The sequence below is a fragment of the Agrobacterium sp. 16-2014-1-2a genome (genome assembly GCF_053522705.1).
This window is the reverse complement of record NZ_JBNWBX010000001.1, coordinates 1,062,999-1,118,096: the sequence shown is the minus strand read 5'-3', so window position 1 is coordinate 1,118,096 and position 55,098 is coordinate 1,062,999. Positions and strand designations below refer to the sequence as shown.

The 55,098-nt window shown below is 58.8% G+C and carries 58 protein-coding genes and 1 tRNA gene (2 of these 59 running past the window's edge); 31 read left to right on the top strand and 28 right to left on the bottom strand.

What is annotated here, in order from left to right:
• From tldD to ACQZ45_RS05645, 3 genes are all read right to left on the bottom strand, one after another.
• A protein-coding gene (tldD, locus tag ACQZ45_RS05655) for a metalloprotease TldD (RefSeq protein ID WP_113292252.1) crosses the window boundary here: on the bottom strand, positions 1 to 959 show its 5' portion. It extends 457 nt beyond the left edge of the window; 959 of the gene's 1,416 nt are visible here — the first part of the coding sequence; the start codon lies at positions 957 to 959; its stop codon lies beyond the left edge, outside the window.
• Between the two features lie 79 nt (positions 960 to 1,038).
• Positions 1,039 to 1,347, bottom strand: coding sequence for a hypothetical protein (locus ACQZ45_RS05650; protein ID WP_038490085.1), 309 nt, complete (start codon positions 1,345 to 1,347; stop codon positions 1,039 to 1,041).
• Positions 1,348 to 1,416: 69 nt separating this feature from the next.
• Positions 1,417 to 1,941, bottom strand: coding sequence for an invasion associated locus B family protein (locus ACQZ45_RS05645; protein WP_003511775.1), 525 nt, complete (start codon positions 1,939 to 1,941; stop codon positions 1,417 to 1,419).
• 441 nt (positions 1,942 to 2,382) lie between these two features.
• On the opposite strand from ACQZ45_RS05645, the gene coxB reads away from it, so the two are divergent.
• The 12 genes from coxB to ACQZ45_RS05585 all read left to right on the top strand — a co-directional run bounded on the left by coxB (position 2,383) and on the right by ACQZ45_RS05585 (position 12,328).
• Positions 2,383 to 3,246 (top strand): cytochrome c oxidase subunit II, encoded by an 864-nt coding sequence (gene coxB / locus ACQZ45_RS05640; RefSeq protein WP_019564187.1) that lies wholly within the window; start codon positions 2,383 to 2,385, stop codon positions 3,244 to 3,246.
• A 17-nt stretch (positions 3,247 to 3,263) separates the two neighbouring features.
• Positions 3,264 to 4,973 carry a cytochrome c oxidase subunit I gene (gene ctaD, locus ACQZ45_RS05635; RefSeq protein ID WP_003511781.1) on the top strand — a complete coding sequence of 570 codons (1,710 nt, stop codon included), beginning with the start codon at positions 3,264 to 3,266 and terminating at the stop codon, positions 4,971 to 4,973.
• 382 nt (positions 4,974 to 5,355) lie between these two features.
• Positions 5,356 to 6,309, top strand: coding sequence for a heme o synthase (cyoE, locus tag ACQZ45_RS05630; RefSeq protein WP_113292266.1), 954 nt, complete (start codon positions 5,356 to 5,358; stop codon positions 6,307 to 6,309).
• The gene (locus tag ACQZ45_RS05625; RefSeq protein WP_013635615.1) at positions 6,309 to 6,440 is read left to right on the top strand and encodes a hypothetical protein; all 132 of its coding nucleotides are present in this window, start codon (positions 6,309 to 6,311) and stop codon (positions 6,438 to 6,440) included. Before cyoE ends, ACQZ45_RS05625 begins: the two co-directional genes overlap by 1 nt.
• A gap of 42 nt (positions 6,441 to 6,482) precedes the next feature.
• Entirely contained in the window at positions 6,483 to 7,112 is a 630-nt protein-coding gene (locus ACQZ45_RS05620) for a cytochrome c oxidase assembly protein (RefSeq protein WP_003511786.1), read from the top strand.
• Positions 7,113 to 7,175: 63 nt separating this feature from the next.
• On the top strand, positions 7,176 to 8,051 hold the full coding sequence (locus ACQZ45_RS05615; protein WP_003511788.1) for a cytochrome c oxidase subunit 3: 876 nt from the start codon (positions 7,176 to 7,178) through the stop codon (positions 8,049 to 8,051).
• Positions 8,052 to 8,151: 100 nt separating this feature from the next.
• Positions 8,152 to 8,538, top strand: a complete 387-nt coding sequence (locus ACQZ45_RS05610; protein ID WP_019564184.1) for a DUF983 domain-containing protein — start codon at positions 8,152 to 8,154, stop codon at positions 8,536 to 8,538.
• 10 nt (positions 8,539 to 8,548) lie between these two features.
• On the top strand, positions 8,549 to 9,283 hold the full coding sequence (locus ACQZ45_RS05605) for an SURF1 family protein (protein ID WP_113292253.1): 735 nt from the start codon (positions 8,549 to 8,551) through the stop codon (positions 9,281 to 9,283).
• A gap of 63 nt (positions 9,284 to 9,346) precedes the next feature.
• Positions 9,347 to 10,393, top strand: a complete 1,047-nt coding sequence (gene ispH, locus ACQZ45_RS05600) for a 4-hydroxy-3-methylbut-2-enyl diphosphate reductase (RefSeq protein ID WP_019564182.1) — start codon at positions 9,347 to 9,349, stop codon at positions 10,391 to 10,393.
• A 92-nt stretch (positions 10,394 to 10,485) separates the two neighbouring features.
• Positions 10,486 to 11,454 (top strand): homoserine kinase, encoded by a 969-nt coding sequence (locus tag ACQZ45_RS05595; RefSeq protein ID WP_113292267.1) that lies wholly within the window; start codon positions 10,486 to 10,488, stop codon positions 11,452 to 11,454.
• Positions 11,451 to 11,891, top strand: a complete 441-nt coding sequence (gene rnhA, locus ACQZ45_RS05590) for a ribonuclease HI (RefSeq protein ID WP_003511799.1) — start codon at positions 11,451 to 11,453, stop codon at positions 11,889 to 11,891. The genes ACQZ45_RS05595 and rnhA overlap by 4 nt, the downstream gene beginning before the upstream one ends.
• Before the next feature lie 128 nt (positions 11,892 to 12,019).
• Positions 12,020 to 12,328 carry a Dabb family protein gene (locus ACQZ45_RS05585; protein ID WP_003511801.1) on the top strand — a complete coding sequence of 103 codons (309 nt, stop codon included), beginning with the start codon at positions 12,020 to 12,022 and terminating at the stop codon, positions 12,326 to 12,328.
• A 64-nt stretch (positions 12,329 to 12,392) separates the two neighbouring features.
• Here ACQZ45_RS05585 and ACQZ45_RS05580 read toward each other — a convergent pair whose 3' ends face one another.
• Positions 12,393 to 12,878 carry a peroxiredoxin gene (locus ACQZ45_RS05580; RefSeq protein WP_003511803.1) on the bottom strand — a complete coding sequence of 162 codons (486 nt, stop codon included), beginning with the start codon at positions 12,876 to 12,878 and terminating at the stop codon, positions 12,393 to 12,395.
• Between the two features lie 122 nt (positions 12,879 to 13,000).
• Positions 13,001 to 13,849 (bottom strand): protein-disulfide reductase DsbD domain-containing protein, encoded by an 849-nt coding sequence (locus ACQZ45_RS05575; RefSeq protein ID WP_019564180.1) that lies wholly within the window; start codon positions 13,847 to 13,849, stop codon positions 13,001 to 13,003.
• A 162-nt stretch (positions 13,850 to 14,011) separates the two neighbouring features.
• Here ACQZ45_RS05575 and ACQZ45_RS05570 point away from each other — a divergent pair, with 162 nt between their 5' ends.
• The 3 genes from ACQZ45_RS05570 to ACQZ45_RS05560 all read left to right on the top strand — a co-directional run bounded on the left by ACQZ45_RS05570 (position 14,012) and on the right by ACQZ45_RS05560 (position 16,190).
• Entirely contained in the window at positions 14,012 to 14,617 is a 606-nt protein-coding gene (locus ACQZ45_RS05570) for a YqgE/AlgH family protein (RefSeq protein ID WP_003511807.1), read from the top strand.
• A gap of 107 nt (positions 14,618 to 14,724) precedes the next feature.
• On the top strand, positions 14,725 to 14,916 hold the full coding sequence (locus ACQZ45_RS05565) for a CsbD family protein (protein ID WP_003511808.1): 192 nt from the start codon (positions 14,725 to 14,727) through the stop codon (positions 14,914 to 14,916).
• Positions 14,917 to 15,083: 167 nt separating this feature from the next.
• Positions 15,084 to 16,190, top strand: a complete 1,107-nt coding sequence (locus ACQZ45_RS05560; protein WP_113292254.1) for a zinc-binding metallopeptidase family protein — start codon at positions 15,084 to 15,086, stop codon at positions 16,188 to 16,190.
• A 123-nt stretch (positions 16,191 to 16,313) separates the two neighbouring features.
• On the opposite strand, the gene ACQZ45_RS05555 is transcribed toward ACQZ45_RS05560, so the two are convergent.
• Genes ACQZ45_RS05555 through thrC form a run of 4 tightly spaced genes read right to left on the bottom strand, consistent with a single transcriptional unit; the run spans position 16,314 to position 22,574 of the window.
• On the bottom strand, positions 16,314 to 19,229 hold the full coding sequence (locus ACQZ45_RS05555; RefSeq protein ID WP_113292255.1) for a sensor domain-containing phosphodiesterase: 2,916 nt from the start codon (positions 19,227 to 19,229) through the stop codon (positions 16,314 to 16,316).
• Positions 19,226 to 19,825, bottom strand: a complete 600-nt coding sequence (locus tag ACQZ45_RS05550) for a GNAT family N-acetyltransferase (protein ID WP_003511814.1) — start codon at positions 19,823 to 19,825, stop codon at positions 19,226 to 19,228. The genes ACQZ45_RS05555 and ACQZ45_RS05550 overlap by 4 nt, the downstream gene beginning before the upstream one ends.
• Positions 19,826 to 19,858: 33 nt before the next feature.
• Positions 19,859 to 21,157 (bottom strand): M16 family metallopeptidase, encoded by a 1,299-nt coding sequence (locus tag ACQZ45_RS05545; RefSeq protein ID WP_003511816.1) that lies wholly within the window; start codon positions 21,155 to 21,157, stop codon positions 19,859 to 19,861.
• 19 nt (positions 21,158 to 21,176) lie between these two features.
• Positions 21,177 to 22,574, bottom strand: a complete 1,398-nt coding sequence (gene thrC / locus ACQZ45_RS05540) for a threonine synthase (RefSeq protein WP_003511817.1) — start codon at positions 22,572 to 22,574, stop codon at positions 21,177 to 21,179.
• Positions 22,575 to 22,850: 276 nt separating this feature from the next.
• On the opposite strand from thrC, the gene ACQZ45_RS05535 reads away from it, so the two are divergent.
• Positions 22,851 to 23,390, top strand: a complete 540-nt coding sequence (locus ACQZ45_RS05535) for a hypothetical protein (RefSeq protein ID WP_003511819.1) — start codon at positions 22,851 to 22,853, stop codon at positions 23,388 to 23,390.
• A 196-nt stretch (positions 23,391 to 23,586) separates the two neighbouring features.
• Here ACQZ45_RS05535 and ACQZ45_RS05530 read toward each other — a convergent pair whose 3' ends face one another.
• Positions 23,587 to 24,276 (bottom strand): HAD family hydrolase, encoded by a 690-nt coding sequence (locus ACQZ45_RS05530; RefSeq protein WP_113292256.1) that lies wholly within the window; start codon positions 24,274 to 24,276, stop codon positions 23,587 to 23,589.
• A gap of 191 nt (positions 24,277 to 24,467) precedes the next feature.
• On the opposite strand from ACQZ45_RS05530, the gene ACQZ45_RS05525 reads away from it, so the two are divergent.
• Entirely contained in the window at positions 24,468 to 25,148 is a 681-nt protein-coding gene (locus ACQZ45_RS05525) for a GntR family transcriptional regulator (RefSeq protein WP_013635630.1), read from the top strand.
• 215 nt (positions 25,149 to 25,363) lie between these two features.
• Entirely contained in the window at positions 25,364 to 25,825 is a 462-nt protein-coding gene (locus tag ACQZ45_RS05520) for a DUF1284 domain-containing protein (RefSeq protein WP_041694521.1), read from the top strand.
• Here ACQZ45_RS05520 and ACQZ45_RS05515 read toward each other — a convergent pair.
• A complete protein-coding gene (locus ACQZ45_RS05515; RefSeq protein WP_113292257.1) occupies positions 25,785 to 26,885 on the bottom strand; it encodes a hypothetical protein in 1,101 nt (366 codons plus the stop codon). The two genes, ACQZ45_RS05520 and ACQZ45_RS05515, sit on opposite strands and share 41 nt — an antisense overlap.
• A gap of 232 nt (positions 26,886 to 27,117) precedes the next feature.
• Here ACQZ45_RS05515 and ACQZ45_RS05510 point away from each other — a divergent pair, with 232 nt between their 5' ends.
• Positions 27,118 to 28,260, top strand: a complete 1,143-nt coding sequence (locus ACQZ45_RS05510; RefSeq protein WP_003511827.1) for a site-specific DNA-methyltransferase — start codon at positions 27,118 to 27,120, stop codon at positions 28,258 to 28,260.
• A 336-nt stretch (positions 28,261 to 28,596) separates the two neighbouring features.
• Here ACQZ45_RS05510 and ACQZ45_RS05505 read toward each other — a convergent pair whose 3' ends face one another.
• Positions 28,597 to 29,208, bottom strand: coding sequence for an HAD family hydrolase (locus tag ACQZ45_RS05505; protein WP_003511829.1), 612 nt, complete (start codon positions 29,206 to 29,208; stop codon positions 28,597 to 28,599).
• Positions 29,205 to 30,308, bottom strand: a complete 1,104-nt coding sequence (gene mutY / locus ACQZ45_RS05500) for an A/G-specific adenine glycosylase (protein ID WP_113292258.1) — start codon at positions 30,306 to 30,308, stop codon at positions 29,205 to 29,207. The genes ACQZ45_RS05505 and mutY overlap by 4 nt, the downstream gene beginning before the upstream one ends.
• Before the next feature lie 97 nt (positions 30,309 to 30,405).
• Between mutY and ACQZ45_RS05495 the strand changes: the two genes are divergently transcribed.
• From ACQZ45_RS05495 to ACQZ45_RS05485, 3 genes are all read left to right on the top strand, one after another.
• The gene (locus ACQZ45_RS05495; RefSeq protein ID WP_003511832.1) at positions 30,406 to 30,918 is read left to right on the top strand and encodes a DUF721 domain-containing protein; all 513 of its coding nucleotides are present in this window, start codon (positions 30,406 to 30,408) and stop codon (positions 30,916 to 30,918) included.
• 128 nt (positions 30,919 to 31,046) lie between these two features.
• The gene (locus tag ACQZ45_RS05490; RefSeq protein ID WP_003511833.1) at positions 31,047 to 31,727 is read left to right on the top strand and encodes a DsbA family protein; all 681 of its coding nucleotides are present in this window, start codon (positions 31,047 to 31,049) and stop codon (positions 31,725 to 31,727) included.
• Positions 31,728 to 31,811: 84 nt separating this feature from the next.
• Positions 31,812 to 35,279 carry a chromosome segregation SMC family protein gene (locus ACQZ45_RS05485; RefSeq protein WP_448742216.1) on the top strand — a complete coding sequence of 1,156 codons (3,468 nt, stop codon included), beginning with the start codon at positions 31,812 to 31,814 and terminating at the stop codon, positions 35,277 to 35,279.
• 271 nt (positions 35,280 to 35,550) lie between these two features.
• Here the strand turns inward: ACQZ45_RS05485 and ACQZ45_RS05480 are convergent, their stop codons facing one another.
• Positions 35,551 to 36,528: a VOC family protein gene (locus ACQZ45_RS05480; protein ID WP_113292259.1), complete on the bottom strand. Its 978-nt coding sequence runs from the start codon at positions 36,526 to 36,528 to the stop codon at positions 35,551 to 35,553.
• A gap of 228 nt (positions 36,529 to 36,756) precedes the next feature.
• Between ACQZ45_RS05480 and ppdK the strand changes: the two genes are divergently transcribed.
• Entirely contained in the window at positions 36,757 to 39,483 is a 2,727-nt protein-coding gene (gene ppdK, locus ACQZ45_RS05475; RefSeq protein ID WP_003511838.1) for a pyruvate, phosphate dikinase, read from the top strand.
• Here ppdK and ACQZ45_RS05470 read toward each other — a convergent pair.
• From ACQZ45_RS05470 to ACQZ45_RS05460, 3 genes are all read right to left on the bottom strand, one after another.
• Positions 39,461 to 39,733 (bottom strand): hypothetical protein, encoded by a 273-nt coding sequence (locus tag ACQZ45_RS05470; protein WP_003511845.1) that lies wholly within the window; start codon positions 39,731 to 39,733, stop codon positions 39,461 to 39,463. The genes ppdK and ACQZ45_RS05470 overlap by 23 nt on opposite strands.
• Positions 39,734 to 39,914: 181 nt before the next feature.
• Positions 39,915 to 40,277: an MliC family protein gene (locus ACQZ45_RS05465; RefSeq protein ID WP_080670412.1), complete on the bottom strand. Its 363-nt coding sequence runs from the start codon at positions 40,275 to 40,277 to the stop codon at positions 39,915 to 39,917.
• A gap of 162 nt (positions 40,278 to 40,439) precedes the next feature.
• Positions 40,440 to 41,804 (bottom strand): dicarboxylate/amino acid:cation symporter, encoded by a 1,365-nt coding sequence (locus ACQZ45_RS05460; protein WP_113292260.1) that lies wholly within the window; start codon positions 41,802 to 41,804, stop codon positions 40,440 to 40,442.
• Positions 41,805 to 42,335: 531 nt separating this feature from the next.
• On the opposite strand from ACQZ45_RS05460, the gene ACQZ45_RS05455 reads away from it, so the two are divergent.
• Positions 42,336 to 43,256 carry a DUF1499 domain-containing protein gene (locus ACQZ45_RS05455; RefSeq protein ID WP_013635638.1) on the top strand — a complete coding sequence of 307 codons (921 nt, stop codon included), beginning with the start codon at positions 42,336 to 42,338 and terminating at the stop codon, positions 43,254 to 43,256.
• Between the two features lie 145 nt (positions 43,257 to 43,401).
• On the opposite strand, the gene ACQZ45_RS05450 is transcribed toward ACQZ45_RS05455, so the two are convergent.
• Positions 43,402 to 44,310: an MBL fold metallo-hydrolase gene (locus tag ACQZ45_RS05450; RefSeq protein ID WP_003511851.1), complete on the bottom strand. Its 909-nt coding sequence runs from the start codon at positions 44,308 to 44,310 to the stop codon at positions 43,402 to 43,404.
• A gap of 202 nt (positions 44,311 to 44,512) precedes the next feature.
• Between ACQZ45_RS05450 and ACQZ45_RS05445 the strand changes: the two genes are divergently transcribed.
• From ACQZ45_RS05445 to ACQZ45_RS05415, 7 genes are all read left to right on the top strand, one after another.
• Positions 44,513 to 44,587, top strand: a tRNA-Gln gene (locus ACQZ45_RS05445).
• A gap of 165 nt (positions 44,588 to 44,752) precedes the next feature.
• Positions 44,753 to 45,049: a hypothetical protein gene (locus tag ACQZ45_RS05440; RefSeq protein WP_448742215.1), complete on the top strand. Its 297-nt coding sequence runs from the start codon at positions 44,753 to 44,755 to the stop codon at positions 45,047 to 45,049.
• A 2-nt stretch (positions 45,050 to 45,051) separates the two neighbouring features.
• A complete protein-coding gene (locus ACQZ45_RS05435; protein ID WP_448742214.1) occupies positions 45,052 to 45,288 on the top strand; it encodes a hypothetical protein in 237 nt (78 codons plus the stop codon).
• A gap of 27 nt (positions 45,289 to 45,315) precedes the next feature.
• A complete protein-coding gene (locus tag ACQZ45_RS05430; protein ID WP_448742213.1) occupies positions 45,316 to 45,774 on the top strand; it encodes a hypothetical protein in 459 nt (152 codons plus the stop codon).
• A 31-nt stretch (positions 45,775 to 45,805) separates the two neighbouring features.
• Positions 45,806 to 46,300, top strand: a complete 495-nt coding sequence (locus tag ACQZ45_RS05425; protein WP_448742212.1) for a hypothetical protein — start codon at positions 45,806 to 45,808, stop codon at positions 46,298 to 46,300.
• A gap of 172 nt (positions 46,301 to 46,472) precedes the next feature.
• On the top strand, positions 46,473 to 46,682 hold the full coding sequence (locus tag ACQZ45_RS05420) for a hypothetical protein (protein WP_448742211.1): 210 nt from the start codon (positions 46,473 to 46,475) through the stop codon (positions 46,680 to 46,682).
• A gap of 12 nt (positions 46,683 to 46,694) precedes the next feature.
• The gene (locus ACQZ45_RS05415; protein WP_448742210.1) at positions 46,695 to 47,087 is read left to right on the top strand and encodes a hypothetical protein; all 393 of its coding nucleotides are present in this window, start codon (positions 46,695 to 46,697) and stop codon (positions 47,085 to 47,087) included.
• Between the two features lie 136 nt (positions 47,088 to 47,223).
• On the opposite strand, the gene ACQZ45_RS05410 is transcribed toward ACQZ45_RS05415, so the two are convergent.
• The 10 genes from ACQZ45_RS05410 to ACQZ45_RS05365 all read right to left on the bottom strand — a co-directional run.
• Positions 47,224 to 47,979 carry a hypothetical protein gene (locus tag ACQZ45_RS05410; RefSeq protein ID WP_448742209.1) on the bottom strand — a complete coding sequence of 252 codons (756 nt, stop codon included), beginning with the start codon at positions 47,977 to 47,979 and terminating at the stop codon, positions 47,224 to 47,226.
• A gap of 44 nt (positions 47,980 to 48,023) precedes the next feature.
• Entirely contained in the window at positions 48,024 to 48,455 is a 432-nt protein-coding gene (locus ACQZ45_RS05405) for a hypothetical protein (protein WP_367078785.1), read from the bottom strand.
• A gap of 222 nt (positions 48,456 to 48,677) precedes the next feature.
• Entirely contained in the window at positions 48,678 to 51,392 is a 2,715-nt protein-coding gene (locus tag ACQZ45_RS05400) for a D-alanyl-D-alanine carboxypeptidase family protein (RefSeq protein WP_448742208.1), read from the bottom strand.
• A gap of 11 nt (positions 51,393 to 51,403) precedes the next feature.
• Positions 51,404 to 53,023, bottom strand: coding sequence for a terminase large subunit (locus tag ACQZ45_RS05395; protein WP_448742207.1), 1,620 nt, complete (start codon positions 53,021 to 53,023; stop codon positions 51,404 to 51,406).
• On the bottom strand, positions 53,023 to 53,415 hold the full coding sequence (locus ACQZ45_RS05390; RefSeq protein ID WP_448742206.1) for a P27 family phage terminase small subunit: 393 nt from the start codon (positions 53,413 to 53,415) through the stop codon (positions 53,023 to 53,025). Before ACQZ45_RS05390 ends, ACQZ45_RS05395 begins: the two co-directional genes overlap by 1 nt.
• Positions 53,412 to 53,729, bottom strand: a complete 318-nt coding sequence (locus tag ACQZ45_RS05385; RefSeq protein WP_112296129.1) for a phage head closure protein — start codon at positions 53,727 to 53,729, stop codon at positions 53,412 to 53,414. The genes ACQZ45_RS05390 and ACQZ45_RS05385 overlap by 4 nt, the downstream gene beginning before the upstream one ends.
• Positions 53,726 to 54,157, bottom strand: coding sequence for a DUF3168 domain-containing protein (locus ACQZ45_RS05380; RefSeq protein WP_448742205.1), 432 nt, complete (start codon positions 54,155 to 54,157; stop codon positions 53,726 to 53,728). Before ACQZ45_RS05380 ends, ACQZ45_RS05385 begins: the two co-directional genes overlap by 4 nt.
• A complete protein-coding gene (locus ACQZ45_RS05375; protein WP_448742204.1) occupies positions 54,154 to 54,579 on the bottom strand; it encodes an HK97-gp10 family putative phage morphogenesis protein in 426 nt (141 codons plus the stop codon). Before ACQZ45_RS05375 ends, ACQZ45_RS05380 begins: the two co-directional genes overlap by 4 nt.
• On the bottom strand, positions 54,569 to 54,868 hold the full coding sequence (locus tag ACQZ45_RS05370; protein ID WP_448742203.1) for a head-tail connector protein: 300 nt from the start codon (positions 54,866 to 54,868) through the stop codon (positions 54,569 to 54,571). The genes ACQZ45_RS05375 and ACQZ45_RS05370 overlap by 11 nt, the downstream gene beginning before the upstream one ends.
• Positions 54,865 to 55,098: the 3' portion of a hypothetical protein gene (locus tag ACQZ45_RS05365; protein ID WP_448742202.1), read on the bottom strand. Its footprint extends 537 nt past the window's final position; only the last 234 of its 771 coding nucleotides appear in the window; the start codon falls outside the window, past its right edge — the gene reads right to left on this strand; its stop codon occupies positions 54,865 to 54,867. The genes ACQZ45_RS05370 and ACQZ45_RS05365 overlap by 4 nt, the downstream gene beginning before the upstream one ends.

Sequence of the window (55,098 nt, the reverse complement as noted above, 5' to 3'; positions counted from 1 at the left end):
CCCACCAGCCTGCCGTTCTCGATCAGCACATTATAGGCCGACGGTGTTCCCTCGTCGTCGACGGTGAGCGAACCACGGCGGCTGTCGATGGTGCCGTCATCCACCACAGTCACACCCGGGGCTGCCACCATCTCGCCCATCAGGCCGGCAAAGGCCGAGGTTTTCTTGCGGTTGAAATCGCCTTCGAGGCCATGGCCCACAGCCTCATGCAGCATGACGCCGGGCCAGCCGGAGCCGAGAACCACATCCATGGTGCCGGCCGGCGCATCGACGGCGGTCAGGTTGACGAGCGCCTGGCGCAGCGCTTCGTCCGCACCGCGCTGCCAGTTCTCCGTGGTAATGAAATCGCCAAAGCCGACGCGGCCGCCAATGCCGTAGGAGCCGCTCTCCTGCCTGTCGCCGTCACCTGCGACCACGGAAATATTGATACGGGTCATGGGCCTGACATCGCTGACGCGATGGCCATCGGCGCGCAGAATATCCACCACCTGCCAGCTTGCGGAAATCGTCGCCGTCACCTGTCGGACATTCGCGTCTTTGTCGCGCAAATAGGCATCGATATCGGTGAGAAGCTTCACCTTCTCCTCGAAGCTCGGGCTGCCGATCGGGTTTTCGTCGCCGTAGAGCTTTTTGTTAGTGCGTTGTGGGGCTGCGGCATAGGAACCGGAATAACCTCTGGTCACGGCGCCGACAGCATCCGACGCCCGCTTCAGCGCAGCCTGCGACAGCTCGCCCGCATGGGCGTAGCCAACGGTCTCGCCGGCAACGGCGCGCAGGCCAAAACCCTGGTCGGTATTGAAGGAGCCGCCCTTCAGGCGGCCGTTATCGAAGGTCAGCGATTCGGCCTGCGCATGTTCGATGAACAACTCGCCATCGTCTGCGCCGGTGAGTGCTTCCGCGACCAGCTTGCGCAACTGCGTCTCGTCGCAATCGAAGAGATTTACAAGGTCGTTGGTCATGGGAGGCTCCAAACTGAATAGTGTCTGGCAAGCATGTAGGATTGTGGGGCGTCGGTGGCAAGCCAAAGCGTGATTTGGCTCAAGTCAGCTTGAATATGAGGTGCACGAAAAAAGCCATGGCCACATAGACAGGGACGCTATGGAGAAGAACCAGCAACGTCAGACGTCCCCAGTGCTCAGGCGGATTCGGCACGACGCGTTCCCAGTGGAACTGCGACAGAATATTCCCAGTGACAATCATAATCAGCATTTGCGGCTGCGCGTTTCCTACCATGAAATCGGGCAAGAGGCCACTTTCATGAGCAAAGCTCACCGCAAAAGCAAATAGTAGAAGTACCAGAAAAACGCCGCAAAACTGACGGAGGGTTACCGGTTTTCTATATTTCATGATATCCGAAAATAGTTAAAACAATACTTTCATGGTAGAGTTTTAGTCTCTCGGATTCAACCTTATTGTTTAAGGAAGCGCGTCGTAGCCTTCGGCAAAGCCGGTGAGTTCGATCGGAATACCCACACGATCCTGATCGACGGATTCACGCAGCGCGAAAACCGCGTTCTTGCCGGCGCGCAGAACCTTCAGCAGCTCGTCGTCAATATCGACCTCGACATAGCAGCCTTCGGAGAAGCAGCGGGTGAAATAGGCGCGGCCAATATTGTTGTTGTCGATATAAAGCTCCATGCCGTCCTTCAGAAGCACGCCAAGCGGTGCGAGGATACGCAGGATGCGCGACTTGCGGTCCGCGGTTTTCAGGACCACCACCGAAAGCCCCACTTCCGGGCGGTCGTCGGCAATCACGTTCTGCATCAGGGCGCATTGATCTTCGGATGCGCCTGCCGGCTTGTCGCAGATCACCGACCATGCTCCATGCGTCGACTTCGGCGTTCCGGGCGGCTGCTGTTGCGCCAGCGCCGCTGCGGCGGGAGCGATGATGGCAAGACCGGCGGCGGCAAGAAAAGTGCGCGCGAGCGGGGAAAGACGCATGGATACCTCTGGGATTCGAATCAGTGCGGCTATTTTGACGCCATAATCCGGAAAAAAAAGCCTTGGTACCTCAATTCCAGCCGAGTTGGGCGGAAATAGGACCTGTTGCCAGGTGCAGGCGCCTGATTTGACCGTGCAGCAGCCGGTCCCTGGTGGCTCAAGCCTGCTGCAAAAGCGCTGCCAGCAGGGGCTGCGCCGGATTTTGACCATTGCCAAGCGCACCTGAAATATCTTGCGGGATACGGGACATGGGAAACTCGGCTGCGACGAACAATGGTGAAATTGGCTGACATCCGTGTCCTTACGCATATTGCGGCAGAGGACAAACTGTGGTTTGAAGTTAGTACCATAAGCATGGATTCTGCGTCTGTAATTGATCAAGATCAGACGCGTGAGGGAGAGGGTACCGTGACGAATAGGATTTACGCAGCATTGGCGGGGATGACCTGTCTGCTCACGGCTGTCGGCGCCCACGCCGATCAGCCGGTGCATTGGCAAATGGGCATGCAGGAGGCCGCCACGCCGATCATGCACGAAATACGCTGGTTTGAACAATATACGCTCTGGTTCATTGTTCCGGTTACGCTTTTCGTTCTTGCGCTGCTCATTATCGTCGCCTTGAAATTCCGTGCAGCGAAAAATCCGGTGCCGTCCAAGACTAGCCACAACACCGCGATCGAAGTGGTGTGGACGCTTGCGCCGGTTCTCATTCTCCTGTTCCTCGCTTTCCCGTCGTTCAATCTTCTGAACGCGCAGCTGACGCAGCCGGAAAACCCTGATCTGACGCTGAAAGCGACTGCGACGCAATGGCTCTGGAACTACGAATACAAGGCTGCCGAGGGCGCCGAGCCGCTCGCCTTCGACAGCTATCTGCTGAAAGAGCAGGATCGTGCAGCTGCAGGCAAGGAGGACAAGGCCCGCTACCCGCGTCTTCTCGCGGTAGACAATGAAATGGTCGTTCCGGTCGGCAAGACCGTTCGCCTTCTGGTGACGGCGGCGCCTACGGATGTCATCCACGCCTTCGCCATGCCCGCTTTCGGTGTTAAGATCGACGCCGTTCCGGGCCGCCTCAACGAAACTTGGTTCAAGCCGGAGAAGGAAGGCCTTTATTACGGCCAGTGTTCCGAGCTTTGCGGCAAGGACCACGCCTTCATGCCGATCGCCATTCGGGTGGTTTCCGAACAGCAGTACAATGCCTGGCACGCCGCCGCCGCTTCAGATCTGAACGGCGCGAACCGGGCACTGATGGCCTCCGTCGATGGCGCTCCGCGCACGGTCGACGTTGCCGCCAACGAAACCAACTGAGACCTGGAGTGACGACAATGGCTGGACCTTCCGCACACGACGATCATCACTCGCATGGTCAATCCGCTCATGATGGGCACGCGCATGATGATCATTCGCATGATCATTCCCACAAGCCGGGCTTTTTCGCCCGCTGGTTCCTGTCGACCAACCATAAGGACATCGGCACGCTCTACCTGATCTTCGCCATCATGGCGGGTATCATCGGTGGCGGGCTTTCGGTTGTCATGCGTATGGAGCTGCAGGAGCCGGGCATCCAAATCTTCCACGGTCTGGCCTCCATGGTCTACGGCTTCGAGGGTGACGCTGCCATCGACGGCGGCAAGCACATGTTCAACGTGTTCACGACAGCGCACGCGCTCATCATGATCTTCTTCATGGTCATGCCGGCGATGATCGGCGGCTTTGCCAACTGGATGATCCCGATCATGATCGGCGCTCCTGACATGGCTTTCCCGCGCCTCAACAATATTTCCTTCTGGCTGATCGTTCCGGCGTTCATCCTGCTGCTCCTGTCGCTTTTCGTCGAAGGTCCGGCGGGCGGTTACGGCGTGGGTGGCGGCTGGACCATGTATCCGCCGCTTTCGACCAACGGCATGCCGGGACCGGCGGTGGATCTTGCGATCTTCTCGCTGCACGTTGCCGGCGCGTCCTCGATCCTTGGCGCCATCAACTTCATCACCACCATCCTCAACATGCGCGCTCCGGGCATGACGCTGCACAAGATGCCGCTTTTTGCCTGGTCGGTTCTGGTCACCGCATTCCTGCTGCTGCTTTCCCTGCCGGTTCTGGCTGGCGGCATCACCATGCTTCTGACCGACCGTAACTTCGGCACAGCATTCTTCTCGCCGGAAGGCGGCGGTGATCCGATCCTCTACCAGCACCTGTTCTGGTTCTTCGGCCACCCGGAAGTGTACATCCTGATCCTGCCCGGCTTCGGCATCATCAGCCACATCGTGTCCACCTTCTCCAAGAAGCCGGTCTTCGGCTATCTCGGCATGGCATACGCCATGGTCGCCATCGGCGCTGTCGGCTTCATCGTGTGGGCGCACCACATGTACACGGTCGGCCTTTCGCTGGAAGCGCAGCGTTATTTCGTCTTCGCAACCATGGTCATCGCGGTGCCGACGGGTATCAAGATCTTCTCGTGGATCGCGACGATGTGGGGCGGTTCGCTGACCTTCTCGACCCCGATGGTCTGGGCAATCGGCTTCATCTTCCTGTTCACGGTCGGCGGTGTCACCGGCGTCCAGCTCGCCAATGCCGGTCTCGACCGTTCGCTGCACGACACCTACTACGTCGTGGCGCACTTCCATTACGTTCTGTCGCTCGGCGCGGTCTTCGCGATCTTCGCCGGCTGGTATTACTGGTTCCCGAAGATCACCGGCTACATGTACAACGAGTTCATCGGCAAGCTGCACTTCTGGGTGATGTTCGTTGGCGTGAACCTGATCTTCTTCCCGCAGCACTTCCTCGGCCTTGCCGGCATGCCGCGTCGTTACATCGATTATCCCGATGCCTATGCCGGCTGGAACCTGGTGTCTTCCTATGGTTCCTATATCTCGGCCGTTGCCGTGTTGATCTTCCTCTTCGGTGTTTGGGAAGCCTTCGCCAAGAAGCGGATCGCTGGCAACAATCCCTGGGGTGAAGGTGCGACGACGCTCGAATGGCAGCTGTCCTCTCCGCCGCCATACCACCAGTGGGAACAGCTTCCGCGCATTCGCTGAATGCCGGACCGGAGTGCGCGGGCAGGGCTTGCGAACTCCGGAAGCTGAAAAGAGGGGATGGTGTGGGCTTATCCGCGCTGTTTCCCTTGAGGCGGACGGAATCTGCTGCTGCGTGAGGCATTTTGTCCAAGCGAAGCTTTTCGTGCGACATGATAAAAGCCAAGTACTGCCACTATGAATGGGCAGACGCAGCAGGGCGACGGAACGGGCGTGGCGATATGCCAGGCGCATGGCATCGGGTCTTTGACCCCGGTGCTGCCCGTGCCGGAACGTTCGGACCAATGAATTGACGCACCGTGCACGCCGAAAACGACACTCTGTTTTCGGGCTGGTGCAAGGGATGCCGCGGCAAGCGGCATCTGAAGAAAAAACAGGATACGAAATGACCGTCATCGACAATCGCGAAATGCTTGGCCTGGAAAGCTCCGAACTTTCGGAAGCCGGCGCGCGCGATTATTTCGAGTTGCTGAAACCGCGCGTCATGTCGCTCGTCGTCTTCACGGCGTTTGCGGGCCTCGTGCTGGCGCCGGGCCACATCAACCCGGTCCTCGGCCTCATCGCCATTCTCTGTATTGCCGTCGGTGCCGGCGCATCCGGCGCGCTCAACATGTGGTACGATGCAGATATCGACGCAGTGATGAGCCGCACCGCCAAGCGGCCGATCCCGTCCGGCCGCGTAGCACCTGGCGAGGCCCTGGCCTTCGGGCTGACGCTCTCGGCCTTTTCGGTGGTCATCCTCGGGCTTGCGGTCAACTGGTTCTCCGCCGGACTGCTCGCCTTCACCATTTTCTTCTACGCCGTCATTTATACGATGTGGCTGAAACGCTCGACACCGCAGAACATCGTCATTGGTGGTGCTGCCGGCGCTTTCCCGCCCATGCTTGGCTGGGCCTGCGTCACCGGCGGCGTATCGCTTGATAGCGTCATCCTCTTCCTCATCATCTTCTTGTGGACACCAGCCCATTTCTGGGCGCTGGCGCTGTTCAAGATGCGCGACTACGGCTCCGTCGGCATTCCGATGATGCCGAACGTGGCGGGCGAGCGCTCCACCAAGAACCAGATGATCGTTTACGCGGTGCTGACGGCTGCAGTTGCGGTCGCACCGTATTTCACCGGTCTGGCGAGCCTCGGTTATGGCATTTTCGCCGCCGTGCTGAGCGCGATCTTTGTGTACTGTTCGCTCGATGTCCGGCGCATGCCTGACGGTGACGAAAAAATGCTGCCCGCCAAGAAGATGTTCGCCTATTCGGTGCTTTACCTCTTCGCCATCTTCTCCGGCCTTTTGGCCGATCATTTCGCTCCGGCCCTGAAAGCCGTGATTTCGGGAGTTTTTTGATGGAAACCGTGGAACTGAGCGCGGCGCAGAAAAAATCGAGGCGCGGGCGCAACGTCGCGCTCGGCGTCTTGCTCGCCGGTCTGGTGGTGCTGTTTTACGTCATCACCATCATCAAGATCGGTTCGCATTGACGGCCTGACAGTGAGGGCATGATCGGAGGAGAGGAGGGGGACATGGCGAATACTGGGGCAAATATCGGGGCAGACAAGGCAACGGCCGGCACGCAGCGGGTGAGCAATCGCTCCATCCTCGTGCTCTGTCTCGTGTTTTTCTGCGCTATGATCGGCATGGCCTATGCCGCCGTTCCGCTCTACAGCCTGTTCTGCCGCGTCACTGGCTATAACGGCACGACCCAGCGCGTCGAGCAATATTCCGACGTCATTCTCGACAAGACCATCAACGTCACCTTCGACGCCAATACGTCGAATGGCCTCAACTGGGATTTCCGCCCGGTCGACAAGTTGGTCACGCCGAAAATCGGCGAGACGGTGCAGATCAATTTCAAGGCGACGAACCGCTCAGCGGTGGCAACCACGGGCACGGCGGTCTTTAACGTCACGCCCATGGAAGCAGGCGCTTATTTCAACAAGGTGGAGTGTTTCTGCTTCACCGAAACGACGCTTCAGCCGGGCGAAACGCTCGAAATGCCGGTGGTGTTTTTCATCGATCCGGATATCGCCACGGCGCGCGAAACGAAGAACATTCATACTTTGACGCTGTCCTATACGTTTTATCCGGCCAAAACCGAAAAACCGGTTGCGTCCTTGCCGGTAAAGACTGAATCTGGCGAAAGCAAATTGTGAGAGGAGACTCGGGCCTTTTGAGCAGGGCCGGGTCTGGGAAGAGATACCAGGGGATTGTCACACATGGCAGATACGCATCAGAAGAACCACGACTACCACATCATAGATCCAAGCCCCTGGCCGCTTCTGGCCTCGATCGGCGCCTTCATTCTGACCTTTGGCGGCGTCTGTTACATGCGTTACCTGTCGGCTGGCTCCTTCAAGCTGTTCGGCATGGAACTGGCCAATCCCTGGCTGTTTTATATCGGTCTCGTCATCGTGCTTTACACCATGTACGCATGGTGGGCAGACACGATCAAGGAAGCCAATGAGGGTAGCCACACCCGCGTCGTTTCGCTTCACCTGCGTTACGGCATGATCATGTTCATCGCCTCTGAGGTGATGTTCTTCGTCGCGTGGTTCTGGGCCTATTTCGATGCCAGCCTTTATCCGCACGAGGCCATTCAGGCGTCCCGCCTCGAATATACCGGCGGTCAGTGGCCGCCAAAGGGCATCGAGGTCATCGATCCCTGGCACCTGCCGCTCTACAACACCGTCATCCTGCTTTTGTCGGGCACCTGCGTGACATGGGCACACCATGCCCTGCTGCACAATGACCGCAAGGGGCTGATCACCGGTCTCGTCCTCACCGTTGCCCTCGGCGTCCTGTTCTCGACCGTGCAGGTTTACGAATACATGCACGCCCCGTTCGACTTCAAGAACTCGATCTATGGCGCGACCTTCTTCATGGCGACCGGCTTCCACGGTTTCCACGTTTTCGTCGGCACGGTTTTCCTGCTGGTCTGCCTGCTGCGCGCCATTGCCGGCGGCTTCACGCCGAAACAGCATTTCGGCTTCGAAGCAGCTGCCTGGTACTGGCACTTCGTTGACGTCGTCTGGCTGTTCCTGTTCTTCGCGATCTACATCTGGGGCGGCTGGGGCGCGCCGCTGGCGGAGTGATGCGGTTTGTTTTCTGACTCGGAGGGCGGCATCTGCCGCCCTTTGTGTTTAAACAGGCGGGCCGGACGGAGGTTTAACCGGCCCAAGGCGGGAGGCCATCATGTCTGAACCCGGAAACGGCGGCTTTGCGCCGGTGGACCCAATAAAAGTCGGGCTGAAGGGCTGCTGCCCGCGTTGCGGCAATGGCAGGCTGTTCGACGGCTTCCTGACCCCGAAACCCGCATGCAGCGCCTGCGGGCTGGATTATGGCTTTGCCGATGCGGGCGAAGGCCCGGCCGTCTTTGTCATGCTGATCGTCGGTTTCCTTGTCGTCGGGCTGGCGCTTTGGTTCGATCAGCGTTTTGCGCCACCCGTCTGGGTGCATGTCATGCTCTGGTTGCCTTTTGCGGTGATCGTCTCCCTCGTGCTGCTGCGCAAGATGAAGGGCATCATGATTGCGCTGCAATACCGCAACAATGCAAGCGAAGGCAGGCTTGATCGTGAATGAGGTTTCCCACATGAAGGCGGCGGAAAGACGCATCTGGTTTGCCGCGCCGCTCGTCCTTTTGGCACTTGCCATCCTTCTCGGCCTAGGCACATGGCAGGTGAAGCGACTTTACTGGAAAGAAGCGCTGATTGCCGATATCGAGGCGCGGCGCAATGCAAGTCCGGCCACGCTCTCGCAGATCGAGGCCATTGCCAAAAGTGGCGGCGAAATTGAATATCGCAGGGTCAACGTTTCCGGCGTTTTCGATCATGCCCGCGAGCGGCATTTCTTCGCCACCCACCAGGGCAGAACCGGCTATTACATCTATACTCCGCTGTCGCTTGCCGATGGCCGCATCCTCTTCGTCAATCGCGGCTTCGTGCCGTTTGAGATGAAGGAGGCAACGAAGCGGCCTGAAGGGCAGATTGCTGGCGAGGTGGAGATCAAGGGACTGGCGCGCGCGCCGCTCGTTGCAAAACCGTCTTCCCTGCTGCCGGATAACGATATCGCCAAGAACATCTTCTACTGGAAGAATCTGGCGGCCATGGCGTCGAGCACCGATATCCCGCCCAACAGGCTGGTCAACCTGTTCGTGGATGCCGACGATGCGCCGAACCCCGGCGGCTGGCCACAGGGCGGCGTGACGCTGATAGATTTGCCCAACAATCACCTGCAATATGCGATAACGTGGTATGGTCTGGCGGCGGCCCTTGTCATCGTCGCCGGTTTTGCCTATTTCCGGAACGGTAAGGCGCAAGGTGAATAACGCGCGCCCTGTCCGGTAAGGCTGGCTACCGGGCAAGGGCAAGGAGCACGCCAAGGAGCACGAATGAACATCGCCGTTTCCAAACCCCCTTTGACGATAAGGCTGTGCGGACCGCGCGGCTTTTGCGCGGGCGTGGACCGGGCGATCCAGATCGTCGTGCTGGCGCTGAAAGCCTATGGCGCGCCGGTCTATGTCCGCCACGAAATCGTCCATAACCGATATGTGGTCGAGGGGCTGGAAGCCAAGGGCGCGATTTTCGTCGAGGAACTGCACGAAATCCCCACCGAGCATCGCGAGCAGCCGGTGGTCTTTTCCGCCCATGGCGTGCCGAAATCCGTGCCGGAGGATGCGCAGGCGCGCAACCTGTTTTATCTCGATGCCACATGCCCGCTCGTCTCCAAGGTCCATAAGCAGGCCATGCGCCACCAGCGCCTCGGCCGCCATGTCGTGTTGATCGGCCATGCCGGTCACCCTGAGGTCATCGGCACCATGGGCCAGCTGCCCGAAGGTACTGTTTCGCTGGTCGAGACGGTGGAGGATGCCGGCACCTATGAACCGGTGGACCGAGAAAACCTCGGTTTCGTTACCCAGACAACGCTGTCTGTCGATGATACCGCAGGCGTTATTGCCCGGTTGCAGGAACGTTTTCCGGCCATTCAGGCGCCCGCCGCCGACAGCATTTGTTACGCCACCACCAACCGTCAGGATGCGGTGAAGCAGGCGGCCCCCGGCTGCGATCTCTTCATCGTGGTCGGCGCGCCCAATTCGTCAAACTCGAAGCGGCTGGTGGAAGTGGCGCTGCGCGCTGGCGCCAAACATTCGGTTCTGGTGCAGCGTGCGGCGGAAATCGACTGGGATGCGATCGGCGATATCCGCACCGTCGGTCTTTCGGCGGGCGCTTCTGCGCCGGAGGTCATCGTTGATGAGATCATCGAAGCCTTCAAGGCGCGTTTCGATACGACGCTCGATCTGGCCGTCACGGTGGAGGAAACGGAACATTTCCTCGTCAACCGCGAACTGCGCAGCATCGAGCTGACGACGGACGACATGGCTTTCGTGAATGGCAATGCCAGCAATGCCCTGCCGCCGAAAGCCGCCACTGGCGCCTAGACCGGGATGGCGAGATATGTGAGTGGTTCCTACCGCGCACATGTCATCCTCTCTTCAGATTTTCACTCCATCCTTCATCAAGAGATTTGAAATTGGCAGTTTATACGGACATCACCGAAGATGATCTGAGGAATTTCCTCATACAATACGACGTTGGCAGCCTCACATCCTATAAGGGCATTGCCGAAGGCGTTGAAAACTCCAATTTCCTGCTGCATACGACGAAGGATCCGCTGATCCTGACACTTTACGAAAAGCGCGTGGAAAAATCCGATCTGCCATTCTTCCTCGGTCTTATGCAGCATCTGGCCGCCAAGGGTCTGTCCTGCCCCTTGCCGCTGCCGCGCAAGGACGGGGAACTGCTGGGCGAATTGTCCGGTCGCCCGGCGGCGCTGATCTCCTTCCTTGAAGGCATGTGGCTGCGAAAACCGGAAGCGAAACATTGCCGGGAAGTCGGCAAGGCGCTGGCCGCCATGCATCTTGCCGGTGAGGGGTTCGAGATCAAGCGCCCCAATGCACTCTCCGTCGATGGCTGGAAGGTGCTGTGGGACAAGTCTGAAGACCGCGCCGACGAGGTGGAGAAGGGCTTGAAGCAAGAGATCCGCCCGGAAATCGATTATCTCGCCGCCCATTGGCCGAAGGATTTGCCCGCGGGCGTCATCCATGCCGACCTGTTTCAGGACAACGTTTTTTTCCTCGGTGACGAGCTTTCCGGCCTGATCGATTTTTACTTCGCCTGCAACGACCTGCTCGCCTATGACGTGTCGATCTGCCTCAATGCCTGGTGCTTCGAGAAGGATGGTGCGTACAACGTCACCAAGGGCAAGGCGCTGCTGGAAGGTTACCAGTCGGTGCGTCCGTTGAGCGAGGCGGAACTGGATGCCTTGCCGCTTCTGGCACGCGGCTCGGCGCTGCGCTTCTTCCTGACCCGCCTCTATGACTGGCTGACGACGCCGGCGGGCGCGCTGGTGGTGAAGAAAGACCCGCTGGAATATCTGCGCAAGCTGCGGTTCCACCGCTCCGTCAGTCATGTCGCCGAATACGGGCTGGTTGGCGAATGAAACATGTCGATATCTTCACCGACGGCGCCTGCTCCGGCAATCCCGGTCCGGGCGGCTGGGGTGCCGTGCTGCGATATGGCGAGACCGAAAAGGAATTGTCCGGCGGCGAGGCCGATACCACCAACAACCGCATGGAACTGCTGGCGGCCATCTCGGCGCTCAACGCGCTGAAAAGTCCCTGCGAAGTCGATCTCTATACCGACAGCGCCTATGTCAAGGATGGCATCACCAAGTGGATTTTCGGCTGGAAAAAGAAGGGCTGGAAAACCGCCGATAACAAGCCGGTCAAGAATGTGGAGCTGTGGCAGGCGCTGGAGGCGGCGCAGGAGCGCCATAAAGTGACGCTGCACTGGGTCAAGGGCCATGCAGGCCACCCGGAAAACGAGCGCGCCGACGAATTGGCACGCAAGGGCATGGAGCCTTTCAAACGCCGGTAACGGAAGTCTGATTTCTTCCATGCGGCCCTGATCCGGGCCAACCGTGATAAGGGATTGTGAAAACTGAAACCCGATCTATCTTGTCGTCAAACAGTTGGACGATGTTCCAGCGGAGGAGAGACATTCAGATGATCCTGCATTGTGTATTTCTACGGTTCAAGGCTGCAACGGCATCCTCTGAAAAACACGCGGTGTTTGAAGCAATTGCGGCCCTCAAGAACGTGATACCCGGCATAATCGACGTGAAATACGGCCAGAACGTTTCGCCGGAAGGCCTGAATGGCGGTTTCGTCGATGGCTTCATCGTGACGCTGGACAGCCCGGAAGCCCGCGACGAATATCTGGCGCACCCGCAACACATGGAAGTCGGTCAACGTTTGGTCTCGCTGACCGATGGCGGTCTGGCCGGGCTTCTGGTGTTCGATATGAATGTGTGAAAAAGGGCGGTTTGACCGCCCTTTAATGGATACTGTACTTCATTCGCGACGACAGAGAGGTGGCTTAAAGCTGCTCGATCATCGCTGCAGCGGCCGAGACCGTCGCCTGGCCGGGATTTTCTTCCACGTTGAGCGATGTAACCACGCCGTCTTTCACCAGCATCGAATAGCGCTTGGAGCGCACGCCGAGGCCACCGCCGGAGAGGTCGGCATCGAGGCCGAGCGCCTTGGTGAAGGCGGCGTCCCAGTCGGCGAGGAAGTGAATTTTGCCCTGGCCGCCGGACGATTGTGCCCATGCGCCCATGACGTGCCAGTCGTTGACGGAAACGACGGCGATGTCATCCACGCCCTTTGCGAGAATGGCGTCGCGGTTTTCGAGGTAGCCCGGCAGGTGGTTCAGCGAGCAGGTGGGAGTGAAAGCGCCGGGTACGGCGAAAAGAACCACCGTCTTGCCGCCAAAAAGCGCATCGGTGGTGGTTTCCACCGGGCCATCGGCGGTCTTTTCCTTGAAGGTTGCGGAAGGCAGTTTTTCGCCGATCTTGATAGTCATGTCCATGCTCCTATGGCCGTTTGGTTCGCGCGACTATAGAGCAAGGAAAAGAAAACTGTCATACGGTTTTCGCGGGAAATTCCATGGCTGAGACAGCCGTTCGGGATATGCCGCCTGAACGGTCAGGGCTTTGGAAAATTGAGCATGGTCTCCATGGTCCGATCGCCGGATTTGACAAGAATGGGCCAGCTGTTGCCCTGCACCTGATAGGTTTTTGGCAAGCCCTTGATGTTCATGTAGAAGGAGAGCTTGCGTTTGTCTCGCACCAGGTTCTGCGGCTCATAATAGGCAAAACCGGAGGGGCCGGCGATGAATATCTCGGTCTCCTTCGGCGCGTTTTCCGGCAGCTGCAATTGCACGCCAAGCATGGTCTTGTCGGGCGTGATGTGGAAATCGACAACCTTGAAATCGTCGGACGCAGCCTCTGGCAGCGTCTCGCGCGCCTCTTCCAGCAATCGCCGCTCTTCGTGGTCGTCATCGCCCGCATTGCCGCGGCTGATCGAAAACGTCGCCTCAAAGGGAATGCAGATATTCTGGCAGACGCCGATGAAGGCGGTGAGGTCGATATTGCCTCCCGCTTTGGCGTCCACGGCTTTCAACTGAAAGGGAATGCTGACGGCGTGATCGTAGCCGATATCGGTGATATCGCCGTTCTCGATGAGCTTGGGAACGGGATAGGCCATCGATGTCAGGCTTACACCGCTTGCCGGATCAAGCGTGATCTTGGGCGGTATTCCAGCTTCGCCTGGTTCGCGCCAATAGGTTATCCAGCCGTCTTTCGGCTCGATCTGCAACACGCCGCGCACCACGCCGTCCGCATCCATGGCAAGGCTTGCCACACGCATCTGGCCGCCTTCACTTCTCGCCCAGTCGGTAATTTCGGCCTGCGCTACTTGCCCGCCACCGAGAAGGGCGGCGAAGGCAACGGCGAGGCGAAGATGTGAAAATCGAAAGAATGTCCTGACGCTCATTCTTTCCGTCTAACCCAACATCGCCCGATGGACCAGTTACGAATTCGTGCGGTTCATCATTTTCGGTTGATTGATCGGGCGCGATGCCGCATCCTGTGCTTTGTCGAAGTGCGAACGCCGCTTTCCCGTTCAATGATGGAATTCGGCAAGCTGGAGGCGCCGGTGAGCTTTTCAACCCTGATGGACAAACGCGAACGTGGCTTTTTTGACAGCCAGTTCCTCATTGCGATGCCGGGGCTGGACAATGGCAATTTTGCCCGTTCGGTGGTCTATATCTGCGCCCATTCGGATGCCGGAGCCATGGGTTTCATCATCAACCGGCCGCAGCAGATCACCTTCACGGATATTCTGCTGCATCTGAAGCTGGTGGACAGCAACGACGCCATCATGCTGCCCAACCGCACCCGGGAATTTCCGATCCAGTGCGGCGGCCCGGTCGAATCCGGCCGGGGTTTCGTGCTGCATTCCGATGATTATTTAAGCGAATCGAGCATTCCCGTCAGTGACGACATTTCCTTGACGGCGACGCTGGATATCGTGCGCGCCATTTCCAATGGTCGCGGCCCGCAAAAGGCCACCATGATGCTCGGTTATGCTGGCTGGGGTCCGGGTCAGCTGGAAAACGAGATCGCCAATAATGGATGGCTGAATTGCCCGGCGGCGGAAGAGCTGATTTTCGACCGTGGACTGGACAACAAATACGAGCGGGCGCTTGCGCTTATGGGTGTGGATGCTCGCATGCTTTCTGCGGAAGCCGGCCACGCCTGATTTTTTCGTGATGCTCCTTTTGTCGACTGCTGGAACCAATCCCAATCCCTGACGTTAACAATCCCGAAAGCCGCACAGACAGTACGGCTCAACTAGGGAGCAGTAACATGGGTAGCACATCAGACAAGATCGCCGGTACAGCCAAGGAAGTTGCTGGCAAGGTCAAGAAAAACGTCGGCGAAGCAACCGGCAACAACGAGCTGCGCGCCAAGGGTGCCGCTCAGGAAACCGAAGGCAAGGTACAGAAGAACGTCGGCAAGGCCAAGGATGCGGTCAAGGGTGTCGTTGATCGTATGTAATGCCACCTGACGGGCTCCCGTGTCTTTGATGCGGTGCTTTGGAGCGCATGTGTTATCGCACATGCGCTCTTGTCGTCTGGAGGCCCGAAGGGCGGGTTTGTTACGCCTTTCACCTTGGTCTCTTATATTCGCTTTCACCCAATTCATCCACCGCAAGGGTTTCATGAATGAAGCTTTTTTCCTGCGCTTCCTGTGGCCAGCCGGTCCACTTCGACAATCGTTTCTGCGTCTCTTGCGGCCATCGTCTGGCCTTCGTGCCGGAGCGCCTTTCCATGGAAGCGCTGGCACCTGCGGGTGAGCCGAACTGGCAACTCGTGGCCCAGCCGGAAAGACAGGTGCGGTTCTGCGCCAATGAGGTGAACGACATCTGCAACTGGTCTGTGCCGGCGGAAAGCCAGAACGCCTTTTGCCCGGCCTGCAGCCATAACCGTCTCGTTCCAAATATCGCGACGGATGAGGGTATCGAACAATGGCGCGGCATCAGCCATGCGCAGCGGCATTTGTTCTATTCGATATTGCGTCTCGGCCTGCCGCATCCCAACCGCGATGCCGATCCTGTCGGCGGGCTAGTCTTCGACTTTCTGGTCGACGAGGTCGCACCTGACGGTTCCGTCATTCCCGCCATGACCGGCCACGACGAGGGCCTGATCGCCATTCGCGCGGCAGAGGTGGATGATGCGACGCGCGAGCAGGTTCGCGCCAACATGAACGAGCCCTATCGCACCATGCTTGGCCACTTCCGCCATGAGGTCGGGCATTTCATCTGGAACAAGCTGGTTCGTGATGAGAACCGACTGGAGGCCTGCCGCGCGGTATTCGGCGATGAGCGCGAAGACTATGCCGCAGCGCTACAGCGCAACTACGAGCAGGGGCCGCGCCCCAACTGGCAGGAAACCTTCATAAGCGCCTATGCCTCCGTGCATCCCTGGGAGGATTTTGCCGAGTGTTTCGCGCATTATCTTCACATCGTCGATACGCTGGAAACCGCGCGCGCCTTTGGCGTGGCGATAGACCCCGATGGACATGAGGATATGGCGGCGGAGGTCACTTTCGATCCCTATAATGCCCGTAGCGCCGCACAACTGGTCAAGGCCTGGATTCCGCTCAGCGTCGCCATCAACTCGATCCAGCGCAGCATGGGGGAGGCAGACCTTTATCCCTTCGTGCTGGCCCCGCCTGTTGTGAGCAAGATGGAATTCATCCACGACCTGCTACACGGCAGGATCGACGCGATGCCTCAACAGCAGATGCAGCAGTTCTCGATGGCGCAGTGAATACGAGACACGAGAAGTCATAGTTAGGAAACGCGTCATTTCCTTCTCCCGTCATTCCGGCTCAATGCTGGAATGACAGCGGTGGATGGAGTAGCCCTTTACCACCCCATATTCCAATACCTCTTACGAAGCCCGCTTGGTCGGCTGGAACCGCTCCCGCAGAAGCTTCAGCGCCGCATCGCCGGAAACCGGTGTGCCAAACAGGAAGCTCTGGCCGAAATGGCAGTTCATGCGTGAGAGTTCCGCCGCATCCTCAGGCGTTTCAATGCCTTCCGCCACCACCTGCATATCGAGAGCGCGCGCCATGGCGATAACGGAGCGCAGCAGCACGTTGCGCTTGTCGCTGGTATTGGCCACCAGTGCCTTGTCGAGCTTGATCGTGTCGAAGGGGAAGCGGGTGAGATAGGCAAGTGACGAATAGCCGGTGCCGAAATCGTCCATGGCGAGGCTGATGCCCGTTTCCTTCAGCTTGGAAAGCACCAGCCGCGCCTGTTCCGGGTTCTCCATCACCACGGATTCCGTCAGCTCCAGCTTCAGCTGCTGCGGATTACAGCGCGTTCGCGTCAGCATGCCGCGCACGTCGTTATACAATTCGTTATTCAGCAATTGCGCGCTGGAAATATTGACGGAGATGAAGATCGGCATCTTCTCGATGGAATGCTGCCAGTCCATCAGGTCGGTCGCTGCCCTTTCCAGCGCGAACATGCCGAGCGGTTCGATCAGACCGGAGGCTTCCGCGATGGGTATGAATTCGCTCGGCGGAATGTTGCCGCGTTTGGAGTGTTCCCACCGCATCAGCGCTTCGAAACCGGCCAGCGCGCCATCGTCAAGCTTGACGATGGGCTGATAGGCGAGCGACAGCTCCTTGCGCTCGATGGCGCGGCGAAGATCGCTTTCCATTTGCAGGCGGTCGGTGCCGGACGTGCGGAAAGCGGGACGGAACGGCTCGACGCGGTTTCCGCCAGCGCGCTTGGCGCGGTACATCGCCAGTTCCGCATCGCTCAAGAGACCTGCGGCACTTTCCTGCTGGTCGATCCATGAAACGAGGCCGATGGAGGCGGTGAGGATGATTTCGCGATTGGCGAAATTGATCGGCACCATGATTGCCTTGTTCACCGCATCGGCGAAATCGGCCACCCGTTGCGGATCGCGCTCCGAGGTCAGGATCAGGCCGAATTCATCGCCGCCGAGACGCGCCAGCGTATCCTGCGGTTTCAACAGGCGGCGCAGACGCCGTGTCAGCGCGATGAGGATATTGTCGCCTGCAGCAATGCCGAGCGTATCGTTGACCAGCTTGTAACGGTCGATATCGATCGCCATCACCGTGGGGCGCACGCCGTCGCTTTCAGGAGAGAGGTTGAGGATCGATTGCAGGCGGTCGAGGAAGACCTGCCGGTTTGGTAGCCCGGTCAGATTGTCATTCATCGCATCCTGCAACAGCCGCTCCACCGAGTTCTTCTGCTCGGTGATGTCGGTGATGGTGCCGACGCAGCGGATGATTTCGCCGTTAGAGCCAAGAACCGGGCGGGCGCGGATTTGCAGCCAATGGAAATGTCCGTCTTCAGCGCGAATGCGGAATTCGTGATTGAGGCGGCCCTTGCGATGGTCGAGCAGCACGTCGAGCGTTGCCTTGAACCGGTCGCGATCGTCAGGATGCAGGCGCGGCAACCAGTTGCGCGCAGCACCATGCATCGTGCCGGGCTCCAGCCCCAGACGATTGGAAATGTCAGGTGTGGTGACGATGCGGTCGCGCGTCACGTCCCAGTCCCAAACGGTATCGCCGCTGCCCGTCAGTGCGAGAGATTGCCGTTCGAGATCGGAAAACAGGCCCTGCTGATAGGCGCTGCCGGCAAAGGCATGCTGGATGACTGTGAAGCCGATCAGAAGCACGATCAGCACCAGCCCGCCGCCAAGCGCCGGCTGCACGATGTCGTTGTCCAATTGTCCGGTCACCGTCAGCCAGCTGCCGAACAGCCAGACGAGGATGAGCGCCCAGGACGGAACGAGCAAAATCGCCCGGTCGTAACGGTTGAAGCCAAGATAGATGATGAGTGCGATGCCGGCCGTCGCCGTCAGCGCGAAGGAGACGCGCGCGATACCGGAGGCGACCGAAGGATCGTAAATCGCGACGCCGAACAGCAGCGCCAGACCCACCACCCAGGCAAAGGTCGCATAACCCAGATGTGCGTGCCAGCGGTTTAGATTGAGATAGGTGAACAGGAAGACCACGAAGCTGGAGGCGAGAGCCACTTCGGCGCCCGCCCTCCATATTCGCTGATCGCTGGATGTGACGGTGATGAGTTTTTCAAGGAAGCCGAAATCGACGCAGATATAGGCGAGCACCGCCCAGGCGAGCGCGGCCGACGCCGGCAGAACCGAGGTTCCCTTGACGACGAACAGGATGGTCAGGAGCACGGCCAGCAGGCCGGCAATGCCGAGAACGATGCCGCGATAGAGCGTGAAGGCGTTGATCGTATCCTTGTAGGCTTCCGGTTCCCACAGATAGATCTGCGGCAATTGCGGGGTCGACAGCTCGGCGACGAAGGTGATGACGGAGCCGGGATTGAGCGTGATGCGGAAGACGTCGGCATCCGGGCTTGGCTGCCGGTCAAGCGCAAAGCCTTCGCTCGGTGTGATCGCGATGATGCGCTGCGAGCCGAGATCGGGCCAGAAGAGCTTGGAATTCACCAGACGGAAATGCGGTGCGACGATAACGCGCTCCAGCTGCTCTTCCGAAACGTTGGCAAGCGCGAAGACGGCCCAGTCGCCCTGATGGTCGGTGGAGCTGGCGCGCACCTCGATACGGCGGCGGATGCCATCCGGACCGGGCGCGGTCGAGACCTGAAAGGCTTCACCCTGATTGGCATAGATATCGGTTGTCGCGGTGAGATCGAGCGCCGTATCGTCACGGGAAATCTTCACCGGCTCGAAGGCGTAGGAAAGAGACGAAAAAAGCAGGAAAAACAGGAAGAACGGCGCAGCCAGTGCAATTGCCGCCAGACGTTTCGACAGGCACGGCGCAGAGTGAGTGTAAGTCATGTATCGTACTTCGTTCCACTGGAGCTTTGCTTGTCGGCAAGAAGGGAAAACATCGTATGATCCCGCCATTGGCCGTTGATTTTCAGATATTCCCGCAAGAGACCTTCCCGCTGGAACCCGGCATTTTCGAGAAGCCGGATGCTTTTGAAGTTTTCCGGAATACAGGCTGCCTCGATACGGTGCAACTGAAGTCCGTTGAAGATATAGGGTATTACCAATTTTAATGCGGCAGACATATGGCCTTGCGCGGCGTAGCGTTCGCCCACCCAATATCCTATCATGCAGCTTTGTGCAGCACCCCTCCTGATATAACCGATGGTGATGCCGCCAACGAGCAACGTCTCCTTCTCGAATAGCAGAAACGACACGGCGGTGCCGGAGGAAAACTCCTGGCCGTTGCGCACCACACGCGTGCGGAAGGAGCCTTCCGTCAGTTCGTCCGGGCGCCAGGTGGGTTCCCATGGCTGGAGAAACTGACGGCTTTCCGAGCGCAGAACGTGCCACTGCTTGAAATCGCCATAGCGCGGCAGTCTGAGAAGATGGTTGGCGCTGCGCAGTTCCGGGGTGTCGTTATGTCGGGAAAGAAAACGCAGCATTCACCATCCCTGTACGGAAAGAAACCGCAACCCTCAACCGTTCGCCTTTATCCTTGCGGGCTGCTGCGCGGAAAGCGCGGCAGTAATGTCTGAAAGAGGCGGCAGCTGTTCGAGCGGGCCAATTGCAGACAATGTCGGAACTGTATCGAAAAACAGCCGTCCTGCAAGATCGGTCAGGCGTTCCCGCGTGATGTCGTTCAGGCGCTCCATCATCTCCTCATTGGGGATGGGGCGGCCGTAAAGCATCATCTGCCGTGCCATCTGGCCGGCACGGGCTGCCGGGCTTTCCTGACCCATCAGCAGTTGCGCGCGGATTTGTGCGCGGGCGCGGTCGATTTCTTCCTGATGAATGGTCTGGGAAGACTTGCGCAACTCGTCGACGATGACGGGCATCAGTTCCGGCAGGTCGTTGCCGCCGGTCGCCGCATGCACGCCGAAAATGCCGGTGTCGGAAAAACCCCAATGGAAGGCATAAACGGAATAACAAAGGCCGCGGGACTCTCGCACTTCCTGGAACAGGCGCGATGACATGCCGCCCCCAAGAATATTGGCGAGAATTTGCGAACAGTAGAAATCGCGGGCGTGATAGGCCTTGCCCTCGAAGCCGAGAAGCACCTGCGCGTCCATGAGGTCACGGGTCTCGCGGATTTCCCCGCCGGTATAGATCGCCTTTTCGAGAACCGGCGTGGTGACCGGCAGCTGCGGCAGCGAGGCAAAGCGTTCTTCCACCTGCTTCACGAAGCTCTGGTGGTCGACAGCACCTGCTGCAACGACGAAGATGCGATCCGTCGTATAGTTGCGGGCGAGATAATGCCTGATCTGGGCGCTGGTGAAGGATTGCACGGTTTCCGGAGTGCCGAGGATCGGGCGGCCGATGGTCTGGTCGCGATAGGCGACGCCGGAAAAATTGTCAAAAATCACATCGTCAGGCGTATCGGTGGCGGCACCGATTTCCTGGAGGATTACGTTTTTCTCCCGCTCCAGCTCGTCTTCGTCGAACAGCGACTCCGTCAGAATATCTGCAAGAATATCGACGGCGAGCGGAACGTGGTCTTTCAGGACGCGGGCGTAGTATGAAGTTGTTTCCGTCGATGTCGCGGCGTTGACTTCGCCGCCGACATTTTCGATCTCTTCGGCGATCTGCCGGGCGGTACGGCGCGCCGTACCCTTGAAGGCCATATGCTCGAGAAGATGGGCGATGCCGTGCTCGGCAGTCGTCTCGTTGCGGGACCCGGATTTGATCCACACCCCAAGAGCAACGCTTTCGAGATGCGGCATTCTTTCCGTGACAACGGTCAACCCGGACGAAAGCCGGGTCACATTAACTCTCATATCAAGTCTTTCCGCGTCTCTATTTGCCGGCGCGTGCGTGGCTGCCGATGAAGGTTTCCACCGTCTTCAGCTCTGCGTCCAGAATGTCGAAACGCTCCTCCCGGTTCATAATGTCAGCTAGCCATACTGGAAGCGCCGGGTCGATTGCGCAAGCGGATTTTACGGCGGCCGGGAATTTAGCCGGATGGGCAGTGGACAGGACAACCATCGGGCTTGATGCTTTTTCGTGTTTTTCCGCCACAAAAACGCCGGTCGCCGTATGCGGGTCGATCAGGTAACCGGTTTTCTCAAGCGTATCGCGGATCGTCGCCGCCACCTGCTTTTCGGTGGCACGGCCGGCGCGGAAATCCTTCTTGATGAATTTCAGCGCATGCGGCGGGATTTCAAACGCGCCGGATTGCTTCAGGCCATCCATCGATGCCTTTACCGCAGCGGAATCGCGGCCATAGGCTTCAAACAGCAGCCGCTCGAAATTGGACGAGATCTGGATGTCCATCGAGGGCGAGGTGGTGGGGGTGACGCCGCGCATCTCGTAACGGCCGGTCTTCAGCGTGCGCGCCAGAATGTCGTTGTCGTTGGTGGCGATGACAAGCTTGTCGATCGGCAGGCCCATCTTCTTGGCGACGTAACCGGCGAAGATATCACCGAAATTGCCCGTTGGAACGGTGAAAGAAATCTTCCGGTCGGGACCGCCGAGCGACAGGGACGCCGTGAAATAATAGACCACCTGCGCCATGATGCGCGCCCAGTTGATGGAGTTGACGCCCGAAAGCTTGACGCCGTCGCGGAATTTCGCGTCGTTGAACATTTCTTTGACGAGGTTCTGGCAATCGTCGAAATTGCCGTTGATCGCCAGCGCATGCACGTTGGAGGCGGTGGAGGTCGTCATCTGGCGCTGCTGCACCGGAGAGACCTTGCCATTGGGGAAAAGGATGAAGATGTCGGTGCGCTCGCGCCCGGCAAAGGCGTCGATGGCTGCGCCGCCGGTGTCGCCGGAGGTGGCGCCGACTATGGTGGCGCGCTCTCCACGCTCAGCCAGCGTATAATCCATCAGGCGGGCGAGAAGCTGCATCGCCACGTCCTTGAAGGCAAGCGTGGTGCCGTGGAAAAGCTCCAGCACGAAGGTGTTCGGCCCGGTCTGCGTCAGGGGTGCTACGGCCGGATGGCGGAACGTCGCATAGGCGTCGTCGATCATCGCCCGGAACTTGTCGGCCGGAATTTCACCGCCGGTGAAACGGTAGAGAACCTCAAACGCGATGTCCTGATAGGACTTGCCGCGCAGGTTGCGGATTTCCTTTTTCGACATGGAGGGCCATTCGCGCGGCACGTAAAGCCCGCCATCACGGCCAAGGCCCGCCAGAAGCGCGTCGCAGAAACCAAGCGAAGGGGCCGCACCCCTGGTCGATACATATTTCACGAGATAGTCCCTTGTCGTTTACCGGTCTGTCCGTTGCCGTTACGGGCTCTTTATCAGCAGCATCCCGCCGGAATGAGGCGATTGGCGAGGTAATGAAGGGCTTTTTTGAAAATTCAAGCAAAACCAAACATGCCAATCGATTTTTTCCGGCGTCGCTGCTATAGACCATCGCCAACCTGCGTGAAAGGTCAATAAACAGCGTCTCCGGTTCGGTTCCGGGACAATGGAGAGGGAATTAGAAGAGTGTCAGGGAATTTCTTGCGTTTGTCCGCCGCGATGTCGCTTCTGGCCGTTGTTGCAGGATGCAATTCCTCCAATCCGTCAGACTCGCTTGCCGTCAACCCTCCGGCGGCGCAGGCAAATGCCGTTGCTCCGGTGGTGCAGGCCAACTGCCCGACGGTCACGGTTCTCGATGCCAATGCCGTCCACCGCGTCTATGCCGGTGGCGCAAAGGACGATCCGCAGAAACTCGCCTATCAGGTTTCGCTGTCAGACACGACGCGCTCTTGCACCGCGAACGAAACCACGCTGACGGTAAACGTGCTGGCCCAGGGCCGTCTCGTTCCCGGCCCGATGTCGAAGCCCGGCCGCGTGACCGTACCGATCCGCGTCACCGTTAAGGACGGCGACGGTGAGATTTATGGCGAAACGACCAATTTCGCCATCGACGTTGCTGCAGGCGGTGCCGGCACGCAGTTCATCTTCAACAACGATCATGTCGCCATTCCCAACGGACCGGGCGGCGCACCGAGGTCGGTCAGTGTCTATATCGGTTTTGCCGAGCAGGGCGCAAAGGCCAAGACCAAGCGCCGGTGATTTGACGGGCGAAATGTAAAAACCGGAGGCTGCTTTTGCGGGCTTTCGGGCAGATCGCAAACAAACCATGCCTCATACGCAACGTCATCCTCGGGCCCGTCCCGAGGATTCAAACACGTATAGCAAAATCAACGCGTTGCAGATGCTCGGGACAGGCCCGAGCATGACGAAGTGGCGTTTGTGACAAAGCCTGAGATTAAAAAGCGCCTTCCCATTCCGCCATCGCTGCAATAACGGCGGGCAGGTCCTGCATGCGTGAAATCACCGTTTCCGCGCCCGCATCCGTCAACCGGTCGGCATGGCTGGGATAGGTGTGGGATGCGCCGGTGAAGCCGATGACGCGCATGCCGGCTGCCTTTGCACCATGCACGCCGTGCACGGAATCCTCGATTACGACGGCGCGATCCGGTGAAACGCCGAACTGGGCTGCGCCATGCAGGAAGATATCCGGCTTCGGCTTGACGCGGTCGGCTCCGAGATCCTTGGCGGAGTAGATATGTGGTGCGAAATAGGGTTTCAGGCCCACCTTCGTCAGCATCATTTCGAGGCGGTGGCTGGAGGAATTCGAGCAGATGCAGCGCGGTGTCGTCAGTCGCGACAGAGCGAACTTGACGCCCTCGATGATCTTCACGTCGCGTTCCAGCCGCGCGTCGAGCAGCTTTTCCGACTTGTCGAGCAGCGATGCGGAAAACGGGATGCTGGCTTCGCTTTCCACCTGCAGGAGGATGTTCTTCCAGGTCATGCCGGCGAAACGCTCGCCCATTTCCTCGACGGAGATCGGATACCCGGCCTCGGTCAGAAGGCGGGACTCCACCTGTGCGGCGATGATTTCGGAATCGACCAGAACGCCGTCACAGTCGAAAATAATGAGGTCGAAGCCGCTCATGGGCGCTCCCTGTATCGGATTTGCCTTGGAAAAAAGTGATGCCCGGGCTTTTAGACCAAGTCCGCGTCAAGCTCAACCGGCTGGCCCGCAAGGGTCGGTCGCGCCCGGCTCATAGCTGGGATTTGGCTTTGCGCGTTTCCTGCGTGCAAAAACAGCTACACAGATCAGCGCCGGATGCGTTATGGGATGTTATGCCCAAGACAGCGAAAACCAGACCCGAAGATACCATTGCCGCACGCATCAGCCGCACACTGGCTGACCGCATCGTGCGCGGTGAGCTGTCGCCGGGTGAACGTCTGAGGCAGGATCACATTGCCGCCGAATTCGGCGCATCGCATGTGCCGGTGCGCGAAGCGTTCCGCAGGCTGGAGGCGCAGGGCTTGGCCGCCAGCATTCCGCGCCGCGGCGTGCGGGTCGCGGATTTCGGCCTCGCCGATGTGCGCGAAGTCGCGGAAATGCGCGCCGCGCTTGAGGTTCTGGCGCTGCGCCACGCCATTCCAAACATGACTTCAGCCATTCTCGACCAGGCGGAGGCCGCCACGCTCGAAGGCGATAGCGCGGTCGACGTGCAGCATTGGGAAGAGGCCAATCGCCGCTTCCACCGCCTCATCACGGCGCCTTGCAACATGCCGCGCCTGATGGAGGCGATCGACGGCCTGCATGCCGCGAGCGCCCGGTTCCTGTTTTCCGCCTGGCGGGCAGGATGGGAGCGTCGCACCGATACCGATCACCGCGCGATCCTCGACGCATTGCGCGGCGGCCGTGCCGAGGAGGCGGTGCGAATTCTCGACGGGCACGTGCAATGGATCGGCCGCAAGGCAATCCGCACCCCTTCAGGCTCGGTGCACGACGCCTTCGCCATCGTCGGATAGGCCGGGAACGATTGGCTGGGCTCGTTTGGACTCCGCCGGAAAAGTCGGTTATCGATATCCGCCCGCGATGACGATCCGCGGTGCGTGAAGGGAGCATGGATGGCTGCTGATACGGCGAAATCACGGAGCGGATTTTTCCTCTGTCCGCCGATCTGTTTCCTTCATCGGAAACGCGCCCTGTGACGGTCCGCCTTCGCCCCCATCACCTTCTCTGTATGCTGACCTATGTGGGGAAGGGATATACCTCCGGCTTTGTCGAAAACTACGACCGTGTCGCCGCTCGGCTGAACGCCGGCGAAGAGGATATCGAGCTGGTCGATGGGCCGGACGATATCTGCGTTGGCCTGTTGTGCGAAAGCCATGCCCACTGTTTCAACGAGGGCGTGGTGCAGAGGGACGAGGCGGCCCGGCTTTCGGTTTCAACGCTTTTGAACGAGACAATCACCGCCGGAAAGCGGCTGCGGGCAACGCCGGAGCTACTGGAGAAAATGCGTCTGGCCTTCGCCGCCGGAGATATCCGGCAGGCCTGTCGCGGCTGCCAGTGGATTAGGCTGTGCGATCGCATCGCGGCATCAGGATTTACCGGCGTGAAGATTGGCGAGCCGCCGCCGCACCCGGCCGGGCAGCGGCTTACTGCTACTCCGGCACATTCGTCTCGGTTCTCTCGGCGGCCTTGACCGTCGCCTTGATCTCCTTCGGCTCGCGCCCGGATTTCTTGTCGTAGCTCACCTTCACCGAATAATCGCCGGGATGCAGGGTCTCCTGATGCCGGTTGCCATAACGGCCGGAAATTTCCTTTTGCGTACCCTGAAGGTCCTTGGTCGTTTCGACGATGTCGATCCGCTCCGCACCCGGTGCCGTGATTGCCAGAACACCAGCATCGAGGTTGAGGTTGATCTCAGTGCGTTTTCCTGCAGTTACGGTGAAGGGCTGTTCCACCGTGACCTTGCCCAGACGCGCGCGCATCACGAAATCGCCGGCAGGCATTTCCATGGTTTTGCCGGTGCCGTAAACGCCGTTGATGGTCTGGCGCGTGCCATCGAGCGTCTCTTTGGCTGAAAGCGCTTCGAAACGGATATCGTCCGTTTCCACAGCTTTGCCACCGTCCGTATAGGCCGCCTTGGCAACGACCACGCCGCTCGGGATGACTAGATCGTGGCTGATCGTCTCGCCCGGCTTGATAGCAAGCGTTTCCTGCGCACGCGCAGGGCCGATGCTGCCGGTGAGGAGGAGTTCGCCCGCCGGCACGAAGGTCGTGTTCTGCCCGTAGACACTGTCCTTGAAATCGTCCTTGGTGATTTCGGTTTTCGCCTGGCTTTCCACATCGCCGCCGGGGCTGCGTTTTGGCACCACCGTCAGTTCCGCCGCGTCGAAATTAGCCTTTGGCCTCGTTAGGCTTCCCTCCTTCACCTCGAAGGGTATTTCGCGACGGATGTTGCCCAGCGCTGCCACGCCGACATACTTGCCCGCCGGCAGCTTCGCTTCGAAGGTGGCGTCGTAGGAGCCGCCGGCATTGACGTCGCTGCGCACTCCGGCCCCGTCAGCCTTGTAAAAATCCCAACGCACCCTGTCGCTGTTGCCGAGCGAGGGGCCACCATCGAACAGCACAGCGTCGGTGACGACGTTGTATAGCGGTGCCGGCTCCTGCGCCCCCAAGCTTGACGGTAGCGCCGCCAGAAGAAGAGCCGCGGAAAAGGCATGCACTGAAAAAGAAGCCACTCGCGTTACGGACGTCATTGCGGATTACCCCCTGAGTTGCCGGTATTGCCAGCGCCGACATGCGGAACAGGACAACCCGTTGTGCACAACGTTTTTGCGCCACTTCGGGTTCCCCGCCCGCGCCAGCAAATTGCGCGTGTCGGCCGCAACAGCCATTTATTTCGCATTTTCCGTGACTTGTTCAGGCTTTGATAACCATCTTCGGTAACCATAAGCATCAGTAGAGAGTAAGCGTATGGAGCGAGTACCAATGGCAGCAGTTTTTCCGCTGGCCGATTTTCGGCGTGCCGGTTTTGATCGTGCGGGCGAGAGTGACGCCTGGAAAGACAGCATAATCAAAGGTGATTGTGTCGCTGCCTTGGATGCCCTCCCGAGCCAGTCGGTGGATGCGATTTTCGCCGATCCGCCCTACAACCTCCAGCTTGGCGGTACGCTTCACCGGCCAGATCAGTCGCTGGTTGATGCGGTCGATGACGAGTGGGACCAGTTCTCCTCCTTCGAGGCCTATGATGCCTTCACCCGCGCCTGGCTGCTGGCCTGCCGCCGCGTGCTGAAGCCGAATGGTACCATCTGGGTCATCGGCTCCTACCACAACATCTTCCGCGTCGGTTCCATGCTCCAGAACCTCGATTTCTGGATCCTGAACGATATCGTCTGGCGCAAGACCAATCCCATGCCCAACTTCAAGGGCCGCCGTTTCCAGAACGCCCATGAGACCATGATCTGGGCGAGCCGCGATCCGAAAGCCAAGGGTTATACCTTCAATTACGAAGCGCTGAAGGCCTCCAACGATGACGTGCAAATGCGCTCCGACTGGCTGTTCCCGATTTGCAGCGGCCATGAGCGGCTGAAAGGTGACGACGGCAAAAAGGTGCATCCGACCCAGAAGCCGGAAGCATTGCTGGCACGCATCATCATGGCCTCCACCAAGCCTGGCGACATCGTGCTCGACCCGTTCTTCGGCTCCGGCACCACGGGTGCGGTTGCAAAACGTCTCGGCCGCCACTTCGTTGGTATCGAGCGCGAACAGGATTACATCGACGCGGCCTCTGCCCGCATCGCCGCCGTCGAGCCGCTCGGCAAGGCGGAGCTGACCGTTATGACCGGCAAGAGGGCCGAACCGCGTGTTGCCTTCAACACCCTGGTGGAAAGCGGCCTCGTCCGTCCCGGCCAGGTGCTGACCGATGCAAAGCGCCGTTATAGCGCCATTATTCGTGCCGATGGTACGATTGCATCCGGCGGGACTGCCGGCTCCATTCACCGTCTTGGTGCAAAGGTGCAGGGTCTCGACGCATGCAACGGATGGACGTTCTGGCACTTCGAGGATGGCGACCAGCTGAAGCCTATCGATGATCTGAGAACAATCATCCGCAGTGAACTGGCAAAGGCCTGACAGTCTAAAGCCCAAAAGGCTGAAGGCAACGATCCACCGCCCGCCATTGTCAGCATACGTCTCCGTCCGGTTTAGTACCTTCAGTCCCGGATGGAGAACGACCAACGCCCGGCACTTCGGTGTCGGGCGTTGGTATTTTTGAATATCTAAATTTAGCCAGACAAGTTTCGCGCAAGAGAACGGTCATAGTGTCCTACGCAAAGCAATGGTTGTGAAAATCCGGTTCGGAAAGTTCACGAAAACATTGCTGTCCCATGCCGCTTGCGGCAGGACTGGCGCAGGCAGGAGACCGCCATTTCCGCCTGCGCCAATTTTCTTTTTGGATCTGATGGTCTGTCAGACATCCACGCCGTAGGATTGCAGATCCTGCTTCAGCTTTTCCGCTCCGGTAAAATGCACCGCCTGCCAGCCGGCGGCCTTGGCGCCTTCGACATTAACAAGCGTATCGTCAATGAAGATGCTTGCGGCAGGGTCGAGGCCAAATTCCTTCGCGTGCAGCTCGTAGATCGCCACATCCGGTTTCAGCAGCTTCACATCGCCAGAAACCGTCACGCCGCGCGGCAGGGTGAGGAAGGGGAACATCTTCTGCGCTTCGCGGAAGGTATCTGAGGCGAAGTTGGTCAGCATCGTCACGTCGTGACCGTTATCGATCAGGCCGGTCATGATCGCGACGCTGTCGTCATAGGAATGCGAGACCATCTCATGCCAGAACTTGCGGAAGGCGCGGATATGCTCTTCCCGCTCGGGAAACTGCTCCATCAGCAGCGCCTCGGCGTCTTCCCAGCCGCGTCCGCGATCCTGTTCGAGGTTCCAGTCATGGGTGCAGACATTCTCGAAGAACCATTTGCGCTCGTCGGCATCGGGAATGAGGCGGCTATAGGGAATATGCGGATCGTAGTGGATCAGTACCTTGCCGATGTCGAATACGATATGCTCAATCTTGGTCATCGAAACTTCCTGCTTTCATCGAATGCGGATGGAATAGCCTGTGCGATGACTTTTTTCATCACCGTCGGCAAGGCTTGCGCGTCAAGATTTGTAACCGGCTCCCACCATCCGTCATCCGTGCCAGTTTCAAGCCCATCCGGCACCTGTGCCCGATAGACGGTGAGCCGCAGCTCGAAATGGGTGAAGACATGCACGATGACGCCCGCCGCTTGCCAAGACGCGGCAAAAGGCGCGTGGCTCGTGTCGGTGCCGCCATCCACGCGGGCGGTCCATGCCGTTGTCGGCACCTCCGTCATGCCACCGAGAAGGCCGCTTTCTATGCGCCGCCGCAGTAGAATTTCGCCGCTTGCATTCACCGCCACGAAGGCGGCTCCCAGCCGCACCGGTTTTGCCTTTTTCGCGGCCTTGACCGGAAACCGCTCCGGCTCGTCATGGGCAAGCGCCAGACAGCCGCCATTGAACGGACAGAGCGCGCAGGCAGGGCGCTTCGGCGTGCAGATCGTCGCACCGAGATCCATCATCGCCTGCGCAAAATCGCCCGGCCGGTCGGGAGGCGTAAGCTCCGCCACTTTCGCCTTCATGGCGGGTTTCGAGCCGGGCAGGGGTGCATCTATCGCGAAAAGGCGGGAGATGACGCGCTCCACATTACCGTCCATCACCGCCGCCTGCCGGTTGAACGCAATGGCCGCCACGGCAGCAGATGTATAGTCGCCGATGCCGGGCAGCTTCTTCAGGCCCTCTTCGGTATCGGGAAAGACGCCGCCATGGTCTTTCGCCACGGCTTCCGCACATTTTTTCAGGTTGCGGGCACGGGCGTAATAACCAAGTCCCGCCCATGCAGCCATCACATCCTCAACCGGTGCCGCCGCCAGATCGCTGACATGAGGCCACGTCGCGAGGAACTTCAGGAAATAGGGTTTCACCGCCTGCACCGTCGTCTGCTGCAACATCACTTCGGAAAGCCAGACATGATAGGGATCGGCACGTTTTCCTTGTGCCGCCATGGCCGGCGAGGTGCGCCAAGGCAACTCGCGATGGTGGCGGTCGTACCATGCGAGCAGCATCTGCGCGTGCGATGACGGGGCGGTTTTTTGAAGCATGGTTTGCCGTTTCTCTTCGATTCGGCCTATAGTTGGGCCATTCATGCCGACCTATCAAGAAGCTCCGGACTGTGCGGTCCTGAAACCCGAGTGAAAAATGCGATATCCACGCAAAGGCGTCATCCAGATTGCCGAAATAGCCAATGGCATCATGGATCCCCTCCTGTCGAAACGGGCGGGCATCAACACGGCGCTGCTCGGCTCGTGGGACGAGATCGCCGGCGATGACTTCGCCGATTGCACGCGGCCGGAAAAGATTACCTGGCCGCGTCGCGACGAAGGGCCGGATCGCGGCGGCTACCAGCCGGGCGTGCTGACGATTGCCTGCGAAGGCGCGCGCGCTCTGTTCCTCACCCATGCACAGGGCGAGCTCATCGCCCGCATCAACGGCTTTTTTGGCTTTCCGGCGGTACGCCAGATCAGGATCGTGCAGAAGCCGGTATCGCAGCCCGTTCCCCGCCGGCGAAAGCCGCCGCCGCTGCGCGGTGATGCGGCAAAACGTCTCGACGATATGATGGACGGCATCGAGAGCGAAGCGCTGCGCAAGGCAGTGGAAAGGCTCGGCACGGCGGTGATGCAGAAGAAGAAGCCGCGGGGCGGGACGATTTGATGTCGCGCACCGTCCTTGACTGGTCACAATTCTTTGACAAGAAGAGTTCAAAACCCCGCTTGTGATGAACAGGCCGTCGCTATATCGGAATCAACAGACAATAGAGTCTATTACCAACAGGTGCTTTCATGCATTTTTCCGAACTGACCATTTCCCGTCGCAGCCTTCTCGGCGGCGTTGCACTTGCTGCCCTTGCCACGGCCCTGCCGTTTGCCTTCACGCCGGGCGTTGCCCAGGCGCAGGAATTGCCTGAATCCACCGGTGACGTGGATATGGCTGCGGTGTTGAAGCCCGGTCCGCTGCCGGAAGCGGCGCTCGGCGATGCGAACGCTCCCGTCAAGATCGTCGAATATATGTCGATGACCTGCCCGCATTGCGCCAATTTCCACAACAAGACCTTTGACGAGATCAAGAAGAAATACATCGATACCGGCAAGGCCTATTTCGTCATCCGCGAATTCCCGTTCGATCCGCGTGCCGCCGCTGCCTTCATGCTGGCGCGCTGCGCACCGGAAGGACAGTATTTCCCGTTCGTTTCCATGCTGTTCAAGCAGCAGCAGAGCTGGGCAACAGCCCAGGATGCCCGTGCGGCGCTGCTGCAATTGTCGAAAATGGCCGGTTTCTCACAGGAGTCTTTCGAGGCCTGCTTGACGAACCAGAAGCTTCTGGATGATGTGAACGCAACGATGCAACGCGGTGCGACGGAATTCGGCGTCAACTCCACGCCGACTTTCATCATCAACGGCAAGAAATACGCGGGAGACATGTCGGTTGAAACCATGTCGGCTGTCATCGACAAGCTGCTCTGATCGCCGAACCCTTAAAGGAACGGGCGGCGGCTATTTCCGTTCGCCCGTTTTTTATTGCCGTTATTTCAGGCGGAGCGGAGCGGCATGAAGTTCAACAAGCTCCGCGTCGTCGGTTTCAAATCCTTCGTTGAACCCTCGGAATTCATCATCGAGCCGGGTCTGACCGGTGTCGTCGGTCCCAATGGTTGCGGCAAGTCCAATCTGGTCGAAGCGCTTCGCTGGGTGATGGGCGAAAACTCCTACAAGAACATGCGCGCATCCGGCATGGATGACGTCATCTTCTCCGGTTCCGGCAATCGCCCGGCCCGCAACACCGCCGAGGTCGGCCTTTATCTCGACAATTCCGATCGCACCGCGCCCGCCGCCTTCAACGATGCCGATGAAATTCAGGTGACGCGCCGCATCGAGCGCGAAAACGGCTCGGTCTATCGCATCAACGGCAAGGAAGCGCGCGCCAAGGATGTGCAGCTTCTGTTTGCCGATGCCTCCACCGGCGCGCGTTCGCCCTCGATGGTGGGGCAGGGGCGTATCGGTGAACTCATCAATGCCAAGCCGCAGGCCCGCCGCCAGCTTCTGGAAGAGGCGGCCGGCATTTCCGGCCTGCATTCCCGTCGCCATGAAGCGGAGCTTCGCCTGCGCGCTGCCGAAACCAATCTGGAGCGGCTGGAGGATGTGACCGCCCAGCTTGAAAGCCAGATCGAAAGCCTGAAACGCCAGGCGCGGCAGGCCAACCGTTTCAAGATGCTGTCGGCGGATATCCGCGCCCGCGAGGCGACCCTGCTGCATATCCGCTGGGTAGAAGCCAAGGAAGCCGAAGGCGAAGCGGAAAGCGCGCTTAATCAGGCCACGAACATCGTTGCCGAAAAGGCGCAGGCGCAGATGGAGGCGGCCAAACAGCAGGGAATTGCCAGCCTGAAGCTGCCGGAACTGCGCGAGGATGAAGCGCGTGTCGCTGCCGCCCTGCAACGTCTGCAGATTGCCCGCACCCAGCTGGATGACGAGGCGAACCGCCTGCTTCGCCGCCGTGATGAGCTGGCGCGCCGTCTATCGCAGCTTGGCGAAGACATCGTTCGCGAAGAACGGCTTGTATCTGATAACGCCCAGATCCTTGCGCGGCTCGATGAGGAAGAGGCAGACCTTCTCGAAATCCTCGCCGATTCCGGTCGTCATGCCGAAGAGATGCGCGAAGCCTTTGAGGCAGCTGCCGCGAAACTGACTGAAAGCGAAACCGTTTTCACTGCCATCACCGCCGAGCGCGCCGAGGCGGCCGCCGGGCGCCAGCAGCTGGAACGGGCGATCCGCGAGCTTTCCGATCGTAAACTCCGGCTGGAACGCCAGTCCCAGGAGGCATCCTCCGAGATCGATGCCGTCGATGAAAAACTCTCCGGCCTTCCCGATCCTTCGGAGCGCCGCGAGGCGGTCGAGGCAGCCGAGATCGCGGTGGAAGACGCTCTGATCGTGGCGGAGGAAGCCGAAGCCGCCGTTGCCGAGGCGCGTTCCGCCGAAGCGCTGGCGCGCGGCCCACTGGAAACGGCGAGAAACCGGCTGAACGCTCTGGATACGGAAGCGCGCACCATCACCAAAATCCTGGCGGCCAGTGCTGCCGCCAATGGCAGCTTCACGCCGGTGGCGGAAGAAATGACGGTGGAACGTGGTTTTGAGGCAGCGCTTGGTGCAGCCCTTGGCGACGACCTCGAAAGTGCCCTTGATCCCGCTGCTCCCGCCTATTGGGCCGGCAATGGCGATGGTGCGGGCGATCCTGCTTTGCCGCAGGGCGTCAAGCCGCTTCTGAACTATGCGCAGGCGCCGGACGCATTAAGGCGCGGTCTCGCCCAGATCGGCGTTGCAGCCGACACTGCGGAAGCCTTGCGCCTGATGCCGTCGCTGAAGGCCGGTCAGCGGCTGGTGACGCGCGAGGGCGCGCTGTTTCGCTGGGATGGCCACATCGCCAGCGCTGATGCGCCGGGAGCCGCCGCCCTTCGTCTGGCACAAAAGAACCGGCTTGCCGAAATCGAGACGGAACTGGAAGAGGCCCGTTTCAGTCTGGAGGAGGCCGAAGAACAGCTCTCCATCAGGACCGACGACATCAGAAGCGCCGAGTTGCGGCTTTCGGAAGTGCGCGACAGAAGCCGGCTGGTGACGCGTCATCTTGCCGAGGCACGAGAGGCGCTGACATCAGCCGAACGCGCCTCTGGCGATCTTCTGCGCCGCCGGGATATCGTCTCGGAAGCGCTGAACCAGATCGGCGCGCAGATCGACGAGATCGTCGTTCAGGAAGAAAACGCTCGCATCGAAATGGAAGATGCACCGGATCTTTCCGCCCTTGATCTGCGCCTGCGTGAAAGCCAGCTGGAAATCGCCACTGACCGTGGCCTGCTGGCAGAAGCGCGCGCCCGCCACGAGGGGGTGAGCCGCGAGGCGGAAAGCCGCCAGCGCCGGCTTCAGGCAATCGCGCAGGAGCGGTCCACCTGGGCATCGCGGGCCGCCAGTGCCGCCGATCACATCGCCACCCTGCGCGAGCGTGAGGAAGAGGCGCGCGAGGAAATCGCCGAACTGGACATTGCGCCGGAAGAGTTCGACGAGAAACGCCGCAACCTCCTGACCGAGCTTCAGAAAACCGAAGACGCCCGCCGCTTGGCCGCGGACCGGCTGGCTGAGGCGGAAAACCTGCAACGCGCCGCCGACCGCGTTGCCACCACCGCCCTTTCCGAACTGGCAGAAGCCCGGGAGAAGCGCGGCCGCGCCGAAGAGCGGCTTGTTTCCGCCCGCGAGAAGCGGCAGGAAACTGAACATCGCATCCGCGAAACGCTGAATACCGAGCCGCATATGGCGTTGCGCCTGACCGGCCTTGGTCCCGACCAGCCGAAACCAGATATTCGCGATGTCGAGCGCGATCTCGACCGGCTGAAGATCGAGCGTGAGAGGCTGGGCGCCGTCAACTTGCGTGCCGAGGAAGAGCAGGCGGAGCTTTCCGCCAAGCTCGCGGCCCTCATCAAGGAACGCGATGATATCATCGACGCGGTGCGCAAGCTGCGCGCCGGTATCCAGAACCTCAACCGCGAAGGCCGTGAACGGTTGATTGCGGCCTTCGATGTGGTCAATTCGCAGTTCCAGCGGCTTTTCACCCATCTGTTTGGTGGCGGCACGGCGGAATTGCAGCTGATCGAATCCGACGATCCGCTGGAAGCCGGCCTGGAAATTCTCGCCCGTCCTCCGGGCAAGAAGCCGCAGACCATGACGCTGCTTTCCGGCGGTGAACAGGCGCTGACGGCCATGGCGCTGATCTTTGCGGTCTTCCTCACCAATCCCGCACCGATCTGCGTGCTGGACGAGGTGGACGCGCCGCTCGACGACCATAATGTCGAGCGTTACTGCAACCTGATGGACGAAATGGTTGCCTCCACCGAAACGCGTTTCGTCATCATCACCCACAATCCCATCACCATGGCGCGCATGAACCGCCTCTTCGGCGTCACCATGGCCGAACAGGGCGTGTCGCAACTGGTTTCCGTGGATTTGCAGACTGCCGAGCAACTGCGCGAAGCCGTCTGAGTTTCCCGTTCCGGGTCTGCCCCTTAAGCCTTGTCCATCGCGAATTTATCTGGCCGCATCACCCATTCGGGTGGGCGACAATGCGCGGCATTTTGCTATGTCTTTTTGAAAGGAATTTGGGCTCTTTCCAGACCCCCCATCCGGTTTCCTGTACCGGATGGAAAGCCTTGCGAGGTCGCTGCCGTGGCCTCGCAAGGCTTTTTTTTGGTCTTGTGCCTAGCGTCCCTCGTTCCTGTACCAGTCACAGGAAACCAGCCGACTTGCCGCCCTCTTATACCGGCACCAACCGCAGCCGCGTGCCCCACGGATCAATCGCTTCCACAACCTTGTTTTCCATCTCCACCAGCACATAACCGGCCGCCCGCAGCCGCGTTTTCTGCGCTTCAAGGTCCGTGGGATTTTGGATGGCAAGAGAGAACCAGTCGAGGCCGGTTTCAGTGGCGTTGCGCTCTTTCGCCCCCCGGCTGTTCCATGTGTTGACGGCCAGATGGTGGTGATATCCGCCCGATGACAGGAAGGAGGCATCCGAACGGGCATCCTGCGTCGGTTTGAGACCAACGGCTTCCTCGTAAAAGGCGCGTGCGGTGGCAATCTCGCCGACCCGCAGGTGAATATGCCCGATGCGCATGCCGGAAGGTGCGGCCTCGTAGTCGCTCTTTTTGGTGTCGGTCAGCGTTACGAGATCATCGACGTCGAGCGGTTCGGTCCCCATTTTAACCACGCTGCCGCTCCAGACCCATGTATCCTTCGGCCGGTCGCTGTAAACCTCGATGCCGTTGCCTTCGGGATCGTTGAGATAGACCGCTTCACTGACATTATGGTCGGCAAAGCCCGTGAGCGGCACCTGCCTTAACGCCGCATGTACCAGCCACCGCGCCAGATCCTTGCGGGTGGGCATCAGATAGGCGATGTGGAACAGGCCGGCTGAGGTGGGGCTTTCATAATCCGCCGTTGGCTTGTGAACGAGATCAAGCAGGGGAACGGTGCCGGCGCCGAGCGTCACGCCCCGTGCGTTGCGCGCAACCTCATTCAACCCGAGCACGGAACGGTAATAATCGATCATCGGATCGAGATCGCGCACCCGAAGCGCCGCCTGACTGACATGCATCGGCGTGGTCAGCGCAAAGGGAAGGGCGGTGCCTGCACTTGCTGCGGGTGGGGCGCCTTCTGCTCTAAGAGCACCGGCAAGGGCGGTGGCGGCGCAAGAAATTCCGGCAAATTTCAACGTGTGGCGGCGAGTAAATTGCATGAATAATCTCTTTTTGGGCGATGTGGATGGCTTAGGGAACACTCCGTTTCTGCGCACTACACGAATGCGTCAGTAACGCTGTTATTTTGCTTTTGCGGCAATTCTGGCGCGCAATTCGCCGCAATTATGCTGCACTGCGATGTAAACTGGACGTTGTGGCGTTTCCAACATGCTGCCAATGCTGTAGATGATAGAAAAATGACAACGCTTCTGGGTGGAGAGCGTGGAATGAAAAAGTGGGTTTATACCTTCGGCAACGGTGCTGCCGAAGGCCGGGCAGGTGACGTTGCTATATTGGGCGGCAAGGGTGCAAACCTTGCCGAAATGGCAAGTCTCGGCCTTCCCGTTCCCCCCGGCCTCACCATCATAACCGATGCCTGCGCCCTTTATCACAAGAACGGCCGCGATCTCCCCGAAGAGCTGAAGCTGCAGGTCATGGCCGGCCTTCACGGCATGGAAGCCGTGACCGGCAAGACATTCGGCGGCAGCCAGACGCCGCTGCTGTTGTCGGTCCGATCAGGCGCGCGTGCCTCCATGCCGGGCATGATGGACACGGTGCTCAATCTCGGCCTCAACGACCGCACGGTGCAGGCGCTGGGCCACGATGCGGGCGACGCCCGTTTCGCTTGGGACAGCTATCGCCGCTTCATCCAGATGTATGCCGATGTCGTCATGGGTCTCGACCATGAGCTGTTCGAAGAAATTCTCGAGGACGAGAAAGGCCGGCTCGGCCATGAATATGATACCGATATGTCGGCGGTCGAGTGGCAGCATGTCGTTGCGCTTTACAAGCAACTGATCGAGGACGAGCTGGGAGAGGCTTTCCCGCAGGATTGCCATGTTCAGCTCTGGGGCGCTATCGGCGCAGTCTTTGCCAGCTGGACGAACCATCGCGCCGTGACCTATCGACACCTGCACAATATTCCCGGCGATTGGGGCACGGCGGTCAACGTCCAGGCCATGGTCTTTGGCAATCTCGGCTCGTCATCCGCAACCGGCGTTGCCTTCACCCGCAATCCCTCCACCGGAGAGGCGGAGCTTTACGGCGAGTTCCTCGTCAATGCCCAGGGTGAAGATGTGGTAGCGGGCATCCGCACGCCGCAATCCATCACCGAGGCCGCGAGGCTGGCGTCGGGTTCCGACAAACCCTCCATGGAAAAGCTGATGCCGGAGGCTTTCGCCGAGTTCATGGTGATCTGCAAACGGCTGGAGACCCACTATCGCGACATGCAGGATCTGGAATTTACCATCGAGCGCGGCAAGCTCTGGATGCTCCAGACCCGTTCCGGCAAGCGCACCACACGCGCCGCCATGAAGATCGCCGTCGATATGGTCGAGGATGGGCTGATTTCGCAGGAAGAAGCCGTCTGCCGCATCGAGCCGTCATCGCTCGACCAATTGCTGCACCCCACCATCGATCCCGGTATTTCCCGGCCCATCATCGGCTCCGGCCTGCCTGCCTCCCCGGGTGCGGCAACCGGCGAGATCGTCTTTACCTCGGAAGAAGCGGTCGCTGCGGAAGCCGAAGGCCGAAGCGTCATTCTGGTCCGCATCGAAACCAGTCCGGAAGATATTCACGGCATGCATGCCGCCGAAGGCATTCTGACCACGCGCGGCGGCATGACCAGCCACGCCGCCGTGGTAGCGCGCGGCATGGGCATTCCCTGTGTTACCGGTGCGGGTTCGATGCGCGTCGATATGCGCAACAAGGTGCTGATCGGCGTTGGCTGCATGCTGAAACGCGGCGATGTCATCACCATCGACGGCTCTTCCGGCCGGGTGATGAAAGGTGAAGTGCCGATGACGCAGCCTGAACTGTCAGGCGACTTCGGCAAGCTGATGCAATGGGCCGATAATCTGCGCCGTATGACAGTGCGTACCAACGCCGATACACCGGCCGATGCCCGCGCCGCCCGTGCTTTCGGTGCAGAAGGTATAGGTCTTTGCCGCACCGAGCATATGTTCTTCGAAGGCGACCGCATTCATGTGATGCGCGAGATGATTCTCGCCGAAAGCGAAAAGGGCAGGCGGGCAGCGCTTGACCGGCTTTTGCCGATGCAGCGTTCGGATTTCACCGAGCTTTTCCAGATCATGCACGGCCTACCGGTGACGATCCGCCTGCTTGATCCGCCGCTGCACGAATTCCTGCCGAAGAGCGATGGCGAGATCGTAGAGGTCGCCGCCGCCATGGGCATGCCGCAGACCGTATTCCGCCAGCGGCTGGATGCGCTGCACGAATTCAACCCCATGCTCGGCCATCGCGGCTGCCGGCTTGCCATTTCCTATCCCGAAATTGCCGAAATGCAGGCACGCGCCATTTTTGAGGCTGCGGTTGCGGCGGCGCGCATCACCGGTGCACCTGTCGTGCCTGAGATCATGGTGCCGCTGGTCGGCCTCCGGTCCGAACTCGATTACGTCAAGGCCGTCATCGACACTGTGGCCGCCGAGGTGGCGGAAGAGACCGGCATGACGCTCGAATATCTGACCGGCACCATGATCGAGTTGCCGCGTGCGGCGCTGCGCGCGCATGTGATTGCGGAAGCTGCGGAGTTCTTCTCCTTCGGCACCAACGATCTGACGCAGACGACCTTCGGGATTTCCCGTGACGACGCGGCACGTTTCATCAATACCTATCAGCGCAAGGGCATTATTGAACGCGACCCGTTCATCTCGCTCGATTTCGACGGTGTGGGAGAACTGATCCGCATTGCCGCCGAGCGCGGCCGCCAGACGCGTCCGGAGCTGAAACTCGGCATCTGCGGCGAACATGGCGGCGACCCGGCCTCGATCCATTTCTGCGAGGATGCGGATCTCGACTACGTGTCCTGCTCGCCCTTCCGCGTGCCCATCGCGCGTCTTGCCGCCGCGCAGGCGACACTTGCCGCAAGGGCAAGGCAGGGTGAAACCGCCAGCAATGTCGCCTTCATTCCGGTCAGGGGTTTGGTTGGACGATGATCCGCCGCTCCACCACCACCGGACGATAGAACATGTCGCGGTTCATCTGCGCCTGCCAGGCGCGGTTGTCGGCGCGACGATCCATTTCCAGATCGAGAAGGCAACCCGCCATGGGGTCGGTGCCGGGGCGGAAACCATAACCCCGGCATGTAGCCTCATCCCGCGCCCGGCGCTCTTCCGGAGTCAGCGTCTGGCAGGCGGTGAGCGCCAGCAGAGCGGCGAGCGAACCTAAGACGATGGAAACGCGCATTTTGTTTCTCCCTAGAACATGACAGCCGAGCGGCACTTTTATTGCCGCGATTGATACGCCTGTTTCATGATCGGGAAAAGCGGGTGAAGACTGGAAAGTTGCATCGTCTATTGCCTGATGCCGCAATCTTCTTTTCACGCCAGGGATGTCCGCGGCCGCCACCCGTTCTTGTTTTGCATTATTACTCTGAGCAGCCGTCCAGTATCGTGCCCCTGCTATCTTCAAGCGAGGCGTTGCTGCCTTTCGTGCGCAAAGTGTAGCTATAGTTCGGGTCTATTGCGTTATAAACCGCTCCGGACGCCGATATTGTTTCCGCCATAGGTATCATTTCTTCCATCTGCTGCAGGATCGCGAAGCTTTTTCCATCGGCGCCGTTGACGTAAACTACACGTAGGACTTCGTTGTTGGCGCACGAATAGGATACGGAATCAACAGTTGTTCCCGCTGCTGCGGTCAAATTAGGGAATGCAATGAAGGAGAAAATACTCAGGAGAATTATAGGCGATTTTTTCATATTTTTTCTCGGTGCAATTTTGTTTTCCATAATTATATTAGGATAATTGCAGTTAAAATTGATGATTCGCAAATTTATACTTCAATATTTTTGAGATTATTGTCAATGTGGGCGTCGCTAAAGTGATGGCGACGCCCATCATGGAGATATGAAGGTACCACCCCGGCGGCACCACTTTCAGTCGTTCTTTGTTCAGGCAGGAACCGCGTCGTGGTCATCGAGCGCCTCGATGTCCTTGGCGTTGTTGTAGACTGCCTCGTCCAGAATGCCTTCACGTTTGGCGACGATGGTGGGCACCAGCGCCTGACCGGCGACGTTGACGGCCGTGCGGCCCATGTCGAGGATCGGGTCGATGGCGAGCAGCAGGCCAACACCTTCGAGCGGGAGACCGAGCGTGGAGAGCGTCAGCGTCAGCATCACCACGGCACCCGTGAGACCCGCCGTTGCGGCCGAGCCAAGCACCGAGACGAACACGATCAGCACATAGTCCTGAATGCCGAGCGGCACCTGGAAGAACTGGGCGATGAAGATCGCTGAAATCGCCGGATAGATGGCGGCGCAGCCGTCCATCTTGGTGGTGGCGCCGAGCGGCACGGCGAAGGCGGCATATTCGCGTGGCACGCCGAGGCTCTTTTCCGTCACGGTTTCGGTGACGGGCAGGGTGCCGATAGAGGAGCGCGACACGAAGGCGAGTTGGATTGCCGGCCATGCGCCCGCAAAGAAGCGCGATGGCTTCAGGCCATGGGCGAGAAGCAGCGCCGGATAGACCACGAAGAGAACCAGCGCCAGACCGATATAAACGGCCGCCGCGTACCAGCCAAGCTGCGAAAGCGTCGTCCAGCCATATTGGTTAACGGCGCGACCGAGCAGGCCGATGGTGCCAATGGGCGTGAGGCGGATGACCCACCACAGGATCTTGCGCACGATGGCAAGCAGCGACTGGTTGAAGGCAAGGAACGGCTCCGCCGCCTTGCCCGCTTTCAGCGCCGCGACACCAAAGGCAATCGACACCACGAGCAGCTGCAACACGTTGAAGTTCAGCGAGGTGCTGGCGGAACCGTTATTGACCTTGGTCGAGGCCTCGAGGCCGAACACGTTGGCCGGCACGAGACCCTTCAGGAAGTCGAGCCAGGAACCGGTGGAGGAGGGTGCTGCCGCTGCCGTATTGGCAATCGCGGTGTTCACGCCCGGCTGAATGACGAGGCCAAGGACGATGCCGATGACCACGGCGATCAGCGCCGTGATGGCGAACCAAAGAAGCGTCTGCCAGACGAGCTTTGCCGCATTGGAGAGGTTCTTGAGATTGGCGATGGAGGCGACGATGGCCGTGAAAATCAGCGGCGGCACCAGCGCGCGCAACAGCTGCACGAAAATGCTGCCGATGGTCTGCAACGTCACGGAAAGCCAGTTCGGGCTGCCGGCGGCATCAGGACCGATATTGCGCGCAACGAGCCCGAGCAGCAGGCCGATGACCATGGCGATCAGAACCTGAAAGCCGAAGTTGCGATAAAAGGGTTTTGGCCCGGATGAGCGGGCCGGCGTCGTTGCCTGTGACATGGCTTGTCTCTTTTTTATGCAAAAAAACGAGGATAATGCACTTTTTACACGCATTCTCGAAGGAAGGGACGAAGAATACGCCGATTTCCTCAGCAAATAAGGGATGAGCTTGCGTATTTGTTGCACTGCCGATGCATTATTCTCTTAAAGGGAGATAATGCGGAAAAATATTCCGCTCTATCGTGGACGTGGCCTTTTACGCGCTCAAAACGATGTCGGAGGCTAGAAGAGCGTTTGCGTTTGCTGAGGCCGTTGCCTTCCCACGCCGTCACCCCGGACCAGATCCGGGGTCCATTGCGATCAAGTCCTTGATCGTGGGAGGCTTCTTTCAGCCTGCAGACGCACCGTGGTTGGATGCCGGATCAAGTCCGGCGCGACAAAGGCGGGTTTACGCACTTTACCCGCAGATCAGACCCGTCCTTGTTTTCCTAACCGCAAATCCGGTCTATGACATCATATGCAGGTGATTCCCTTGCCAGATTTCGGGTGCAACGCTTTTACGCCAATGCGATCTAACGGATATCCGCTTCCATGACTGTGCGTTTCGTCCGGCCTTTTTCAGTTGCAGCCTATCTTTCCCGCTATCTCGGTATGGCGGCGCTGGCGCTTTTTCTTGTCGCCGCTGGCATCCACCGTTTCGGACCGTTGACGACGCCCGATCTCGTCGGCCTGCTGATGATAGCCGCTGGAATCGCTCTGGTGGCGATGCTTCTGGCGTTGGTTGGTCTTGAACGGCTATGGACCACGGGTGCGCGCGGCGGCCTTTCTGCGCTTGCCGCGCTGCTGTTGTCGGCGCTGCCGCTCGGCGTCGTCGGTTACGGCGCATTTCTGTACTGGCAGCAGCCAAAGATTTACGACATCTCCACCGATCTTGCCGATGCGCCGGAATGGCTGGTGCCGCCCGTTGCCAATCAGCAATGGCTGGCAAGACCGGCCACTGTTGCAAAAGCGGACCGGGACGCGCAGGCGGTGGCCTATGCGAGCCTTGCCGGACGCCGTTATGAAGGTGCGATAGACCGCATCTACACCGCCGCCAAAAAAATGGCCGCCGCCCAGAGCATCCGCATCACCCATACCAAAGGCGTCATCGGCACGGTGGAGCCGCCCTCCGTCGGCGTTCCCGAACAGGACAAGTCTCAGCCGACCGAGGAAGCGCCGGTAGAGGACCTGCCCTCCATCGTGCCGGTTCCCATGGCACGGCCGGTCGAGGCACCGCAGCCCACCTTCTTTAACGGCAGCGGCGTGGTGCTGATGCAGGGCGAAAAGCGCACGCGCATCTGGGGCCTGCGTTTCGACATCCTCATCCGCCTGAAAGAGGAGGCGGAAACCACGATCGTCGATGTGCGCGTTGCCTCCCGTTACGGCCCGCACGATCTCGGCATGGGTGCAGCAATCGCAGAAGCCTATCTCGATGCGCTGGATGCGGAAATGCAGGGCCTGAACGACAATTAAGGCTTAGTTTCCTTCCTCGTCATTCCGGCGTCGAGCCGGTACCCAGCCCACTCAAGGCCGGAACGACGGGGAAATGCGATGGTGGTTGAAATGTTTGGACCGGATATGATGACGCCGATATGAGCGTTGCGCCCAGACGCCTGCCTCACGCCGGAAAATATTCCCCCAGCAACGAAGGCGCACCCTCGGTCCGGACCTCGCCCTTTTCAATCAGGTCTTCGATATGCGCCAGTACGGAAAGTGCTGCAGCCCCGTGCAGGCGTTTGTCGGTGCTGGCATAGATCACCTTCACCATATCGGCGATCCGCCGGTCGCCTTCCCGGATGCGCTTCAAAACCGCCCGTTCCCGCATGCGGCGGTGGGCGCGAAGCCCGCGCATGAAGGCTGCGGGATCGTTGACCGGGCCGCCATGGCCGGGCAGGAACAGCCGGTCGTCGCGGGCGAGCAGGCGCTCCAGCGAGGCCATGTAATCGCTCATCGACCCATCAGGCGGTGCGACGATGGTGGTGGCCCAGGCCATGACGTGATCGGCGGAAAAGACGATGCCGCTGCCATCAAGTGCGAAAGCGGCGTGGTTGGCGGTGTGCCCCGGCGTGTGCAGCGCCGTCAGCGCCCAGCCGTCGCCGGAAAGGCTCTGCCCGTCGCCAAGTGCCACATCCGGCACGAAAGCCGTATCGGAACTTTCGGCAAAGGGATTGGTCTCACCCACATGCAGTGGCCGGGCGGCGCGGTGCGGGCCTTCCGCAACCGTGATAGCGCCGGTCGCCTGCCGCAGCCGCTGCGCAAGCGGCGAGTGATCGCGATGTGTGTGGCTGACGAAGATATGGGTAACCTCGCGGCCATCAAGCGCCGCCATCAGCGCCTGAAAATGCGCCTCATCCTCCGGGCCGGGATCGATGACGGCAACGGACCGGTCGCCGACGATATAGGAGTTGGTGCCATGGAAGGTAAACGCGGAAGGATTGTTGACGGTGATGCGCTGGATGAGCGGGGCAACGGGAACCGCCTCGCCATAGGCCGGCCTGAAATCGAGATCGAATGCCGGGTCCGCCATCAAGACCTCCTGAAATATGCCATGCCACGCAGAGCCGCAGCCTCAGCCGCGCAATCGCCAAGCCCTAACATGCCATGTCAGGCACGGCATCCAAAAAGCTTGGATTTTGTGAAAAAATAAGCCGTCAGGTCATTGCCGCGTCGGGCAGGCTTTGCTAATCAGGCCCGGTTCAGGCAGCGGCGTTTCGCCCAAGCTGCCCTGTTGGGGCGTCGCCAAGCGGTAAGGCACCGGTTTTTGGTACCGGCATTCCCAGGTTCGAATCCTGGCGCCCCAGCCACTGACTATTTATTAAATTAAATCAATAGTTTAGAAAATATTAGGAAACACTAAGTGTTACAACTTCGTGGATGATACACGTGGGGAATTTACCACTCGATTCACGTGCTATTGCGAATCTCTACGACTCGATGCAACCTATGATGGACGGGTAGGGGGGTATTCAATGTCGGTTGATGACGCATTACGTATAAGCACTGCAATTATTTCAATTATTCTTGCCCTGTCGGTTCCTATTGTCATCAGTAAGGCGCTCAAGAATCGGGAGAAGCCAAACGGGCAGAGCAAAGGCATCGGGTGGCAGTTTATCCGATACACAACAATCGCTACGTCCTTGCCCATAATTGCGCTTTTAGCCCTGAATAATGCCTTTACCGGAGAGGTATGCGCAGTTCTTGCTGGCATATTGGGGTATGCTTTCGGAAAGGCCGATGAAAAGAGAATCGAAGGATCGGAGGAGTGAGCATGGACAAAGCGCTTCACTGGTTTGTCCGCATATGGGTAGGCGTCGTCATCCTAGTGAACCTCGTCGCCATTGCTGGCATGTTTATGCATGACGGATTTTGGGGTGGCGTGAATAGGATGCAGGAAACGTATAGCCCGTTCAATATTTTCAATTGGATAATGGAAGTTCTCTTGCTTTCCCCGGCATTGGTTGCTGCGTGGTGGCTTGAAAAGCGTAAGCGAGAAACCGCGCTATAAGCAGACAGCAATCGGAGCGATACGAGAATGGCAATGATGCGGGACTCGGCTGAATTGATCGCCGTATGGCAACAGAATAAAATTCCAGTCGCATGGCGTAGTGGTCAGAAGGGGGAGCCGTTGCTAGCGAAGTTGCCGTTTCGCGGGGATAACAAAGCGTGGTTGGCCGCGATGGGTGGCGTTCGTCCAAAATGGAACGCAACGCAAAAGTATTGGGAAATTCCCAAGAGCTGGTTCAACGAATTCGTCAACCAGTCACTTCATCGGTTTGGAAAAATCTACGTAGTGCAGCCATATCGAGAGCAAGAGAAGTGCGCGCCTGCCTGCATGAATGCGTCCGGTCACGAATGCCAATGCTCATGCATGGGGGCGAACCACGGCGTTGGTAATGATGGAAGCTGGTTTGAAGTTTCTGAGACATTTGCAACACGGTGGCATAACACTGAATTAGCTTGTCGCCTCATGCAGCAAAAGAAAGATAGCTGACGGTTGTTGTTGTCAGCCCCGGAGTGATGTCTTGTATCGATTGAAACGAAACGCGCCCTTATCTTCCTCACTTGAGGCAGAATTTGAAAAGGAGGGGCAGAAGGCGCTGCTGTTCTCGTTGGTGGCCGCACTCCTGAGCATTGTTGACTCTGCTGATAGGAAGATCGCTTTAGCTGGCATCAGCATCGACCTTAAAGAGCAATTTCTTCTCAATGGTGCATTCTGCGGCCTTGCGTTGGTTTACGGTGTTTCGATGCTCACGGTCGGTCTAAGACTCTATGGCGTCGGATGGCCGAGGCAATATGAAGCTTTTTATAAGCGCTACATCTATAGGAGAAGAAACCGGGCCGGTGTTCGATATCGTCCAACGTGGGTGAAGAGAGAAGCAAGAGTCATCTGCGCTATTTTAAACACAGCCTATGCCTGCACCGCCATGTTGATAATACCAATCTACGCATACGGTATCATAGCTACATGGCCAGATTTATTTCGTTTAGTGATGTTATTATACGCAAAACTTTTCTAACTCACCGGGCGAGTTCGGCGGCGCGGCACGGTATCGGGAACGAAATGCACACTCAGATGGTTTTTTCACATTCGACTGAATACTTTGCGTGGCGCTTTCCAGTTTTTTAACATAGATAAGCAACTACTCAGTGTATGATGTTTTTGCTTGAAACTTACAGGATTGGTTTGCTATGACAAAAAAACCGCAACAATCTCATTCGCAGGTAAATAGAATGGTTCGTTATTTGAAGATCGCCCGCTTGGTTTTTGCCGGTGCGGCTGTCACCGTTTTGAGCATGGATTTCTTTTTCCCCGGTGCTTCTGCTGAATTGGTTGCGTTCAGCGGAGTGAGCGCCGGCGCAATAGTGCTTGCGCTTAAGGCGTCACACATAATCGTCTAATGTGCCGTAGAAATGGTAAAAGATATCGATCCATTCACTGCATCAGCAATAATAGCAATTATATTGGTGCAGGTCCTCATTTGGGGGGCGCACTTTTTTGTAAAAAAGTGGAAAATTCCCGGAATGAGCAGGGGCAAGGTGCCTAGCTTTTTCATGGATACAGCTACCGGAACTGCGACCGTGATGTTTACAGTGTCGCTTGTTTTAGCCCCCATCGCTCCCATGTTTACTGCGGAAGTTGTGCCCGATCCGGGCAAACCTGTTGAAGCTTCGATGCTCGCCGGTTTCATCGGCTCGGCCCACGATGCTAACCCAATAACGCTCTTCATTATTGGTTTCTATATGCTGATCGCAATAGTTTTGCAGATGTTGCGCCACTGGGAAACACAAGAGTCTGCCGAATAATTTAGAGTCCTGCTTTTCCCGGTTAACGGGCAAATTTGACTCATAGGAGTCCACCGGGAGCGTTTGTCGATTTGGGCCGTCTACCACTCACCAACACGACAAAGCCCGTCAGTGAGTCTCTGCGTGGCGATACGGCTCAGCCTTTTGCCAACCGGAGAAGATCAGTGGAAATGAAGCTAATTTTATCCGTTCCAAGATGGCGGCTCGTCGCGACACGCGCTTTCGAAAGATACTTTGCCCACCCCTCGCCGTCATGAAGATGGTCGAGGTAGCTTTGCGTCTGCCGGACAATCCTTGCCGCTTTCAGCTTGCCACCTGCCCGGCCAAGGGCTTTGTCGATGGTGAGAATGCGTTCTTCGTCCAGATCGTCGCCAACCACGACGACGCCATGCGCGTGAACCTTTCCTGTCCGGGAGACTTCGAGGACGAAAAGATGGGGAAGCGAATGGCCTAGCGCTTTGCGAAGCTCCCTGCCGATGTAACCGGAAATGAGCCGAGTAGGATCGCCGGAAGCTTTGAGGGTAGCTTGAAGCCGCTCGCTAAAATTGATCGAGAAAGCAAGCGCGCCAGCATTTTCGGCAGCGATATGGGCCTGAAGCAGCTTCTGCCCTTCAGACAGGTAACGCCATTGCTTAGGAGCTTGAAGGGTGGAAGCGGAGGCAGGTGTTTCTGTTTCTGCGGGGGGTTCTTGAGTGGAATGAGCGGGGTGTTGGGGTGCTACTAGCCTAGTGCCGTGTTGAACTGCTTCCAGTCCTTGCGCCGTAAGGGTTTTAGCGTTGTCAGCCGTCTCGCTTTTTGTCGCAATTTTGCGCGCCTGCTCGTCAGCCGGAACGTCATTGACGAGGCGACGAAGCAGCGGTGACTGGCCGGAATATCGGGGAGCGTTAGACATGGGCGACGAGCCTCAAATGTTGATACGAGCGACGGCAGGCTGGTTTAGTTTTGGGCGTGGTGGCGCAAGAGCGCCACCAATTCGCGGGCAACAGACGACGCGAACGTGCGCTCATGTCCGGTGTTGAGATTCTTCAGCCGGACCGAGACACCGACACGCGCCACCTCGATTTCAGCATCCACGTCCAGCGTGCTGCCCTTCCGGGCAAGCGCGTTTTCGATGGCCTGCGCGATGTCGAGCGTCTGTTCCGGGGTCCAGATATGCACGCCAGCGCCGTAATCAAGGTGGATGGTGCCATCTTCAAGATTGGCGATGTCGATATCGCCAAGGCCGATCTGATGGCCGAGTCCAAGGCGCTTGATTTCATCGGTGATAAGGCCGCCGACGAGATCGGCAACCGTGACACCCTTATGGGCGGCGAGTTGTCGAGCCTGTTCGGCACGCTCTTCGGGAAGACGGATTGCTGCGGTAGCCAATGCGATAACTCCTGTTTCGTGCATTGAATGCGTTAGATGCATTAATATAGCATTGGCCGGAGAATCATTCAAGGAATCGCTCGGAGAAAACTAGAATAAATCAATGAAATTGTTGATTTAAATGAATGGAAATCATATATTCATAGCGCTGCAAGCGACGGCAGCTACGCTACAAGGGGAAGCCGCCGATGAGCCGCTTCCCCTTTTATTTTGGCCGTGTCGTCAGCGGCTCCTGCTGTTTGCGAAATTTCCGGGCCGGGTCTGCTTCATCATTTCATCCGCGACGACACCGCGCATAGATGCTTCCATCTCCTTAGCCATTCTCTTTGCAAGGTCTTGGTTCTGTTCTGGCGTGCCAGAGCTACCGTTGACTGTGACGGGCGAATTGATCGTGATCACCTGCGATTGATTTGCGCTCACACTGCCAGAGAAGCCCGCTGAGAGCGTCGGGGCATCTGTAACATAACCACCGGCCTCAAAGCCCTTCAGCGCACCACGGTGCATCCGGTCGAGATTTTGGACGCCAAGCCGCTCCACTGCCCGTTTGCTCATGACGTATTCGCCACGATGCACCACGCCAGCCGGTTCGCTCTTGCCACCGTCGCCCGTGTAGCCACCGCTTTCAAAACCGAAGAAAGCGCTGAATAGGCCGCCGAGAATACCACCGAAACCACTTCCAGACGAACCGCCACCGCCCCCAAATAGACTGGCAAGCGGGCCGGTGCCGAGAAGCGCGGCTTGAAGCGCGACTTTGATCAAACTTTGGAGGACCGATTGCAAAGTCTGCTCCCATGTCGCTGTCCCGCTGATAAGGCCAGAGAGCGCATCAGTAATGGTTGAACCGAAATACAGGCCAGCCTCCGCCAGCCCATCCTGTTTTTCGCGAAGACGCCCTGTTGCGGCTTCGGCTTGCGCCATTCCCTGCGCAAGCAGTGCGATTTCTGACCGTTGCTGTGGCGACAGGGCGATGCCTGCCCGCTGCACTTCGGCAAGCATTTGCTGCTCATACCGGAGCGCCTGCGCCGCCTGCTCAGTCATGCGGAGCGCTTGCTGTTCGGTCCCCTGCGCTTGCGTGTATTCCCGTGCGCCCTGCGTGATCTGACCGTATGCATCACTCTGGCGCGTAGCTGCCTGCGTAAGCCGGTCGATTTCGGCGGCGGTTTCCTTGGATCGGGCGCTGGCGTCTTCGATGTGCCACGGCTCGTGACCCATCGGGAAATTCAGGCCGAATTGATTGGCGTTCGCATGCACCCATTGCCGGGAAGCATCGGAACCATAGCCAAGATCGGCGGCATTTCCCCGATTGTGCTGGCTGTTGCCGGGAGGCGCAACCCATTTTCGGGCAGCTTCAGGGGAGCCATATTTCTTCAGGGCTTCAAGCCAAAGCTGTTGCTGGCGCTCCACCGAACGGAAACCGGAGTTTACCGTGACGCTGCCCTGCAATTCCTTCGGCATGCTGGCAATCATGGTGGCAAGGCGCTTTTGAAAATCCGCCTGCATTCCGGTGATATGCGATGCACCCTTGCCAGATGCCAGAACGGAAGACAGGTAGGTGGCCGGATCATCGGTTGCGCTCTTAATGTTGAGCGACGACAGCGCCCGGCCACGCATTTCATTTGCAAGCGCCACTTCGCGCCCGCCCTGCGCTTTGGAAAGTGCCGCCTGATAGACAGCCTCAACCCTAGCTTTCGCGTCGAGGTTTTGCAGTTCCTTCGCCAATTCGGGCACTTCGCCCTTCAACGCCCGGATAGCATCGGCAAAGGATTTGATGTTGGCCGTTGCCTTCGCGGCGGCGCTGTCTGTGCCGCTCATGGCATTGTTCAGATCGGTGATCGGCGGCTTTGCGCCCGCCGCTTCCTGCCCGGCGCGATAGATAAAGTTTTCGCTGTAGCCGTTGCGCCGGTCCAGCACGTCCCGAAGGCGCATGGCTTCCGTGGTGAGTTCTTCGATCTTCTGTTTCTGCCGGTCAATATTCTGACCAGTGATCGGGTCGTCGGGATAAAGCAATGCCTGTGACTGGAGATCGGCCAGAACAGCTTTCGCTTCCTGAAGATCATCGTAAACGGCGGTCAGGCCGCGTTGCACATTGCGGCTTGTCTGTTCTTCGACCCTGTTCCATCTATCGAGAAAATCATCCATCGCACCGACAAGGCCGACAACGGCCTGTTTGGTGAAGGTCGAAACGGTGGTGCCGATTTTGTTGAACTTTCGGTCCAGTTCATCGGCACGGGCGATCATTTCATCGCTCATCACCGCGCCAAGCTTGTGTGCTTCCGCGATGGTTTCCCGGATGCCGTCAGCGCCACGGGACAGAAGCTCCACGAAGCGCTCACCCCCGGTTCCGCCGAACAGTTCGTCAGCGATGCGGATTTGCGCCGCCCTGTCGAGTTGCTGCAATCGCCCGATGATTTCGACAAGCAGGGCGGAAGGGTCTTTGAGTTTTTCCTTGAGGTCGCTGGCGCTGAAGCCCAACCGCTGGAACGCTTCGGCAGCAGACCCCTTGCCGGTATAGATAAATTCATCTGCCCGGAGCGAAAGCTCCTTCATGCCGTCCGTCAGTGCATCAACGGGAATGCGCGCCTGTTCCGCGACATAGGCAAGTTCTTGGAAAGCGCGATTGGACAAACCGGCACGCTTCGCCTCACTGCCGATGCTCGCAATGCCTTTCGTGATATCAGCAACGCGCCCGATGATGGCGTCAAGTCCACCGATGGCAAGCCCGCCGATGATGCCACCGGCCAGCCCTTTGCCGAAAGCGCCAACGGTCTTCATGGCGTTACCCATGGCTTTCTCGATACCGGAACCGGCCTTTTCGGCGTCGGATTGCATCTGTTTGAAGCCGGTTCGGGAGCGCTGTTTCTGGCGCTCCATATCCCGCTCGTATTTATCGAATCTTGCCGCAAGGGTGACAAGCAACTGCTGGCCTTCATCTGCCATTTTCAAAACTCCTATGCTGCGGCCTGCATGAGCCGGTCAAAATCATCTTCGGGAAGGTCATAGATTGACCGGGTGTTATTGCTCTGGATGGCACGGGACACCGCCATGGCGGCGGCAACAGCGCCGTCAATGCGATCTGTGCGTTTGTCTTTGTGCATGCGCACAAGGCCGGTATCGCCACGGCTGGCGACAACGCTATCGAAATGATGGCGAAGAACCGGATGGCCGCTGTGACGGATCATGCGCCCGTTGACGGTGCGCTCAAGGTCGCCAATCGCCGGTCCCATGGTGAGCGGTGCCTGTCGCATTTCGATAGCTGGCAAGCCGTCATCGTGAAGGCGCTGCATGGTCTTGCGGGCAAGATACGGATCGAAGGCGATTTCGCGCACGTCATAGGTGGCGCAAAGGTCGCGAATATGCTGTTCAATGGCTTCCGGTTCGATCACCGGGCCGTCAATCGTGATGACGTGGCCGTCAGCCTTCCATTGCTCGTAAGGCACGGCGTCTTTGACGGCTCTGGCTTTCAGGTCATCACCGGGAACGAAGAACCACGGGTGCGTGAAGATACGCCCGTCGCCGTGCTTCCAAGCAGCAACAATTGCTGTCAGGTCGCCATTAACCGACATGTCCACGCCGATGTAGCAAGGCAGGGTTTCGAGTTCGGCCAGATCGAAGTTCGGGTCGTGGCCATCATCATAGATGCCCATATCGAACAACGGTTCGCGGGAAGCGCCCTGCCAGATATTCAGATTGTATTGCAAAAACGAATAGCGCTCTTGCGGCCTGTCTCTGGCGTCAGTGACAAGGTTCTCAAATTCTTTGATAGACACGAAACCATCAGCAAGGCCGGGGTTTGCCTTATGCCACGTTGCCGGGTCATCCCATGCATCGTCCGGGTCGGCCATGAACAGGATAGGCAGATATGACGGATTAAATTTCTCGCCTGTCGCGATTTTGCAGGCGTTTACATACTCATCATAAAGCAGGTTCTCGTTACCAGCGCCCGCAGTGCTGGCGATGATCGTCAACGGGCGCTTCTTCACGCGGGAGCTTTTCAATGCTTCCCAGAGTTCGCGGTTCTTCCAAACGTGCAATTCGTCGGCAAGAATGAAGGTCGGGGAAAGGCCGTGCGCCTTGCCGCCGTCTGAAGACAGCACTTCAAGGCCGCTCTTTTTCAGGTCGCAATTGATCAGACGCTTGCCGGTCTTGCTGCCGTAAATCTTCGTGGCACGAACAAGCCGCTTATCCTCCCGGATGATGCCAGCAGCTTCATTGAAGGCGATCTTCGCTTGATCGCTGTCCTTTGCCGCGAAGATGGCCTGTCCACCTGCAACGGCTTCAGGCCCGATGGTGTGAAGCAGCGCAAGGGCGGCGGCAAGCGTGGTCTTGCGGTTGCCGCGTGGCATGAGAAGCAAAACCGATTTCACGATCATGTGGCCGTCTGGCGTGCGTGGGCCATAGATGCGCCGAACGATGCGTTCCTGCCAGCGGGTCAAAGTAAAGGTGCGTTTGGGCGCGCTGCTGGACGGATGGCGAAGCATGCGAAGGAAGCGCACGGCGCGCTCCCCGTAACCGAACGGGTCTTCAATAGGACTGTTATCGAAAACCCAATCCGGGTAGGTGCTTGCCATTACACCACCGCCAAGGGGTTGTCGTCGTCATCGTCGGCGAGGCCAGCATCACCGATGCGCGAACGGCTGGCGGGCATCAAACCATATTCGGCGGCAAGCTGGCGGGCCGTCTGCATGTAACGGATTTGCAAACCGCCAAGCTTCATGTCGGGAACGGCCAAACCGGCCATCTGTTCTGTGATCTGGGCGACGAAGCCGACTGCCGTGCAATAGCTTTCGATACCGGCGAGATCGCCGGTCGTGACAACACCACGTTTGATCAGCACCGGGAACACGCGCCGCCATTCGGCTTTCGCGTGCGGTGACAGGCGTTTCGGCGGCGCTGGCATTTTAGTAATTGCAGTGCCGTCGCGCTGGATAGCCGGTTTGACGCCGCGATTGTGGACGCTCATTTCAGCACCTCACCGCGAAGCTCAAGGGCTTCGTAACGACCGATTTCCTTGATTTCCTTCAGGCTGTATCCGTTGCCGTTATAGGAAACACGATCTGCCGTGGTGATACCCGGCATATAGCGGATACGGAAAATGATGCTGCCGGTTTCCGCTTCACCAAAGCCCGTGAAAAATTCCGTAGCCGACTGCTGGATGATCTCTGCCCATACAACGGCGACGATTGCCCACGCCTTCACCACGTCGCCGGAAGGTTTGACGGTTTCGGTCTGGCGTTCGATGGTGATGCGCCGATCCATTTTCCCGGCGTTGATCATTTGAGCCACCGGATCAGAGCTTCGACCGACAAGATGGAATGGCCGTATTGAGGATCGGGGTCGCGTGGGTGCCGGATCGTCGCGACCTTGAAATGATCGCAATAGGCTCCTGCGCTCTCCATTTCGGCAGACAGATTGTATTTGGAAAGGGCATCATTGACGGCGGCGGCGATCTCTTTGGCAGCGTCCTGCCCGGCGTCGAGCGTCCAAACATGCAGATCGAGATACACCCAAGCGGCAGTCTGGGCACGATAGTCGTTGCCATGCAATTCGGTGTTGCCGTCTGCGATCACAACGCACGGTGTCTTGTCCGGGCGCGTGCTGCCCGCCCGGATATGGGTCGGCGGCACAAGGGCGGTAACTTCCGGTTTGTTGATCAGCCGGTTGCGGATGGCTATTTGAAGGGTGAGAACGGGTTCGATGCTCATTGGCTGGTCGTGCCTTTCCATGCGTCCCGGATCGCCTTTCGGCCTGCCCGGTCGATACGTTGCTGTGCGCGCTTGCGCTGAAGCCGGAAGCCCGGCCAAAAGAACGGCTGTGCGTCGGTTTTGCTGGTCCCGTATTCGACCAGATGCGGGTAGCGGGTATCGCTGTCGCCCACTGTGATGATGACTTCGGATGGACCGGCGACACGGTTGCCGCCGGGCTGGCTATATGGCGGGGTGGACTGGCCGGGCAACGTGACGGTGATGGAGTCCTTCAGCGCGCCTGTATCTTCCGGTGCAAGGGCGCGTTGCGTGGATGCGATTGACTCTGCGGATGTCGCCAGCGCTTTAAGCACGGCATCACGCGGGGCTTTTTTCATCCGGTCAAATGCTTTCATGAGATCGTCCAGCCCGTCATTCGCCATCGTGGAACCACTCCAAGCGATAGCTATCGAGCGTCTGGGTGATGGTCTGCGGCGCTATCTGGCTGGAAATCCCGAACGTCGCGAGGCCGCGCATTTCATAATGAAACGCGACCAGCTTCAGGATTGCGACTTTCAGATCAGACGGAAACGGGTCGAGGTCATCAAGCGATCTGCCGATGTAGTTCGCGACATACTCACACGCCGCTTCGATGAGAAGCATGATCAAAGCGTCTTCCTCGCTGTGATCAATGCGCAGATATTGCTTTGCGAGATCAGGTGAAACGATCATTCCGCTGCTTCCTTCTGAAAAGCTATTTTAGGTTTGTTTTCCAGAGCGCTCCTCGCGCCGGTTCCTAAACAGGCGGGGAAATCGTCAGACACCCCCGGAGGGTCATTGATGGGCTTGCGTGCGATGAGGGCTTCTTCGAGTGTGAGGCCACGGCGCTTCATGAGATTGGCGACGGTGGATTTGACCCTGCCATGAGCAGCGCACCATTCAGCAAAGGTCTTGCTCTCACC

Bases quoted from the DNA above. Each gene is read 5' to 3' on its own strand.
- ACQZ45_RS05390 (WP_448742206.1), bottom strand. From the start codon at position 53,415: ATGAGCGTCCACAATCGCGGCGTCAAACCGGCTATCCAGCGCGACGGC.
- ACQZ45_RS05520 (WP_041694521.1), top strand. From the start codon at position 25,364: ATGCTGACCTATGTGGGGAAGGGATATACCTCCGGCTTTGTCGAAAAC.
- ACQZ45_RS05410 (WP_448742209.1), bottom strand. From the start codon at position 47,979: ATGTCTAACGCTCCCCGATATTCCGGCCAGTCACCGCTGCTTCGTCGC.
- ACQZ45_RS05575 (WP_019564180.1), bottom strand. From the start codon at position 13,849: ATGAGCGTCAGGACATTCTTTCGATTTTCACATCTTCGCCTCGCCGTT.
- ACQZ45_RS05585 (WP_003511801.1), top strand. From the start codon at position 12,020: ATGATCCTGCATTGTGTATTTCTACGGTTCAAGGCTGCAACGGCATCC.
- ACQZ45_RS05455 (WP_013635638.1), top strand. From the start codon at position 42,336: ATGACTGTGCGTTTCGTCCGGCCTTTTTCAGTTGCAGCCTATCTTTCC.
- ACQZ45_RS05550 (WP_003511814.1), bottom strand. From the start codon at position 19,825: ATGCTGCGTTTTCTTTCCCGACATAACGACACCCCGGAACTGCGCAGC.
- mutY (WP_113292258.1), bottom strand. From the start codon at position 30,308: ATGCTTCAAAAAACCGCCCCGTCATCGCACGCGCAGATGCTGCTCGCA.
- ACQZ45_RS05625 (WP_013635615.1), top strand. From the start codon at position 6,309: ATGGAAACCGTGGAACTGAGCGCGGCGCAGAAAAAATCGAGGCGCGGG.
- ACQZ45_RS05565 (WP_003511808.1), top strand. From the start codon at position 14,725: ATGGGTAGCACATCAGACAAGATCGCCGGTACAGCCAAGGAAGTTGCT.
- ppdK (WP_003511838.1), top strand. From the start codon at position 36,757: ATGAAAAAGTGGGTTTATACCTTCGGCAACGGTGCTGCCGAAGGCCGG.
- ACQZ45_RS05480 (WP_113292259.1), bottom strand. From the start codon at position 36,528: ATGCAATTTACTCGCCGCCACACGTTGAAATTTGCCGGAATTTCTTGC.
- ACQZ45_RS05395 (WP_448742207.1), bottom strand. From the start codon at position 53,023: ATGGCAAGCACCTACCCGGATTGGGTTTTCGATAACAGTCCTATTGAA.
- ispH (WP_019564182.1), top strand. From the start codon at position 9,347: ATGAACATCGCCGTTTCCAAACCCCCTTTGACGATAAGGCTGTGCGGA.
- ACQZ45_RS05495 (WP_003511832.1), top strand. From the start codon at position 30,406: ATGCGATATCCACGCAAAGGCGTCATCCAGATTGCCGAAATAGCCAAT.
- ACQZ45_RS05615 (WP_003511788.1), top strand. From the start codon at position 7,176: ATGGCAGATACGCATCAGAAGAACCACGACTACCACATCATAGATCCA.
- ACQZ45_RS05490 (WP_003511833.1), top strand. From the start codon at position 31,047: ATGCATTTTTCCGAACTGACCATTTCCCGTCGCAGCCTTCTCGGCGGC.
- ACQZ45_RS05605 (WP_113292253.1), top strand. From the start codon at position 8,549: ATGAAGGCGGCGGAAAGACGCATCTGGTTTGCCGCGCCGCTCGTCCTT.
- ACQZ45_RS05510 (WP_003511827.1), top strand. From the start codon at position 27,118: ATGGCAGCAGTTTTTCCGCTGGCCGATTTTCGGCGTGCCGGTTTTGAT.
- ACQZ45_RS05415 (WP_448742210.1), top strand. From the start codon at position 46,695: ATGGTAAAAGATATCGATCCATTCACTGCATCAGCAATAATAGCAATT.
- ACQZ45_RS05650 (WP_038490085.1), bottom strand. From the start codon at position 1,347: ATGAAATATAGAAAACCGGTAACCCTCCGTCAGTTTTGCGGCGTTTTT.
- ACQZ45_RS05380 (WP_448742205.1), bottom strand. From the start codon at position 54,157: ATGAGCATCGAACCCGTTCTCACCCTTCAAATAGCCATCCGCAACCGG.
- ACQZ45_RS05460 (WP_113292260.1), bottom strand. From the start codon at position 41,804: ATGTCACAGGCAACGACGCCGGCCCGCTCATCCGGGCCAAAACCCTTT.
- ACQZ45_RS05515 (WP_113292257.1), bottom strand. From the start codon at position 26,885: ATGACGTCCGTAACGCGAGTGGCTTCTTTTTCAGTGCATGCCTTTTCC.
- ACQZ45_RS05370 (WP_448742203.1), bottom strand. From the start codon at position 54,868: ATGATCGTTTCACCTGATCTCGCAAAGCAATATCTGCGCATTGATCAC.
- ACQZ45_RS05555 (WP_113292255.1), bottom strand. From the start codon at position 19,229: ATGACTTACACTCACTCTGCGCCGTGCCTGTCGAAACGTCTGGCGGCA.
- ACQZ45_RS05400 (WP_448742208.1), bottom strand. From the start codon at position 51,392: ATGGCAGATGAAGGCCAGCAGTTGCTTGTCACCCTTGCGGCAAGATTC.
- ACQZ45_RS05435 (WP_448742214.1), top strand. From the start codon at position 45,052: ATGGACAAAGCGCTTCACTGGTTTGTCCGCATATGGGTAGGCGTCGTC.
- ACQZ45_RS05420 (WP_448742211.1), top strand. From the start codon at position 46,473: ATGACAAAAAAACCGCAACAATCTCATTCGCAGGTAAATAGAATGGTT.
- ACQZ45_RS05535 (WP_003511819.1), top strand. From the start codon at position 22,851: ATGTCGCTTCTGGCCGTTGTTGCAGGATGCAATTCCTCCAATCCGTCA.
- ACQZ45_RS05505 (WP_003511829.1), bottom strand. From the start codon at position 29,208: ATGACCAAGATTGAGCATATCGTATTCGACATCGGCAAGGTACTGATC.
- ACQZ45_RS05560 (WP_113292254.1), top strand. From the start codon at position 15,084: ATGAAGCTTTTTTCCTGCGCTTCCTGTGGCCAGCCGGTCCACTTCGAC.
- ACQZ45_RS05470 (WP_003511845.1), bottom strand. From the start codon at position 39,733: ATGCGCGTTTCCATCGTCTTAGGTTCGCTCGCCGCTCTGCTGGCGCTC.
- ACQZ45_RS05620 (WP_003511786.1), top strand. From the start codon at position 6,483: ATGGCGAATACTGGGGCAAATATCGGGGCAGACAAGGCAACGGCCGGC.
- ACQZ45_RS05545 (WP_003511816.1), bottom strand. From the start codon at position 21,157: ATGAGAGTTAATGTGACCCGGCTTTCGTCCGGGTTGACCGTTGTCACG.
- ctaD (WP_003511781.1), top strand. From the start codon at position 3,264: ATGGCTGGACCTTCCGCACACGACGATCATCACTCGCATGGTCAATCC.
- ACQZ45_RS05525 (WP_013635630.1), top strand. From the start codon at position 24,468: ATGCCCAAGACAGCGAAAACCAGACCCGAAGATACCATTGCCGCACGC.
- ACQZ45_RS05440 (WP_448742215.1), top strand. From the start codon at position 44,753: ATGTCGGTTGATGACGCATTACGTATAAGCACTGCAATTATTTCAATT.
- ACQZ45_RS05530 (WP_113292256.1), bottom strand. From the start codon at position 24,276: ATGAGCGGCTTCGACCTCATTATTTTCGACTGTGACGGCGTTCTGGTC.
- ACQZ45_RS05645 (WP_003511775.1), bottom strand. From the start codon at position 1,941: ATGCGTCTTTCCCCGCTCGCGCGCACTTTTCTTGCCGCCGCCGGTCTT.
- ACQZ45_RS05430 (WP_448742213.1), top strand. From the start codon at position 45,316: ATGGCAATGATGCGGGACTCGGCTGAATTGATCGCCGTATGGCAACAG.
- ACQZ45_RS05385 (WP_112296129.1), bottom strand. From the start codon at position 53,729: ATGATCAACGCCGGGAAAATGGATCGGCGCATCACCATCGAACGCCAG.
- ACQZ45_RS05375 (WP_448742204.1), bottom strand. From the start codon at position 54,579: ATGGCGAATGACGGGCTGGACGATCTCATGAAAGCATTTGACCGGATG.
- ACQZ45_RS05610 (WP_019564184.1), top strand. From the start codon at position 8,152: ATGTCTGAACCCGGAAACGGCGGCTTTGCGCCGGTGGACCCAATAAAA.
- rnhA (WP_003511799.1), top strand. From the start codon at position 11,451: ATGAAACATGTCGATATCTTCACCGACGGCGCCTGCTCCGGCAATCCC.
- ACQZ45_RS05485 (WP_448742216.1), top strand. From the start codon at position 31,812: ATGAAGTTCAACAAGCTCCGCGTCGTCGGTTTCAAATCCTTCGTTGAA.
- cyoE (WP_113292266.1), top strand. From the start codon at position 5,356: ATGACCGTCATCGACAATCGCGAAATGCTTGGCCTGGAAAGCTCCGAA.
- ACQZ45_RS05580 (WP_003511803.1), bottom strand. From the start codon at position 12,878: ATGACTATCAAGATCGGCGAAAAACTGCCTTCCGCAACCTTCAAGGAA.
- ACQZ45_RS05465 (WP_080670412.1), bottom strand. From the start codon at position 40,277: ATGGAAAACAAAATTGCACCGAGAAAAAATATGAAAAAATCGCCTATA.
- ACQZ45_RS05450 (WP_003511851.1), bottom strand. From the start codon at position 44,310: ATGGCGGACCCGGCATTCGATCTCGATTTCAGGCCGGCCTATGGCGAG.
- coxB (WP_019564187.1), top strand. From the start codon at position 2,383: ATGACCTGTCTGCTCACGGCTGTCGGCGCCCACGCCGATCAGCCGGTG.